The sequence below is a fragment of the Methylophaga sp. UBA2496 genome (genome assembly GCF_002341635.1).
Taxonomy (GTDB): Bacteria; Pseudomonadota; Gammaproteobacteria; order Nitrosococcales; family Methylophagaceae; genus Methylophaga.
In genome coordinates, this window is the sequence record NZ_DDOK01000005.1 from 461,372 (window position 1) to 519,042 (window position 57,671).

51 protein-coding genes and 1 riboswitch (2 of these 52 running past the window's edge) are annotated in these 57,671 nt (G+C 45.0%); of the genes, 12 read left to right on the top strand and 39 right to left on the bottom strand.

What is annotated here, in order from left to right:
• Nucleotides 1–569, bottom strand: the 5' portion of a protein-coding gene (ccoN, locus tag B2W60_RS09290; protein WP_292359470.1) for a cytochrome-c oxidase, cbb3-type subunit I. The gene continues 859 nt to the left of window position 1, outside the view; only the first 569 of its 1,428 coding nucleotides appear in the window; the start codon lies at nucleotides 567–569; its stop codon lies beyond the left edge, outside the window.
• A 102-nt stretch (nucleotides 570–671) separates the two neighbouring features.
• Here ccoN and B2W60_RS09295 point away from each other — a divergent pair, with 102 nt between their 5' ends.
• From B2W60_RS09295 to B2W60_RS09305, 3 genes are all read left to right on the top strand, one after another.
• Nucleotides 672–1,514, top strand: coding sequence for a LysR family transcriptional regulator (locus B2W60_RS09295; RefSeq protein WP_292359468.1), 843 nt, complete (start codon nucleotides 672–674; stop codon nucleotides 1,512–1,514).
• Nucleotides 1,515–1,594: 80 nt separating this feature from the next.
• Nucleotides 1,595–1,945, top strand: coding sequence for a DUF3147 family protein (locus tag B2W60_RS09300; RefSeq protein ID WP_292359466.1), 351 nt, complete (start codon nucleotides 1,595–1,597; stop codon nucleotides 1,943–1,945).
• Between the two features lie 151 nt (nucleotides 1,946–2,096).
• Nucleotides 2,097–3,143 carry an NAD(P)-dependent alcohol dehydrogenase gene (locus B2W60_RS09305; protein ID WP_292359465.1) on the top strand — a complete coding sequence of 349 codons (1,047 nt, stop codon included), beginning with the start codon at nucleotides 2,097–2,099 and terminating at the stop codon, nucleotides 3,141–3,143.
• Between the two features lie 5 nt (nucleotides 3,144–3,148).
• On the opposite strand, the gene norR is transcribed toward B2W60_RS09305, so the two are convergent.
• Entirely contained in the window at nucleotides 3,149–4,726 is a 1,578-nt protein-coding gene (gene norR, locus B2W60_RS09310) for a nitric oxide reductase transcriptional regulator NorR (protein WP_292359463.1), read from the bottom strand.
• Between the two features lie 196 nt (nucleotides 4,727–4,922).
• Between norR and hmpA the strand changes: the two genes are divergently transcribed.
• Together hmpA and B2W60_RS09320 are read left to right on the top strand one after the other, a co-directional pair.
• The gene (gene hmpA / locus B2W60_RS09315) at nucleotides 4,923–6,113 is read left to right on the top strand and encodes an NO-inducible flavohemoprotein (RefSeq protein WP_292359461.1); all 1,191 of its coding nucleotides are present in this window, start codon (nucleotides 4,923–4,925) and stop codon (nucleotides 6,111–6,113) included.
• A gap of 122 nt (nucleotides 6,114–6,235) precedes the next feature.
• Nucleotides 6,236–6,544 carry a hypothetical protein gene (locus B2W60_RS09320; RefSeq protein ID WP_292359459.1) on the top strand — a complete coding sequence of 103 codons (309 nt, stop codon included), beginning with the start codon at nucleotides 6,236–6,238 and terminating at the stop codon, nucleotides 6,542–6,544.
• Between the two features lie 3 nt (nucleotides 6,545–6,547).
• Here the strand turns inward: B2W60_RS09320 and B2W60_RS09325 are convergent, their stop codons facing one another.
• The 13 genes from B2W60_RS09325 to B2W60_RS09385 form a co-directional block, all read right to left on the bottom strand.
• Complete coding sequence (locus tag B2W60_RS09325; protein WP_292359457.1) at nucleotides 6,548–7,234, bottom strand: hypothetical protein; 687 nt, start codon at nucleotides 7,232–7,234, stop codon at nucleotides 6,548–6,550.
• A complete protein-coding gene (locus B2W60_RS09330; protein WP_292359455.1) occupies nucleotides 7,227–8,006 on the bottom strand; it encodes an FTR1 family protein in 780 nt (259 codons plus the stop codon). Before B2W60_RS09330 ends, B2W60_RS09325 begins: the two co-directional genes overlap by 8 nt.
• A gap of 2 nt (nucleotides 8,007–8,008) precedes the next feature.
• Complete coding sequence (locus tag B2W60_RS09335; protein ID WP_292359453.1) at nucleotides 8,009–8,347, bottom strand: cupredoxin domain-containing protein; 339 nt, start codon at nucleotides 8,345–8,347, stop codon at nucleotides 8,009–8,011.
• Entirely contained in the window at nucleotides 8,344–9,669 is a 1,326-nt protein-coding gene (locus B2W60_RS09340) for a sensor histidine kinase (RefSeq protein WP_292359451.1), read from the bottom strand. Before B2W60_RS09340 ends, B2W60_RS09335 begins: the two co-directional genes overlap by 4 nt.
• Nucleotides 9,666–10,325 carry a response regulator transcription factor gene (locus tag B2W60_RS09345; RefSeq protein ID WP_292359449.1) on the bottom strand — a complete coding sequence of 220 codons (660 nt, stop codon included), beginning with the start codon at nucleotides 10,323–10,325 and terminating at the stop codon, nucleotides 9,666–9,668. The genes B2W60_RS09340 and B2W60_RS09345 overlap by 4 nt, the downstream gene beginning before the upstream one ends.
• Complete coding sequence (locus B2W60_RS09350) at nucleotides 10,306–10,974, bottom strand: tetratricopeptide repeat protein (protein WP_292359448.1); 669 nt, start codon at nucleotides 10,972–10,974, stop codon at nucleotides 10,306–10,308. Before B2W60_RS09350 ends, B2W60_RS09345 begins: the two co-directional genes overlap by 20 nt.
• Nucleotides 10,971–11,783 (bottom strand): SDR family oxidoreductase, encoded by an 813-nt coding sequence (locus tag B2W60_RS09355; protein ID WP_292359446.1) that lies wholly within the window; start codon nucleotides 11,781–11,783, stop codon nucleotides 10,971–10,973. The genes B2W60_RS09350 and B2W60_RS09355 overlap by 4 nt, the downstream gene beginning before the upstream one ends.
• Nucleotides 11,780–12,427: a TenA family transcriptional regulator gene (locus B2W60_RS09360; protein WP_292359444.1), complete on the bottom strand. Its 648-nt coding sequence runs from the start codon at nucleotides 12,425–12,427 to the stop codon at nucleotides 11,780–11,782. Before B2W60_RS09360 ends, B2W60_RS09355 begins: the two co-directional genes overlap by 4 nt.
• Nucleotides 12,414–13,892, bottom strand: a complete 1,479-nt coding sequence (locus B2W60_RS09365; protein ID WP_292359442.1) for an AMP-binding protein — start codon at nucleotides 13,890–13,892, stop codon at nucleotides 12,414–12,416. The genes B2W60_RS09360 and B2W60_RS09365 overlap by 14 nt, the downstream gene beginning before the upstream one ends.
• Nucleotides 13,889–14,584, bottom strand: coding sequence for a thermostable hemolysin (locus tag B2W60_RS09370; protein WP_292359440.1), 696 nt, complete (start codon nucleotides 14,582–14,584; stop codon nucleotides 13,889–13,891). The genes B2W60_RS09365 and B2W60_RS09370 overlap by 4 nt, the downstream gene beginning before the upstream one ends.
• A 156-nt stretch (nucleotides 14,585–14,740) precedes the next feature.
• Nucleotides 14,741–16,717, bottom strand: a complete 1,977-nt coding sequence (locus B2W60_RS09375; RefSeq protein WP_292359438.1) for an LTA synthase family protein — start codon at nucleotides 16,715–16,717, stop codon at nucleotides 14,741–14,743.
• Entirely contained in the window at nucleotides 16,717–17,088 is a 372-nt protein-coding gene (locus B2W60_RS09380; protein WP_292359436.1) for a diacylglycerol kinase, read from the bottom strand. The genes B2W60_RS09375 and B2W60_RS09380 overlap by 1 nt, the downstream gene beginning before the upstream one ends.
• Nucleotides 17,089–17,603: 515 nt before the next feature.
• Nucleotides 17,604–18,575, bottom strand: coding sequence for a glutathione S-transferase family protein (locus B2W60_RS09385; RefSeq protein ID WP_292359435.1), 972 nt, complete (start codon nucleotides 18,573–18,575; stop codon nucleotides 17,604–17,606).
• Nucleotides 18,576–18,662: 87 nt separating this feature from the next.
• On the opposite strand from B2W60_RS09385, the gene B2W60_RS09390 reads away from it, so the two are divergent.
• The 3 genes from B2W60_RS09390 (at nucleotide 18,663) to B2W60_RS09400 (ending at nucleotide 23,225) form a co-directional block, all read left to right on the top strand.
• On the top strand, nucleotides 18,663–19,055 hold the full coding sequence (locus B2W60_RS09390; protein WP_292359433.1) for a hypothetical protein: 393 nt from the start codon (nucleotides 18,663–18,665) through the stop codon (nucleotides 19,053–19,055).
• A gap of 47 nt (nucleotides 19,056–19,102) precedes the next feature.
• On the top strand, nucleotides 19,103–21,622 hold the full coding sequence (secD, locus tag B2W60_RS09395; RefSeq protein WP_292359431.1) for a protein translocase subunit SecD: 2,520 nt from the start codon (nucleotides 19,103–19,105) through the stop codon (nucleotides 21,620–21,622).
• Nucleotides 21,623–22,169: 547 nt separating this feature from the next.
• Complete coding sequence (locus B2W60_RS09400) at nucleotides 22,170–23,225, top strand: calcium/sodium antiporter (protein ID WP_292359429.1); 1,056 nt, start codon at nucleotides 22,170–22,172, stop codon at nucleotides 23,223–23,225.
• Nucleotides 23,226–23,236: 11 nt separating this feature from the next.
• Here B2W60_RS09400 and B2W60_RS09405 read toward each other — a convergent pair whose 3' ends face one another.
• From B2W60_RS09405 to B2W60_RS09415, 3 genes are read right to left on the bottom strand one after another with little or no spacing between them, the layout of a single operon-like run.
• The gene (locus B2W60_RS09405) at nucleotides 23,237–24,175 is read right to left on the bottom strand and encodes an alpha/beta fold hydrolase (protein ID WP_292359427.1); all 939 of its coding nucleotides are present in this window, start codon (nucleotides 24,173–24,175) and stop codon (nucleotides 23,237–23,239) included.
• Between the two features lie 12 nt (nucleotides 24,176–24,187).
• Nucleotides 24,188–25,219, bottom strand: a complete 1,032-nt coding sequence (locus B2W60_RS09410) for a M48 family metalloprotease (protein ID WP_292359425.1) — start codon at nucleotides 25,217–25,219, stop codon at nucleotides 24,188–24,190.
• Between the two features lie 2 nt (nucleotides 25,220–25,221).
• Entirely contained in the window at nucleotides 25,222–25,800 is a 579-nt protein-coding gene (locus tag B2W60_RS09415; RefSeq protein WP_292359423.1) for a LemA family protein, read from the bottom strand.
• Nucleotides 25,801–26,026: 226 nt separating this feature from the next.
• Nucleotides 26,027–26,340: riboswitch (cobalamin riboswitch) on the top strand.
• A gap of 97 nt (nucleotides 26,341–26,437) precedes the next feature.
• On the opposite strand from B2W60_RS09415, the gene B2W60_RS09420 reads away from it, so the two are divergent.
• The 4 genes from B2W60_RS09420 (at nucleotide 26,438) to ettA (ending at nucleotide 33,343) form a co-directional block, all read left to right on the top strand.
• A complete protein-coding gene (locus B2W60_RS09420) occupies nucleotides 26,438–30,826 on the top strand; it encodes a cobaltochelatase subunit CobN (RefSeq protein ID WP_292359421.1) in 4,389 nt (1,462 codons plus the stop codon).
• Nucleotides 30,826–31,272: a MotA/TolQ/ExbB proton channel family protein gene (locus B2W60_RS09425; protein ID WP_292359419.1), complete on the top strand. Its 447-nt coding sequence runs from the start codon at nucleotides 30,826–30,828 to the stop codon at nucleotides 31,270–31,272. The genes B2W60_RS09420 and B2W60_RS09425 overlap by 1 nt, the downstream gene beginning before the upstream one ends.
• Nucleotides 31,265–31,564 carry a DUF2149 domain-containing protein gene (locus B2W60_RS09430; RefSeq protein WP_292359417.1) on the top strand — a complete coding sequence of 100 codons (300 nt, stop codon included), beginning with the start codon at nucleotides 31,265–31,267 and terminating at the stop codon, nucleotides 31,562–31,564. The genes B2W60_RS09425 and B2W60_RS09430 overlap by 8 nt, the downstream gene beginning before the upstream one ends.
• Before the next feature lie 120 nt (nucleotides 31,565–31,684).
• Complete coding sequence (gene ettA, locus B2W60_RS09435; protein ID WP_292359415.1) at nucleotides 31,685–33,343, top strand: energy-dependent translational throttle protein EttA; 1,659 nt, start codon at nucleotides 31,685–31,687, stop codon at nucleotides 33,341–33,343.
• A 148-nt stretch (nucleotides 33,344–33,491) separates the two neighbouring features.
• Here the strand turns inward: ettA and B2W60_RS09440 are convergent, their stop codons facing one another.
• The 21 genes from B2W60_RS09440 to purF form a co-directional block, all read right to left on the bottom strand.
• Entirely contained in the window at nucleotides 33,492–35,192 is a 1,701-nt protein-coding gene (locus tag B2W60_RS09440) for an NADPH-dependent assimilatory sulfite reductase hemoprotein subunit (protein ID WP_292359413.1), read from the bottom strand.
• Nucleotides 35,192–36,991 carry an assimilatory sulfite reductase (NADPH) flavoprotein subunit gene (locus B2W60_RS09445; RefSeq protein ID WP_292359411.1) on the bottom strand — a complete coding sequence of 600 codons (1,800 nt, stop codon included), beginning with the start codon at nucleotides 36,989–36,991 and terminating at the stop codon, nucleotides 35,192–35,194. Before B2W60_RS09445 ends, B2W60_RS09440 begins: the two co-directional genes overlap by 1 nt.
• Nucleotides 36,992–37,222: 231 nt before the next feature.
• Nucleotides 37,223–39,370 carry an EAL domain-containing protein gene (locus B2W60_RS09450; protein WP_292360222.1) on the bottom strand — a complete coding sequence of 716 codons (2,148 nt, stop codon included), beginning with the start codon at nucleotides 39,368–39,370 and terminating at the stop codon, nucleotides 37,223–37,225.
• Between the two features lie 67 nt (nucleotides 39,371–39,437).
• Nucleotides 39,438–43,280: a PAS domain-containing protein gene (locus B2W60_RS09455; RefSeq protein WP_292359409.1), complete on the bottom strand. Its 3,843-nt coding sequence runs from the start codon at nucleotides 43,278–43,280 to the stop codon at nucleotides 39,438–39,440.
• Between the two features lie 141 nt (nucleotides 43,281–43,421).
• The gene (locus tag B2W60_RS09460) at nucleotides 43,422–45,293 is read right to left on the bottom strand and encodes a methyl-accepting chemotaxis protein (RefSeq protein WP_292359408.1); all 1,872 of its coding nucleotides are present in this window, start codon (nucleotides 45,291–45,293) and stop codon (nucleotides 43,422–43,424) included.
• 179 nt (nucleotides 45,294–45,472) lie between these two features.
• Nucleotides 45,473–46,102 (bottom strand): GDSL-type esterase/lipase family protein, encoded by a 630-nt coding sequence (locus tag B2W60_RS09465; protein ID WP_292359406.1) that lies wholly within the window; start codon nucleotides 46,100–46,102, stop codon nucleotides 45,473–45,475.
• Between the two features lie 4 nt (nucleotides 46,103–46,106).
• Nucleotides 46,107–46,886, bottom strand: coding sequence for a TatD family hydrolase (locus tag B2W60_RS09470; protein ID WP_292359404.1), 780 nt, complete (start codon nucleotides 46,884–46,886; stop codon nucleotides 46,107–46,109).
• A 41-nt stretch (nucleotides 46,887–46,927) separates the two neighbouring features.
• Complete coding sequence (locus tag B2W60_RS09475) at nucleotides 46,928–47,281, bottom strand: PilZ domain-containing protein (protein ID WP_292359402.1); 354 nt, start codon at nucleotides 47,279–47,281, stop codon at nucleotides 46,928–46,930.
• 16 nt (nucleotides 47,282–47,297) lie between these two features.
• Nucleotides 47,298–48,278 carry a DNA polymerase III subunit delta' gene (gene holB, locus B2W60_RS09480; protein ID WP_292359401.1) on the bottom strand — a complete coding sequence of 327 codons (981 nt, stop codon included), beginning with the start codon at nucleotides 48,276–48,278 and terminating at the stop codon, nucleotides 47,298–47,300.
• Complete coding sequence (gene tmk / locus B2W60_RS09485) at nucleotides 48,275–48,910, bottom strand: dTMP kinase (RefSeq protein WP_292359399.1); 636 nt, start codon at nucleotides 48,908–48,910, stop codon at nucleotides 48,275–48,277. The genes holB and tmk overlap by 4 nt, the downstream gene beginning before the upstream one ends.
• Nucleotides 48,907–49,932 (bottom strand): endolytic transglycosylase MltG, encoded by a 1,026-nt coding sequence (gene mltG / locus B2W60_RS09490; protein WP_292359397.1) that lies wholly within the window; start codon nucleotides 49,930–49,932, stop codon nucleotides 48,907–48,909. Before mltG ends, tmk begins: the two co-directional genes overlap by 4 nt.
• Nucleotides 49,929–50,759, bottom strand: coding sequence for an aminodeoxychorismate lyase (pabC, locus tag B2W60_RS09495; RefSeq protein WP_292359395.1), 831 nt, complete (start codon nucleotides 50,757–50,759; stop codon nucleotides 49,929–49,931). Before pabC ends, mltG begins: the two co-directional genes overlap by 4 nt.
• A 10-nt stretch (nucleotides 50,760–50,769) precedes the next feature.
• Complete coding sequence (fabF, locus tag B2W60_RS09500; RefSeq protein ID WP_292359394.1) at nucleotides 50,770–52,011, bottom strand: beta-ketoacyl-ACP synthase II; 1,242 nt, start codon at nucleotides 52,009–52,011, stop codon at nucleotides 50,770–50,772.
• Nucleotides 52,012–52,105: 94 nt separating this feature from the next.
• Nucleotides 52,106–52,342 (bottom strand): acyl carrier protein, encoded by a 237-nt coding sequence (acpP, locus tag B2W60_RS09505; RefSeq protein ID WP_014707198.1) that lies wholly within the window; start codon nucleotides 52,340–52,342, stop codon nucleotides 52,106–52,108.
• A gap of 138 nt (nucleotides 52,343–52,480) precedes the next feature.
• Complete coding sequence (gene fabG / locus B2W60_RS09510) at nucleotides 52,481–53,224, bottom strand: 3-oxoacyl-ACP reductase FabG (protein WP_292359392.1); 744 nt, start codon at nucleotides 53,222–53,224, stop codon at nucleotides 52,481–52,483.
• A gap of 2 nt (nucleotides 53,225–53,226) precedes the next feature.
• Complete coding sequence (fabD, locus tag B2W60_RS09515) at nucleotides 53,227–54,162, bottom strand: ACP S-malonyltransferase (protein ID WP_292359391.1); 936 nt, start codon at nucleotides 54,160–54,162, stop codon at nucleotides 53,227–53,229.
• An 18-nt stretch (nucleotides 54,163–54,180) separates the two neighbouring features.
• On the bottom strand, nucleotides 54,181–55,140 hold the full coding sequence (locus B2W60_RS09520; protein ID WP_292359389.1) for a beta-ketoacyl-ACP synthase III: 960 nt from the start codon (nucleotides 55,138–55,140) through the stop codon (nucleotides 54,181–54,183).
• Nucleotides 55,137–56,156, bottom strand: coding sequence for a phosphate acyltransferase PlsX (plsX, locus tag B2W60_RS09525; protein WP_292359387.1), 1,020 nt, complete (start codon nucleotides 56,154–56,156; stop codon nucleotides 55,137–55,139). The genes B2W60_RS09520 and plsX overlap by 4 nt, the downstream gene beginning before the upstream one ends.
• Before the next feature lie 13 nt (nucleotides 56,157–56,169).
• Entirely contained in the window at nucleotides 56,170–56,349 is a 180-nt protein-coding gene (gene rpmF, locus B2W60_RS09530; protein ID WP_069295354.1) for a 50S ribosomal protein L32, read from the bottom strand.
• A 27-nt stretch (nucleotides 56,350–56,376) separates the two neighbouring features.
• Nucleotides 56,377–56,883 (bottom strand): YceD family protein, encoded by a 507-nt coding sequence (locus tag B2W60_RS09535; protein ID WP_292359385.1) that lies wholly within the window; start codon nucleotides 56,881–56,883, stop codon nucleotides 56,377–56,379.
• Nucleotides 56,884–57,002: 119 nt separating this feature from the next.
• On the bottom strand, nucleotides 57,003–57,671 hold the end of the coding sequence (gene purF / locus B2W60_RS09540) for an amidophosphoribosyltransferase (RefSeq protein ID WP_292359384.1). 840 nt of this gene lie beyond the right edge of the window; the window shows 669 of its 1,509 coding nt (coding positions 841–1,509); its start codon lies beyond the right edge, outside the window; it ends in the stop codon at nucleotides 57,003–57,005.

Sequence of the window (57,671 nt, forward strand, 5' to 3'; positions counted from 1 at the left end):
TACGATTTCCACATGCTTACTGGTATCGACAAACTATTGATGACATGCAAATACGTAAACATGATCATCATGGCCAGGAAAAACCAGTTGGCAACGTATATATGGCTGCTTTTACGCTGACTCAGCGTCATGATGAAATTTATAGTGTACGCAATCCACACTACGGCGAGCAGAATATCCAAGGGCCACTCCAGTTCTGCATATTCCTTACCTTGCGTTATGCCTAATGGCAAAGTGATCATGGCGCCAATGACATATAAATTCCAACCCCAGAAAGTGAACCACGCCATGGCATCGCTCCAGAGTCGAACACCGCAAGTTCGTTGGATCACATAATAGGCAGTAGCCATTAACACTGAACCACCAAAACCATAGACAACAATATTGGTATGGACCGGACGTAAACGTCCAAAGGTAATATAGGGATTATCAAAATTGAGGAACGGCCAGGCAAGTTCCGATGCAATCCAAACGCCGACTGCCGTGCCGAGCACTAAATAAATACACGCACTGACACTGAAATACTTCACCACATCATAATTGTAATTTTGATGTTTTTTTGCATTCATACAACTATCCAAACTCTTCCATTACCTTTGTTGCGAGTAGTTTGGACTCTCAATATAGATATGTATAATGAATAATATCTTTATTTATTATCAAAGATATTGATGGATATTAATCAGGCACGCACTTTTCTGGAAATCATTCGCTTGGGTAGTTTCGGGGCTGCGGCAGAAACATTAAATGTGACTCAAACGACTGTTACTGCTCGTGTACATAATCTCGAAAATCAGCTTGGCTGCAGGTTATTTGTCAGGAATCGCTCCGGTGCTACGGCGACGCTTGATGGGGAAAAGTTTATTGAGCATGCGGTAGCGATGGTGCAGGCATGGGAAGGTGCCAAGCGAAATTTACCATTACCGACGGGTACCGAAACCATTTTCAACATTGCTGGCGAAATCAGTCTTTGGAGTCCGTTAATGCTCCAATGGTTAAACAATCTTCGTCAGGATATTTCCGAAACGGCGATTAGTGCAGAAATTGGTGAACGAACCTCGTTGCATCAAAAACTTCAGCAAGGTTTACTCGATGTCATTGTGGTGCATCAACCAGAATACGGTCCCGGAATTCAGGTCGAACAAGTTCTGGAAGAAAAACTGATCTTTGTCTCCGCTAAAAGCCAAGCAGAGCCTTATATCTATGTAGATTGGGGAGAATATTTCCGTAAACAGCATGATATCGCTCTGCCCCATCTGGCAAGACCCAAGCTGACGATTAATCTTGGCCAGCTCGCGCTTCAGCACATTCTGGAAAATGGTGGGAGCGGTTATTTTCGAACGCGCGTCGTCCAAAAATATCTACATTCAGGCCATTTGATTAAGGTTGATAATTACCCTGAATTCACATTTCCTGTGTATATGATGCATAAAAAACAAACTAAAAATGCTAATTTCCAGAGCGTTCTTGATGCGTTATTCAGAGCGGGTAAAACAACTGAACCATGGTTGTGATATTGTTGAGTTGTGTTGATTTAAGATAGAACAAAGTTATGGGTGCTAGCAAAATTTTTATCAACTAATGCAGGTGACCTATGTGGTACTACATAACTAAAGTGTTTGTGAGCGCTGTGGTCATTGTCGTGATTTCTGAAGTCGCTAAACGAAGTTCGATCTTTGGTGCCATTATAGCCTCAGTACCTTTGATTTCAGTTATTGCCATCATTTGGTTGTATCAAGAAACGGGCGATGTCACAAAAATCAGTATCTTGGCATCCAATATTTTCTGGTTGGTTCTTCCCTCTTTGGCTTTGTTTATCACCTTGCCTATTTTGCTGAACATGGGCTTGCATTTTTACTTGAGCCTTTTAATTGCTGTTTGTGTCACCGTTATTAGTTATTACTTTATGCTTTTGGCATTGCGATCATTTGGTATAGATCTTTAACCCCCTACTTACGTTCACATTCTAAATGATGAGCTGCGCCTGGATTGTGGTTAATGTTACGTTTATACCATTTAAAACATTTACTATTTATCCATACTGCACCTCGCATAAAACTCTCTCAACTTGTTTAGCTATATTTAGGAATTATCTTATGAAAACTATCGGTTATGCCGCTCATTCTGCTGATTCTCCCTTAGCACCTTTATCTTTTGAACGACGTGAATTACGAGCGAATGATATTGCAATCGAAATTTTATATTGCGGTGTTTGTCACTCGGATTTACATGTGGCGAGAAACGACTGGGGTGGATCATCCTATCCTGTCGTTCCCGGCCATGAAATTGTTGGTCGGGTGATTGAAGTGGGGTCTGCGGTCACCAAGTTTAAAGTGGGTGAAAATGTTGCCGTGGGTTGTATGGTGGATAGCTGCCAGGAATGTGATGAATGCCATAACGATCATGAGCAGTATTGCCGCAATGGTTTTACATTGACCTACGGCTCACCAGATAGAATTACTGGGGATATGACTCAAGGTGGTTATTCTAAACACCTGGTGGTTCGTGAAGAATTTGTATTGCGTATCCCGGAAAATCTGGATTTGGCATTAGCCGCCCCACTGCTATGTGCTGGCATCACGACTTATTCACCGTTAAGAGAATGGAATATTGGACCGGGCAGCCGTGTTGGCGTTGTGGGAATGGGCGGTTTGGGCCATATGGCGATTAAATTAGCCGTTGGCTTGGGTGCCCATGTCACTGTTATCAGTACCTCGCCGAAAAAAGAACAAAGTGCCAAAGATCTGGGTGCCCATGCTTTTTTGGTGTCAAAAGATGAAGAAGCCATGACCACCGCGGGTTCAGCATTTGATTTAATTATTGATACGGTTCCGGTCAACCATGATCTGAATCCCTACATTCCCTTATTGGATAACGATGCAACATTAGTTTTAGTCGGACAAATTGGCCCGATTGAAGGCCCTAATACCGCACCAATGATTTTTGGCCGTCGCCGTATCGCAGGTTCATTGATTGGTGGCATTGCTGAAACGCAGGAAATGCTTGATTTCTGTGGGCGTATGAACATTTTACCGGAGTGCGAAATGATCAAAATGGATGAGATTAATCAAGCGTTTGATCGTATGGAAAAGTCCGATGTGCGTTATCGTTTTGTCATTGATATGGCTTCATTAAGTGCATAACCTGGTTAATGATTTACAACAGATTTTTTTATCGAAATGCCTAGACGTTTTGCCATTCTGACCAAATTGGCCCGATCGGTTTTCAGCGATCGGGCCGCTTCACTCCAGTTTCCATCAGCTTGCGTAACAGCCGTTAAAATGCACTGTTTTTGAAATTCATTAGTAGCGGTTTTGAGATCCATGCCGGGAGATAGCATGGGTTTCAATTCAGTCGTTTTTTCAACTGAATTCACAGAAATATTTGATGTTGGTAACTCAAGAAACTCCCTATTTAACGAAATAATTCCGGTAGTGGTCGGTTTCGCTTTGGCTTTTAATGAGGCCCGGCTGATGACATGTTCCAGCTCGCGCACATTGCCCGGCCAGTGATACTCCCGTAACGCCAGCTCCGCATCCTGAGACAGTCGTAATTGCCTGATGCCTAATTTTCGACTGGTTTTTTCCAGAAAGTAACCAGCCAGTAATAACACATCCTGATCCCGGTCTTTTAACGGTGGAACCTTGATGGGATAAACCGATAAACGGTGATAAAGATCGGCTCTGAAACGTCCCTCGCTGACCTCTTCCTCAAGGTTTCTATTGGTAGCGGCAATCACGCGAACATCAACCTGTTCGACATTATCTTTACCCACTGGTTGTATTTCACCACTTTGTAATACGCGTAAAAGCTTACTTTGCACGGCTAACGGCAACTCTCCAACTTCATCAAGAAACAGGCTGCCCCCATGGGCTAATTGAAATTTACCCGCTCTTTCACGATCGGCTCCAGTGAAAGCGCCTTTGGTATGGCCAAATAATTCGGCTTCGGACAACGATTCCGGTAATGAAGCACAGTTTATGTGGACTAAAGGTTTATCTTTTCGCAACGATAACTGATGCACAGTACGTGCTACCAGCTCTTTTCCCACGCCGGTTTCACCGGTGATCAACACGGTATAGTCCGAGCCAGCGACTAATTGAATCTCATTTTTCAATGTCTGCATGGCATGGCTTTGGCCTATCAGTTCTCCGCCATCTTTTAATAAGGCTTCCTGCGTCAGTTCCTGGACCAGCTGATTGGCATGCTGAGCGCTGATCTCGAGTTTTTTAAATTCGAGTGCTGTTTTTAATGTGGCTGCAGACAGTGCGGCTATCAGTTCCAGTGTTTTGGGGCTGATCTGGTTAAAGCTGCCGGCTTGCAAGCTATCAATGGTGACCAGTCCAATGACTTTCTGATCTGAATACAACGGTAATCCCATACAGGAATGTACGGGCAAATCGCCGGATCTGGCCAATAACAACCCATCATAGGGATCGGGCAAGTCACAATTGTCCGGAAAAATGAGGGGTTTGCTGCTATTACATAGCTGCTGAAGTCTCGGATGTTCACTAAGATGAAAGCGACGCCCCAATACTTCTGAGGACAAACCCTGAATTGCCAGAGGTGTCAGCAGATTGTCATGTAATCCCAACAAGGCAACAGCATCACATTTAATGGCTTTACGAATCGACGCCAGCAGGCGATCAAAGCGATCATCATTGTTAATGCTGTTTGCCAGATCCAAGGCTACTTCGAGTAATAAGGTTGAATCAAAATCCTGCATAACGCGAGCTCGATTAATTAGCTAATGTCAATTTATCACGATAAGGTCAAAAAGACATGTTTTTATATATGTCTTTTTGACTTATTTGTTTTCGAATAATTTCATACATTATTGATTTGTTTATATAAAAATAACTGGCACAACCTCTGCAAACAGCATAGTGAATGTATTATTCATAATCGCAAAGAGGTTATTTATGTTAGATACCAGAACCATCGAAATTGTAAAAAGTACCCTGCCGTTACTGGAAAACGCAGGGGTTGAGGTCACTGATCATTTTTATAAACGTATGTTCAGTCATAACCCAGAATTAAAAGATATTTTTAACCTTGCTAATCAGGCGACCGGAAGACAGCAGTTTGCCCTGTTCAGTGCGGTGGCAATGTATGCAAAGCATATAGATGACTTAGGTGCGATGGGTGAATTGGTTGAAAGAGTGGCGCATAAACATGTCAGCTTTGATATTCAGCCGGATCAATATCAGATTGTCGGACATCATTTGATTGAAACACTGCGTGAGCTGGCACCGGAAGAATTCACTGATGAAGTCGCCGAGGCCTGGGTGGCAGCCTATGGTTTGCTGGCAAAAGTGTTAATTGGCCGTGAGCAGGATATCTACAGCGATTACCAAAACAAAACGGGTGGCTGGACCGGTCCACGTTTATTTGAAGTGAAGGATAAAACGCCGGAATCGGAACTGGTGACCAGCTTTACCTTTGTGCCGGTGGATGGCGGTGAGATTGCCCGTTACCAACCCGGTCAATATCTGGCCGTTAAGGTAAAACCTGAGCAGGCAGAAAATATTGAAATCAGACAATATTCCATTTCCGATAAATTTAATGGTGAAAGTTACCGAATCAGTGTCAAGCGTGAATCTCAGCCAAAAGCAGGCTTGGTTTCCAACTACTTACACGATAAAGTTCAGGTGGGTGATCAGATTGAATTAATGCCACCCACCGGGGATTTTTATCTGGCACATGTGGACAAACCAACCGTACTGATTTCTGCCGGTGTGGGCATTACACCGATGATGGCGATGCTGGAAACACTGCTGGCCAGTCAAACCAGTCAACCTGTCTGGTTTTTACATGCCTGTGAAAATAAACATCAGCACTCCTATGCTAATCAGTTAAAAAGCCAGGCAGATCAATTGGATAAACTGCATTACTATTACTGGTATAAACAGGATGATTCTGATGATGAAAAGGCCCTGAGCGGTTTAATGCAATTAGATCGGCTGCAATTTGAGTTGCCATTAACGGATGGTCATTTTTACCTCTGTGGTCCGGTTGAATTTATGCGTTTTGCCAAACAGCAGCTAACTGATTTAGGGGTTCCGGCCGAGCAACTTCACTATGAAGTGTTTGGTCCGCATAGCGATATTTAACAGTTAATCAGGTGGAGAGCGAACGCCTGCTCTCCACTTTTCTGCTTTTTAAAAAGAACATCTTGACGCAATCTTCATCTGCATTGGCGTAAAAGCATTCTGTACTGATAACAGGATGCATCATGAAAAATATCTATACTGCACTATTATTTGGTGGAATGTGGCTGTTTCCCTTATCCACTTATGCGGAATCTCCAGGCGATACCAAAGTATGTGAAGAATGGGCCAGTAAAGCCGGTTCCTATATGTTGTTCAGGCAGATGAATACGCCAATTTATGAAGCCATGGAAAATGCCATGGGCAATGTCACTCGTGGCTTATTGCTCAGTGCGTATCAGCAACCCGTTGCGGAAACCAATGAAGGGAAGCAGCAAGCCATAGATAATTTTAAAAATCAGACTTATGGAGACTGCATTTCACAAATGGAATAAGTTTTAAAATTCATATTCCAGCAAGGCTCGCCAATTGGTATCGGCAGTTTTGGATGATAATCCAGTAAGCACACCCACTTCCCAATGCAGTTTTTTGCCTGGAGATAGACTGATATCCCCCAGAAAAACCGGCCCCAGAGCACGGGTATCTTCACCCGCATAAAATTCAATGGCAGGTTCAAAATAGCGGGAATGCCTGTAGCGTGTTTGTAATGACAAAGCGGTTTCAAACTCACTTTCCTGAGTTTGTCCCCATTCATATTTAAGCCAGAAGTTTGCCGTACCCACCCATCTGCCCCACTCTTTCAAACCAATTAATCCTGCAGACACTTCCCAGTTATTATCATCACGTTGTCGTTCAAGTTCGGTAATCAATCCCCAGTCAATATCATATTCACCTTGTTCTGTGAGTTGCCAGAGCGCTTCAACTTCAAATGCTTGCAAGCGAAAGTCATTATTCTGGTTATCTTCGCCGATCAAATAACCTTCAATAAACAGACGATCCGTCAGACTTTTGCCTATACCCAGTCGTTGAACCTGTTTTCCGTCAGAGTCCGTCATTCGCCATTCAATTTCACGTTCCAGCGGTTGAACATAGGGAGAATAGACTTTATCGACCGGATTACCGTCGGCATAGCTGGCTGGTGCGATGAGGATTAAAAAAACAATGGTGATTCGAAGATTAATCATGTTGAATAGACCTGGAAAATCGTCCGGAAACAATAACAATCAGCATCAGTAACAAGCTTGTCAGATAAACCAGAATCTGACTCCATGTTGGCGTCGCTTCATAGGCCATCAAGGCATACAGTAACTGACCAGGTAAGGAATGTTCGCTGATAAGATGAGAGCTGTCCCACACGGGGTTTGATGATGCCAGCCAGTCCGCCTGAATCAGAAACTGGGTGGCCTGAGACATCATGCTGCTACCTACAATCACAACCAGAATACAGATACATTTGGCTGCGGCAGCGGGCTTTAAAGCAATCATCAGGTGATATAGAAAAATACCGCAGCTGACGCCAATACCTAATCCAATCAAACTGCCTGACAATACAGATTGCATTAAAAAGTGGTCACTGCGAAAGCCGGAAATATATAACATGATTTCGGCACTTTCCCGGCTAATGGCCAGAATGATAGCTGTCATCATCATGCCTTTGACCAGTTGATTGGGTAAATTAATATCCCTTGATATAAGCCATAAAAAAACCGTCAGACAACAATAGATACCTATGTGAATAGCGGTATTGGTTATTTCCTGACCAACCCCTTCCAGCCAGTTTGAAACTTCCGGTAAGAAATACGCATACGTGGCACCGGCAATCAGACCCAGCAGAATGGCCTTGATCAAAAAGCGACGTGATTGCTGGCTAACCGTGGTAAATGCCATAAACAGACTGACCACCATCGCCGCTTCAAGTACTTCCCGTAACACCAGAATGACGCTATTGAGCAGCATGGTTATTTACCATCTTCTTTGACAATGATTCTGCCCTGAGCTGTTTTGGGGAAGAATTCTCCAAAAAACGGATAAACGCCAGGTTTTAAGGGCCCAATAAAAATAATTGCCTGGGTATTTCCCGGAATGACCTTTTCGCGATTGAGTTCATAACTCTCAAACTCTTCGGGTGTCGCATCCTGGTTTTTAACCAGTAATTTCACCTTGGTATTAGCTGGGATAACCAATTCATCGGGATAGAACAGATGATCTTTTATCACTATTTCAAAAACCGGAGGTGCTGCATAACTATTTAATGAAATCATAAAGATAGCTATGCATGTCAATAATTTTTTCATCATTTATTCAACGCTGCGGGAAAATCAATCACGACCTTAAGGCCGCTTTCAAATGCTGAATTGGTAAGTTTGATATCAGCATGGTGCATTTCAATAATATGTTGAACAATAGCCAGTCCCAGACCGCAACCGGGTAATTGCAGATCACTGTTTTCGTTCTGGTAGCGATAAAACCGGTCAAAAATCCGCTCATACTGGTCTGCTGGAATGCCCGGTCCATCATCCTCAACAATTAAACGCACGCCTTTTTCAGTTGGGTGAACTTGAATCAGAATATGTCCGTTTGCTGGAGCGTATTTACTGGCGTTATTCAGCAGATTCTGTAGCAGTGTTTCCAATGCGAAAACATGACCTTGCATCATCGCGGATTCACCTATTAATTCAACATGCTGCTGTCTTTTTTCAAATTGCTGATAATCCCGTGCAATCACATCGCTGGTTATTTTATATAAATCGATTGATTCATCCTTAGCGGCAATTTGCTCTGGCGCAGTGCGATAGAGCATCAGGATCTGATTCACCAGATGGCCCATTCTATCGACAGACGCTTGCATAAGTTGCCAATCTTCGCTGTCATCACCATAGGTTTGTCGCAGGTTATGTAAATGTATTTGAAGAGCACTGATAGGGGTACGTAATTCATGTGCTGCATCTGCAGCAAATCGTTGTTCACGTTGAAAACTCTGATCAAGTCGCCAGAATAGCTGGTTTATAATTTTGACCAATTGGCTCATTTCAATTGGCAGATCTGCCAGTTGAATTGGCTTTAAATCATCCGCCTGTTTGCTGGCAAGTTGTCTGGAAAGATTTTTCAGAGGTTTCAAACCCGTGCCAATTAACCACCAGATTAAAATAGCCGCGATAACAATGCCGAAAAAAGCCGGCAAAATGGTGGCTAATACGATATCTTCTGCCATAGAACTGCGAACATCGCTCCGCTCTCCGACGATAATCCACCGTTGAAGCTGGGGATCCGGATAGGCATAGTTATGCCAGCGAAAGCCGTTAAAATTAACGTCGTAAAAGCCTTTTTTAAAGGGGCTGAGTGCAATATGTGGCGCGGTACTCGAACGAGTTAACAGTTGACCCTTAGCATCCCATATTTGAAAAAACAAATAATCACTGGTGGGGCTTTGAGCCGAATCAGAAGTGGTTTGAGCAACATTTGCTGATGCAATTAATTCAGCGGTGTTAACCAACCGTTCATCAAATAAATCTTGTGCGGTTTCGATACTGGACTGGTAGCCTTTCAGTAATGACACAAACATCACCAATATTAGTGTGGCGACTAATATCAGCAGTAAATATAATCGAATAGATTTCATGTGTTGCTAATTTGATAACCTACTCCGCGAATGGTTTTAATAAACCCTTCCGGAAGTTTTTTGCGTAAATGATGCACATGTACCTCAATGGCATTACTGGTCACTTCTTCACCCCAGCTATAGAGCCTGGATTCCAAACTGTCCCGGGTCTGGACCCGTCCAGCGTTCTCCATCAGGATTTTCAGCAACATAAATTCACGCCGTGGTAATTCAACCAATGCGTTATCAACATTCAGCTGCATGGTTTTGCTGTCCAGGATGACGGAGCCTATCTGTAATGCCGCGTGTTGCTTACTGCTTAATCGACGTTCAAAAACCCTTAACCTGGCGAGCAGCTCATCAATATCAAATGGCTTGGCCAGGTAATCATCGGCACCCGCATCCAGTCCAATAACCCGATCATTAATACTCCCGCGTGCTGTTAACACCAGTATCGGTAAGGCGGCATTAATCTTGCGGATTTCGGCAAGTACAGCTGTGCCATCCATATCCGGTAACCCCAAGTCCAGAATCACAATATCTGGCGGGGTGGTTTTAATACTATTAATTCCCTGACGCCCCAGACTCAGATGATTTACGGTAAACCGATCTTGGCGCAGCGAGCGGATAAGGCCTTGCGCCAATGACAGATCATCTTCAATTAGCAGTATTTGCATCGATTTGGTCATTCATATGTTTGCTCACTTCAGCCAACGCCTTGTCGATTTCCATTAAACGGCCTTTATCTGCCAGTGGTCTATCTGCTCTGGGAGCCGCTTTTTTAGCAAATAACAAATACGATTCAGCTTGTTTATAGTGTTTTTTATCCATTAAAAACAAGGCATAAAAATAATTACTATCAATACCTTGTGGGTTTAATCTCAGAGCATTTTTTAATAGTTTTTCTGCGGTGGTTTTATCCCCGAAGCCCAACGGCCAACCCGGAACCTTGTAATACAAAGTGCCCAACGTAGTATAGGCCGAACCGTTCAAGGCCTGATCATCAATTTCAATCGCTTTTTCCAGATCAGCTTTAGCTGTTTTGGCCATGGATAACGCGCCAAGCCCCCCTTTTATCCCGGCATAACTGGCATAGATAATCCCCCGCCAGATTAATACGTCTGGCTGTTGTGGCGATTGTTTTTTAATTTCATCAGCCTTTGCTGTTAATGACTCAAATGCGTCAATCTGCTGTTTGTCTGTTAATTCATAATTGGCATGTTCCCAGGCCGATTGCAAAGGCAATGCTTCAGGCGAGATCGCCTGAGCGGATAAACTGAACATTCCAAATACCACACTGTAAAGAATGACATACCCTTTTTTCATTTTGCTGCTCCTGTCCAATAACGCTGAATCACGGGGAGTTTTTTGGCTAAGCCTTGATCCACCCAATGACTATTAATTGAATTCAGCCAACCGAAAAAGCGTTCCGGCCAGCCTAAAAACTGCTCATTGCGATGTGTTTGCTGAAAAAAGTCGATGAACTGTTTTGCGACGGTTTCAACTTTATCGCTATGATTACCCAGCGCTTTATTCATGGCTGTCACATTGGCATCATTCATCGCGGTGCTAATGGTGCGTGGTGCAAACAAACGTACCTTGATGGTGGTATCTGCTAATTCACGACGCATCGCTTCGGTAAAACCTCGCAACCCAAATTTACAGGCACTGTAGACACTGAACCCCGGAAAGCCGAGTCGGCTGAATGCCGAGCCGATATTGATGATCTGAGCGTTATCCGCTTTTGCCAGGATGGGAAGTAATAATCGTGTCAACTCGATAGGTACCAGCAAGTTCGTCATAAGCATTTGTTGCACAGTAGTTTCGTTCATCTCTTTGAGAGGGGCGAAATGATTGTTGGCAGCATTGTTAATCAATGCATCAATGCCAGCGGGAAATTGCTGGCAATAGGAAAGCACAGCCTGACGACCATGACTGGTGGTCAAATCGCTGGCGACACAATGGTGCTGACCACCCAATGTTCGATTAAGCTGCTCCAATTTAAGATGATTCCGTCCGCAAAGAACCAATACAACACCTTGGGCAGACAACGCTTTGGCCAGTGCTGAACCCAGACCACCGGTTGCTCCTGTTAAAACGATCGTAATTGGTTTTGAATTCAGTGGCGTATTCATAGCGTGAGACTCCGGAAAATATCGCCATACAACTGATAAAACATTTTTGCGCTGTGAATTATCTGCTGTTGTGCCAATGGATCGTCTATTCGGTTCATCAATCCCTCGAAGAACTTCACATGTTCCTGATCCAGCGCACCATGCGAACGTAAATAACTAAAGGCTTTGTCAGGTAAAAACAACGCATTCTGAATCGCTGTCGCGGCATTATCTGCGGTAGCAATACTGGTGCCCTCAAGGACATGCACCATGCCAAAAAATCCCAGTGGGTTAACTCGAAAAACGGTATCGTAGGCATAGGCCACCATCACCTCGGTGGCAGGATTGGGACGACTGTTTCGCACCAATTCCTTATCGTGACCACAAGCAGCGATATCATTCAGGATCCATTCCTGATGCCCCAGCTCTTCCTCAATATATTCGGCAACGGCTTCACGCAACCACTCGTATTGCTCTGGCAATTGCGATCCAACAGCCATCAGTAACGGCACGGTATGTTTTACATGATGATAGGCCTGGGTCAGAAAGGCGATATACAGATCCAGCGTTACTTCCCCACGCATTGTTTGTTCGATAATCGGGGCAGAAAACAAATGTTGTCGTTCAACATCTGTCTGCTGGCAGAGGGTGTCAAAAAATCCCATATTGTGGCTCCTGGTAGATGGATTCCAATTCATTTTGAAACAAAGAAAAAATTTGATTGCGCCGTGGTCGGCCATTGGCCGTGAGCAGTCCAGCTTTCGCTGTCAGTGGCTGTTCAATTCGCAGCCATTTGATAATTTGTGCATAGGCAGGCAGCTTGTGATTGACCTTTAATAGCCAATGTTCAAGTTCGACATCGCTTAAACGGGTATAAATCAATGCCGTACAGTACGGTTTCGCATCACCAAATAAAACGCATTGCAGGATTTCCGGGTGTGCCAGAACCTCGCTTTCCACCCACTCAGGATTGATATTTCGGCCATAACTGGAAATCAGCAGCTGTTTTTTACGGCCATGAATCACTAAAAATCCATCCTGATCCAGATAGCCCATATCACCGGTAGATACTCTATTTTGTTGGGGTGAGTTGATGCCAATGTAGCCCAGGAAAGCATTGCCAGTGACCATGATTTCACCCTCTTCAATCTGGATGTCGACATGTGGCAATAGCTTGCCCGCTGTTCCAGGCTTGTCTTGTGCAGGTGTATTGAGACTGACTACTGAGCTGCACTCCGACAAGCCATAGCCTTCATATACTGGTAGTCCAAACTGGCGAGCACGTTCAATCAGTTCTCTGGCAACCCGGCTTCCTCCCACAGCAATAAACCGTAGGGATTCTGGTGGTTGCCAGTCCTGCTCAGCTGCCAGGACCAAAGCTGATAATAATTCCGGAACCAGAATCAGACTTTCTGGCTGGTAATGGGAAAGCGTGGTCAGTAATTGATAAAGCTTGCCTGACAGGCTGCCGGAAAAGCCGGTTTCCTTCATGCCGAGTAATATCACTTCTCCACCACTTAATAAGGGTGTGTAAAGTCCGGCAATGTTTTCCAGCAATGTACTTAATGGCAGTAATGCCATATGCCGTACATTTTGCATTTGCAGTACGCTTAATAAACTCTGACTGACCTGGTATTGATTGTCATTACTCAGGCAGACTCCTTTTGGATCGGCTGTTGATCCTGAGGTGAAGGTAATCTTTGCTGTGCCTGCAGGTAATGTGATGTAAGACTTACCTCGACAGGCCGTAAAGCGCATCATCAGACTGTTCACAAAATGGCTTTCAGCCAGAACATCGGCATCTATCGTTAAAGGGCGATCATGAACCAGCCCAACAGCACCAGCACTCTGCAAGGCATGTTGTAGCTGATCCGGGGTAAAAAATAATGGCAAAGGCAATAAAATAATACCGGCGCGTTGTGCGGCCAGATCCATGATCAACCATTGCAAGCTGTTATCTGCCAGTAATCCGACAACCTGATGTTGATATTCCATTAATTCTGCAGCGACTGATTCAACCTGCTGCATCAATTGCTGCCGCGTCAGTTGCTGAAGACCATCCCCCACACATATTTTGTCGGGCTGCTCTGTTGCCAGCATTTCCAGAGATTGTAAAATTTTGCTGCTCATTTACTGATCATCCTGGCGGTGTTATGGACAAAATCCTTATGGGTATCCAATAGCGATTGAATGACATGATGTTGTAGCAAATGCTCGATTGCTGACGGCAGATTGCCGGCAAGAACGACGGGGTGATGAGAGTAATAACTTCCCCACTGCTGAGTTTTATCAATCAGTAGTTGAGGATCGGCTTCGCCTAAAGTGAATGTTGTGAGCTGTAGCCGGGCGATGAGATGTCGGACCTGACGTGTTGCGGTAAACACAACCCACTGATAATCGGCCTGATGCAATACGGCTGCCAGCAAAATAAATAATAATGGACTGCCACTGTTGAAACTGGCAGCCAGATTACCGATTTCCACAATGTCCGAACGACTGGTTTGAATACCATGCAGTTTCAGTGTTTTTTCGATGGGGTGTGCAAGATACTGTTCAAGAAACAATGGTTGCTGCTGAACCGGTTGGAAACCAATCGCCGAATCAATTACATCATCCATCTGACTGGCAATAAAATACGGTAAAAAATGCTGTATTTCAGCGCCAAAAGTCTGATTAAAACGCTCGCTGATAAAGGCTTGCACCGCTATATGTTCAATTGACTGATTATCAATTAAAGACAGTGATTTATGCGGAAACAACAAACGTTGTTGCCAATGTCTCGCTGCGGAGGGTGTCGAACTATTTAATTTGGTGGCTTCCATAAATCATCTCCTGATGTTTATGGTTGCCTAGAGTAAAGCCCGTTACTTAAGAAAAACTTAAGCTATTTTTTAATGCATTCAGGTTTAAGAAAAATATAAAAAAAGCCTGAAAACTATCTGACTGAAAGTTTTCAGGCCTATACATTTATATCCTGTTTAAGGAGTCAAGTCAGTTCGACCCAGCGGCATATCATAGCGTTGTTCCCGATATAACCAGGATGGCAATAAAACATGTGACAGCGCTTTGCGTTCATCTGCCGTTGATGCCGGTCCTACAATTTCCAGTTGACGGGACTTCGGTGAGTAATAGCCTTCAAGTGCAGAATTTTGCGGCCTGAGTACCGTTACTTTTTCACCGTGCATCAGAGCGAAATAATCAGCGAACTGCATCAACGCACGACCGGTGGACTGCTGTTCACTGTCTAGACTTAAATCACGTCCAATCATCGGCGTTTCGGCATTGACTCCCATTAATGACAATAAGGTTGGTGCCATATCAATCTGACTGGCAACTGTTGGTATGCGCCGTGGCTGAATATCAGCACCTAAAATTAAACCGGGAATTTGAAAACGTTCAATGGGCACGAGTGCATCGCCATAAACGTTTAAATCATGATCAGCAATCACCAGAAATAAGGTGTTGTCCCAGTAATCACTCTGCATCGCCTTATCAAAAAACTGCCCTAGCGCATAATCGGCATATTTCACCGCATTGGTATTACTTTGTTTGACAGGGTTATCCAGTTCAATACGGCCATCGGGAAATTCATAAGGCGAATGATTACTCGAGGTAAATACCAGACTGAAATAAGGCTGACCCTGGGCATGTTTTTGTTGAATCTGCTGGTGCGCTTTATTCAGTAAATCCTCATCAGATACACCCCAACTTCCAGTAAAAACCGCATGTGGGTAATCATGTTGATCAATGACTGATTCAAAGCCATTGCCAATAAAGAAACTCGCCATATTGTCAAAGTGTGACTCACCACCATAGATAAACTCGGTGAAATAGCCTTGCTGTTTGAGTAAACCGGCAATGGTAAAAAAGTTTTGTTGAGACAGCGAAAGCTTAACCACACTGCGAGCTGGCGTCGGCAAATAGCCACTGATTACCGCCTCAATACCTCTTACTGAGCGAGTGCCCGTGGCATAAAGCTGTTCAAACCACCACCCCTTTTGTTTGAGGCGTTCAAGTTCCGGGGTGACGGCATATTCACCGCCAAGAGACTCAACAAACGTTGCCCCCATACTTTCTTGCAGAATAATCACCAGATTGAGTGGTTTATCCCGTTTTACCGTTGCCTGCCGGGTATTTAAGGTTGGAAATTTACTTTTACTGTCTATGCCAATCCACGGGTAGCTTTCATGTATTTCAGCCATTATGGCTTCATTAGACATTGTGCCGTAGACCTCAGCAGCATTTGATTCGTGCTGCATATTGTAAATAGCAAAATACACTGACCAGGCGGAGTTAAGCATAAGACTATTCACCATCGCATCCGGTGTCAGAGCAAAGCTGGACGGATTGGCAGGCCGATGACCAACAGACGATCGAATCATTAAAACAAGTACGATGATCAACAACGGCCAGGTAAGCCATAATTTCCAAAGCGGCCAGGGCCTTTGAGTGTTATTCAGCCAACGTTGCAATAACTTAACGGCAAGACAACCTGATGCGACGGTCAGTAAGAGTCCTGTCACTAAAGGCATTCGAAAACCGTGCCATAAGGTCGCAAACACTTCACGGGGATATTTCAGATATTCTACAAATAACCGGTTGGGACGCAGATCATACTGACTGATAAAAGCAGGAGTGGATGCTTCCATAAAGCTGATAATGACAATAACCATTACGCCCCAAACGAGCACCAGATTTTGCCAAAATTTCCAGCCAGGTCGATTTGCCAGTAAGGGCAGTCCGAGCGCTAATGGCGCGAGTAACATCCCCAGCATAATCAAATCGGCACGAATGCCTTGCCAGAAAATAGTGGGGAGTGAGGCAGCTGTTGTCACCCTCTCCCACTGCCACACCACTAAGCCAAGACGCGATAAACTCAGAATCACTAAGCCCGTCAGCAGCAGCTGAATAAATATCAAATAAGGGCCAAAAAAAGACTGTAATTTTGACATCATCAGCCCCGTCCTACTAATGGCCACAGAATAGTCAGCCAAGTCGCCAGAGCAATAATAATGGCAATAAAGACCGCCAGAGAACCATAATCCTTCGCTCGACCAGACAGCTGATGGTGTTCGGTGCTGATGCGATCAACGGTACATTCAATCGCCGAGTTCAGTGCTTCAACCATCACCACAAGCAATAAAACCGTGATCATGGCCAGTCGTTCAACTGGTGATACATCGAAAAAGAAACTTCCAATACCCGCAGTTAATAACAGCAGAAAGGCTTGTCGAAAAGCCGTTTCATAACGCAGTGCGGCGAAAAGCCCCTGCATTGAATAACCAAAAGCATAAAACAGCCGTTTGCATCCAGTTTGTTTTTCCACAAAATTGCCCCATTACTCAAAATGAGGCTAATGCTACGCCGCCAATACTTAACTAAACCTTACGAAATTGAATTTTGTTTGATTCGTCAGTCTTTTTGTTTTGAAGCTTGTCAAGATGTGAACAGTACTTGTTAAAAGGTGGCTTTATGAAATCCAAACTAACTTTCTGACACTATCTGGTGATGGGTATTATTGCCTTTGGTTTTATGGATGTAAGGGCTTGTTGATCTTTCATCTCCGCCTCTGTTGTGAGCTGAAAAAGCGTCAATCAAGGCACGAGAAACGCTTTTTAGTTATTCTAAATAAGCGACGAGCAACGCAGAGTGGCGCTTTTTCAGTCACAACCCGAAGGGCTGGGACTATTTTTGCGGCCGCCTGCGTTGTCAATCACTCATGTAGGATGGCTACACTGCGTGCTTTCCGCCTTGTCGGACACAAAAATAGCCGCCAGCAGTGGTGGATATGAAAGATCAATAAGCCCTAATGTCATGTTTTATCTTGCAACTAGATATTGACTAGCTTCTTCTATGCGGTCTGTCAAAATTTATGATTGGTCCAACCGGCACGACACCTGTAGGATTGATGGTTTTGTGACTGCGGTAATAATGATCTTTGATGTGCTGCATGTTTACCGTTTCTGCAACACCAGGCCACTGGTATAACTCACGAACGTATTCAGAAAGATTTTGATAATCTTCAATCCGTTTCAGGTTGCATTTGAAATGGCCGTGATACACGGCATCAAAACGAATCAAAGTGGTAAACAACCGCCAGTCGGCTTCAGTAATCTCATTGCCTGCTAAATAGCGATTATTACTGAGGCGTTCTTCCACTTTATCTAACGCTTTAAATAACGGAAATACGCCTTCTTCATAGGCCTGTTGCGTGGTGGCAAATCCCGCTTTATAAACGCCGTTATTGATGTTGTCGTAGATTTCATCATTGAGAGCATCAATTTCTGATCTTAATGTCTCGGGATAATAATCACCGGCTTTGGCACCGATACCATCAAACGCTGAATTGAACATGCGGATAATTTCCGCAGACTCATTGCTGACCATCACGTTTTGCTGTTTGTCCCAAAGCACCGGTACGGTGACACGACCGCTGTATTCTGCATCAGCAGTGGTATATACCTGATGCAAAAATCTGGCTTGATGCAACGGATCTTGAACCACCCCTTCGGCATCATCAAAGGTCCAGCCATGCTCCAGCATTAATGGGTTCACAACAGAGAATGAAATCAAGTTTTCCAAGCCTTTCAGCTTGCGAAAAATCAAAGTGCGATGTGCCCATGGGCAAGCTAAGGAAACGTATAAATGATAACGCCCCGCTTCGGCTTTAAAACCACCTTCTCCACTGGGTCCGGCACTGCCGTCAGCGGTCACCCAATTGCGGAATTGTGATTTGCTGCGAATAAATTTTCCCTGGTTGGAATCAGTGTCATACCAGCGATCGACCCACTGGCCTTCCATTAATAAACCCATAAAATACCTTCCTTAAAAAAAGTGGAATTTGATTGACTGTTTTACCAGCTAAGCTCACAATTTGTGTACTTCATTGCGAATAAGTTCATGAGACATCTCCAAACACAGCAGCTTGACCAGTGCCCTGCCAATTTCTGGCAGCTGTGCGTATTGCTGTTGTTGCTTAATAGTCTGGCCTTTGCCGGCTGGGTAGATTTCCGTCAGGCAACGGTTTCAAGCAATTCCGGTTTTGTCGCTGAGTTTAATCAGCTTACTTTAGCCAATCATCGTGATCATTTCCGTTCACTGCTGGATATCAAAAATCTGGCTTCATCCTCTTCAGGTGAAAGTGATAACGAACCGCACTGGCTAGCATACTTCAACCTGCTATCGCTTCCTGTCGCGGTACTTGGTACCGATGATTTGCGTTATTTGACATTGTTGATTTTCAGCGATGCCAAATACCATTTACCCCGCACCCGAGCCCCACCATACCCATAATCCTTTTAAAACATTTTGTTTAACGAAGCTTTCTTCGAGGATTATGTATGCGTTCATTCGTTTCACGGGCTGTTGTATTCAGCCTGATTATTATTGTGGGCCTGCTCAGTGCACTGCCTAATGTGTTGCCAGCATCGACGACACAACATCTACCTTCCTGGTTTACCGACAATACCTTTCAGTTAGGGCTTGATTTGAGTGGCGGTTCCCATTTGCTGATGCAAGTCGATACCAATGATTTACAACTCAACGATCATCAACAGTTAGCCGAACAGATCACCGATGGATTGCGCGAAAAACGCATCTTTATTCAGCCGATTTCGGTATCGAAAAACCAGCTGGTCATCACACCTAAAGATCCTGGCCGGTTAGCGGATATCAAGCAGCTTGTGCGGACCTTTATTAAAGATCCCAAAGGTGGCCTGGCTTTGTTCTCGCTTGATGATGAGGCAAATAAACTCACCATCACTCCGACCAAAGCGCATAGTGAAAGACTCACTAAAGATGCCGTTGAGCACAGCTTGAAGGTGGTCAGACAACGTCTTAATGAGAGCGGCCTGGTGGATCCGACCATTACCAAACAAGGCAGTGATGGCATTCTGGTGCAATTGCCTGGTGTTGATGATCCAGGTTCTATCCGCACTCTGCTGGGTACCACCGCCAAAATGACCTTTCATTGGGCGGCTAATGCTCAATCTTCTGATGTGATAAGCGTTCAAGGTGTTAATGAAGATGAAAGCTATTCATTAGAAGGTCGAGTAGCACTGGAAGGCAAACATATTACCGATGCCAATCTGGTTTTCAGTCAGGAAAATGGTCAACCGGTTGTCAGTTTTGTATTGGATAAGGAAGGCGCACGTTTATTTGGTGAAATGACCAAAAACAATATTGACCGCTCTTTGGCAATTGTTCTGGATGATAAAGTCATTACTGCACCAGTAATTCGCAGTGTGATTGCCGGTGGTCGTGGCGAAATCAGTGGTTCGTTTACCGTTGCTGAAGCCAATGAACTGGCGTTGTTACTGCGTGCCGGTGCCTTGCCAGCACCGTTAAATGTGGTCGAAGAACGTACGGTTGGGCCGGATTTAGGCAGCGATTCTATTGCTATGGGCATTAGTACCGGCATTATTGGTGCCATCCTGGTGCTGATATTTATGCTGGCAATTTATGGCAGCTGGGGATTCATTGCCAGTTTGAGTCTAACCATTAATATCGGTTTGATTTTTGGTGTATTGAGCCTGTTAGGTGCCACGCTGACCTTGCCGGGTATTGCCGGGATTATTCTCAGTATCGGTATGGCGGTGGATGCCAATATTTTGATCAATGAACGGATCCGTGAAGAAACCCGTCGCGGTAAACGGGCACTTATAGCTCTGGATGCCGGTTTCAGACGCGCTTACAGCACGATTCTGGACTCCAATATCACCTCTTTAATCGCTATCAGTCTGTTGTTTATGTTTGGTAGTGGCCCGGTACGTGGGTTTGCGGTGGCGATTGCCATTGGTTTGTTAACATCAATGTTTACCTCCATTTCATTTACCCGATTATTAATGGAATGGCGGGTCAGTCGTATGCCGAAACAGGCTTATCTGAATATCTCAGGTATTAGGGTTCTGGATCGTCTGAGTAATAGCAAAATCGACTTTATGCGAGGCCGTTTTGTTGGTATTGCCATTTCTGCCATTTTGTCATTGGCCGCGATTGGCTTGTTTATGCAGCCGGGTTTGAAATACGGTATCGACTTCAGTGGTGGTACTGTAATGGAGGTTCAGGCACCCAATACGGATGTAGAACAAGTACGTCATGCCTTGCAGGCAAAAGGTTTTGCTCAGGCATCGATTCAGGAATTTGGCGATGATGACTATTATCTGGTTCGCTTGCCAATGGAGGGTGCAGAACAGGTAGCTAGCGGTGAACCCGTTGAAAATATTAAATCTGCGGTACAGGAAATATCGGCAGATGCGAGTTTCCCTCGGGTTGAGATGGTTGGGCCAAAAGTCAGTGGCGATTTCCGTGACGCCACTATCCTGGCCATTGTTTTTGCTGGGCTGGGAATGCTGGCCTATTTGTGGATCCGCTTTGAATATCACTTTGCCCTGGCAGCGACCTTAACCATTGGTTTGGATTTAACTAAAACGATTGGTTTTTTTGTACTGACAGGAGTGGAGTTCAATCTGACCGCCGTAGCAGCCTTGTTAGCATTGATTGGTTATTCAGTTAATGACAAAGTGGTGGTGTTTGACCGGGTACGCGAAAATCTTCGGCTCACGCCTGATAAGCCGATGTTACAGTTGCTCAATGAGAGTATTACATCAACATTGACCCGCACGGTATTTACCTCTGTCACGACATTTTTGGCATTGATACCGATGGCGGTTGCCGGTGGAAGTGCTGTTGCCAGCTTTGCGTTGCCGATGTTATTTGGCATTGTGATCGGCACCAGCTCGTCGGTATTTATCGCGGCACCAATCGTTTTCTGGATGGGACAGCATCGCATGCGTAAAGGGCTGTCACAGTTACGGCCTTCGGCTGAAGAGATGCAAAAGAAACTGGATGCCATCATGTAGATTTGTTCAAAAAGTGTCTGTAATCGATTAATAAATAAGGCTTTATGGTGATTATCTTCACCATAAAGCAGTAGGGCTTGTTTATCTTTCATCTCCGCTTCTGTTGTGAGCTGAAAAAGCGTCAATCAAGGCACGAGGAGCGCCTTTTGTGATATACATCCATGTATCTCACCCCATTGGGGCTTATACGCTCAAAAACGCTCCCGGCGTTTTTGTAGTTATTCTAAATAAGCGACGAGCAACGCAGACCGGCGCACGCCTCCCTGGCGCGCCGGCATACAGTCCATCCGTGGACATAAGTGGCGCTTTTTCAGTCACAACCCGCAGGGCTGGGACTATTTTTGCGGCCGACTGCGTTGTATGAAATACATCCCTGTATTTCACCGCTACGCGGCCAGCAAAGCTGTTCAAATGAGTTCCAGACTCATTTGTCAATCACTTATGTAGGAAGGCTACACGTCGTGCTTTCCGCCTTGTCGGACACAAAAATAGCCTCCAGCAGCGGTGGATATGAAAGATAAACAAGCCCTAATCAAGGATAAAGAAGATGACGTTGTTAATGTTAGCGGCAGGATTCGTTTTGTTGATTGTCGGTGCCGAATTACTGGTTAAAGGTGCTTCTCGTTTAGCAACCAGCTTTGGTATTCCGGCTTTAGTCGTGGGTCTTACGGTGGTGGCTTTTGGTACCAGCGCACCGGAGTTAGCGGTCAGTGTAAAAGCGGCATTTTCCGGACAAGCCGAGTTGGCCATTGCCAATGTGGTGGGCAGTAATATTTTTAATATTCTGTTTATTCTGGGCTTAGCTGCATTGATTATGCCGCTGATGGTTTCGCAACAGCTGATCCGTCAGGATGTGCCGATCATGATGGGTGTCAGTTTTGTTGCTTTATGGATGATTCAAGACGGCAGTATCGGCAAGCCGGAAGCTGGTTTGCTGTTTTTGGGAGTCATTCTGTATACGGTATTTCTGTTTTATCAGGGTAAAAAAACCGGTATCGAGGACAGACAAGCATCCAGCAGCCAAACAGCACCTATATGGCAAAATATTTTGCTACTGATAGTGGGCCTCGCGTTACTGGTTCTGGGCGCCAGATGGTTGGTGCAAAGCGCCGTGACAATCGCCTCCTCATTTGGTGTCAGTGAGGCAGTCATTGGGTTAACCATTATTGCGGCTGGCACTTCTTTACCCGAAGTGATGACATCTATTGTTGCCACCATTAAAGGTGAACGAGATATCGCTATTGGCAATGTGGTCGGCAGTAATATCTTTAATATTCTGGCGGTATTAGGCTTGTCAGGTTTGCTATCACCTACCCCATTACTGGCTAGCGAGCAGTTAAGCCAAATCGATTTTCCGGTGATGGTTGCAGTTGCAGTTTTATGTTTGCCATTGTTCTTTCTCGGCAGCACGTTAAATCGTTTCGAAGGCTTTTTATTCCTGCTGTTATATGTTGCTTATGTGTGGTTTACCATCGCAATAGCCTTATCCCTGCCCTATCTGCAAGATTTACAAACCGTCCTGATCTATGGATTAGCACCTTTAGTTGGTTTTTATGTATTGCTGTGCCTGATAAATGATTTATTACAGCGGCGATATAAGTAATGCACAAGTGACTAGTCAGTAGCTTTCTGAGTCAAGTGCTGTCGTAACCGGTCGTCAACCTGCTCAGAGGCTTCCAAGTGTGGAGCATGACCAACATTCTCGAGAGATAACATCTCTGCTCCTGGCAAGATAGCCAACAGTTTTGCTGATTCTGAATATGGGGTAACGATATCCTGTTTGCCCCATATTAATAAGGTCGGAATATTCTGCTGGCCTAGCTGCTGGTATGTGTCCAGATGATTATCGGCCAACAAATGACGTGCTGTAGATAGCAGGCTTTTTCGAGTGTCTTTCACCATGATTTCGTCTAAAAAACGGGTTTTTATCGTATCCAGTTCAGCCACTGGCAGATAAACCATATTTTCAATATGCTTCGTCAACTGGGTTCTCATCAGCACAATAGCCAACGGATCAGCTAATAACGGGAGTTGAAATAAAGCAACATCCTGGCGTTGGCTTAACGGCGATAACAGTGTCAGGGTGGTTATTTTTAATGGTTCGTTTGCTGCAAACTCAGCGGCAACCAACGCCCCCATTGAGATACCGACTAAATGAAACGGTTCAGTAATGGCTAATGTTTGTAGCAAAGCCCGCAACTGATTCACAAACAGATCTTTATCGTAAATAACGTCTGGTCGATCTGAAAAACCTCGCCCATATAAATCAAAGCGTAATACACGAAAGCCATCTGCAACCAGTCTGTCGAAAGTGCCATCCCACAGGTGTGAGCCTATAGCAAAACCATGTACCAGGATCACCAATGGTGCGTTTTCAGGTCCCTGCAATTCATAAAAAGTGTTACCGGCACTGAGTCTGGCAAGCTGACCAGACGAAGCTGGATCGCGAGCGTCTTCAATGTTCAGCACTTCAGGATCCTGCCATCTGGCCACAGCATAGAATATGACCCAAAGCAGGATTATCAGCAGTGACAAATATTTGATGATCTGCACGGTTATTACGCGCTAACTATTTTGTTCGGTTGTTTCGATTACAGGCCAGCCATTATTTTCTGGGTCAAAAGCAGGATCCAGCACCTGAATACGTTTAACCAATGGAGGATGCGTTGATAATAATCCGGACATTTTGTTAGAAAGCTCGGAAAACATCATATGTCTTGCCTCTTCCAATTCATCATGTACGGGTTCTTTAATACCTTTTTGGCTCAGGCTGCCTATTTTTTTCAAAGCACCGGCTAAAGCGATAGGATCCCCGGTATAGCGTGTAGCATCAGCATCAGCAAGATATTCACGTTGACGAGAAATTGCTGCCTGCATGATTTTTCCCATAAAAGCCCCTAATAATCCCAACAGGATCAGAGCAATCCCTATTAAGGCTATCTGGGCTCCCCCTTTTCTGCCCCGGCCACCGGAATGCATCAAAATACGTCCCAAAATATACAAAGCCATTAAGCCATGAATCAGGCCAATGACCCGCAGATTTAATCGCATATCCAGATTACGGATATGGGCAAACTCATGAGCAACAACGGCAGTCAGTTCATCGCGATTTAATAACGTCAATGCGCCACGAGTCACGGCAATAGCCGCATTATCGGGGGAGCTCCCGGCCGCGAACGCATTAATTCCGGGTTCGTTTTCAATGATAAAAATCTGCGGTGTCTGGAGGCTGGCACCCAACGCCACTTCCTCAACAATGTTTCTATAGCGTGTAACCAAGTGGTCACCCGTTATCTCATTAATCTCGGTTGCACCTAAAGCATGAGCCACTTTCGCACCGTCACCTCCCATGGTGACAATTTTCCAGACAGAGGTGAGAACAATTACCGTAGCAACGCCGGCAGCAACCAGCCCAAATAATGGCCAGTTAACCATTATCTGTTCAGTCTGATTAATGCTGTCGCCGCTCATCCTGACAGAAGCCAGTGCGGCAATGACGGCGGCAATCAATGCCACGGAAAAGATAAACAAAGTCATTATCAGCCGACTTTGTTTTCGGGCATTTGCTCCAAGTTGATAGCTGCTCATTGCAGCCATTTTTAAAATTCAACCTTGGGAGCTTCTTGAATCGCTTCACGGTCATCAAACTCCAGCTCTGATGCGCGAGTAAAGCTGAACATATTGGCTAGAATATTGGTCGGAAAAGTTTCCAGAACATTGTTATATTCAAGCACCGTATTATTGTAGCCGCGGCGTGAGGCTGCGACTTTATTTTCAATACTGGTCAGCTGTTCCATCAGATCCCGGAAAGCACCATCTGCTTTCAGATCTGGATAAGCTTCTGATAACGCAAAAATGCCACCCATTGCTTTTCCTAAAACACTCTCAGCCTGCCCCAGCGCCAGCATGGACTTTGCATCGCCCGAGTCAGTTTGATCACGCATTTTTTCTGCCTGATTGCGAGCTTCAATGACCCCATTAAGGGTTTCCTGTTCATGCTGGGCATAGCCTTTAACGGTGCTGACCAGTTGGGGAATCATGTCATGGCGTTGTTTAAGTGTGACGTCTATCTGTTTGAATGCATTTTGAAAGATATTTCGATGCCGCACCAATTTATTGTATTCAATAATCACATATAAAATCAGTAAGCCGGCAATCCCTAGTAATACCCATTCCATATTGACTCTCCTTATAGTGAACTTAATGTCGTGATTGATTATGAATTAGTTACCCAAAGTTCGAAACAGCTTACTGACTATGGAAGCTAAGGGCCATTAATGTTCAGCCAAATACTATCTCAATAGCATTTTGGGGCTTACTTTTGAAGCCAATCAAGCAACGTTTGCAAGCTGACTCGTATTACTAAAAATATCGCCTGGTTTGCTTGAATAACAATTGTCTGTATTATCGCTGGCAGTTTCAGGTGCCTTTATTACAACATGTGATAAAGGTTAAACGGGAAACAGGTGACCCACTCGTTTGGTTATGCCTGTACTGCCCCCGCAACGGTAAACAGTTATGTCATTTTTCTGGTCACTATCAGCTTGATAGATCGACAGTCACTGTACTTCGGTATGGGAAGACGAGAAATGATGCTGAGGGTCTGTTTATCTTTCATCGCCACCACTGTTTTGGGTTTCTCAAAACAGCGATAAAAGATAAACAAACCCTATGGCTAAACTGTAAGTCCGGAGACCGGCCCGAAACTAAATGGAGTCGTGGCGGGGTGCCTATACGTTTCCGGAATTACACCTTTATTGCCCCCTGCCCGCTATTGACCAATTGATCGCTGTTATTGCTTCGGCAGGATGCTTTATGTCTTTTATTTTCAAATTCCCCATCAGCCTGCTGAAGCAGGTTATTTTCCTCATAATTGCAGTAACCACCGCGATTGCATCAGCGCATGCAACAGAGCAAAGTGTCACCGTTATCGTGTCGGACCGATCTGCTCCGACCCTGGTGGCTGGCGCGCATCAGCTATTGCAACAGCAGGCTGATGCGAAAATACAAATTCGCACCGTCAGTCAGCTTAACTCGCTGAATGATAATGCCCTTCAGCAATTATTTGATAACAGCGGCAGCTTATTGATCGTAGGTGTATTCGGGGATGCGGTTGAGCGTTTGCTCAGTCGTCAATATAAAAATAAACAAAAACGCTATGTATTGCATAGTGACCAGCGACTCATTCAATTAAATAGTGATCCCGTTACAGATTTCATTCCTGAACAAGTACTTAGCGATAAAATCTCATTAAGCTCGGCAGAAATGCTACAAAACAAACAAGACGAATATCCCGCCTATCAAAACTGGCTACAGGCTCGTGCCTACTGGGTGAACCGTTCAACCGAAAATGCCCGTAACTTGCTGGATATGTTGCTGTCTGATGGCAGCAGAATAGCTGAATTGCAACTGGTCGGCTCCCTGCGCTTTGCTTTGCATTCCCCCGAAAAAACACAATGGTTGTCCCCTGCTGAAATTACGCAACAACTGGATGTTGCCCGACCGATTGTCTGGTTGCTGGATCACGATACTGGCGACTTGACCGGTGAATGGAAATTGCATCAACAATACTGCCAGGCATTGAACAGCCAATGCATTTCAGTTTTGGCCGCCTGGGGGAAACCCAGTGTTGTGGCGATTAAAACTATCCACAATCTGATGAACAACCACTTACAAAACACGCCATGGGGCCTGGTTTCCATTCAGGATTTTGTGATTGGTGGTGGTGATGGTCGGGAACAGGTGGAACAGCTGTTTACCGAAATGAATGTGCCGGTAGTAAAAGGTATCCGTATAACGGAGCTGACTCAAGCTGATTATGATTTATCAGCACAAGGTGTTCCACGCGACTCGATTCATTACCGAATCGCCATGCCCGAGTTACAGGGGGTTAGTCAGCCGCAGATATTAGCCTTATCGGAGCCGGCAAAGCTTGATCAGCAAACCGGTGCACAGCTTACGCAAAGTCTGCCTGTCACCAGCGAAATTAACCGCCAGGCAATACGCATGCAACGCTGGCTGGACCTGCAACAAAAAGACAATGCTGATAAACGTGTTGCGATTATTTATTACAACCATCCTCCCGGCAGACACAATATCGGCGCCGATAATCTGAATGTGCCGGAAAGTTTATTGGAAATATTAAATGCGCTTAAAAACGCAGGTTATCAGACAGGTGAGCTGCCAAAAGATGCGGAATCTTTGCTGGATATGCTGCAACTTCAAGGGGTGAATTTACCTGAAGACGCTGAAGCATTATCAGCGATGTCCAAGGTTGCTAACACTATGACAGCGGATGATTATCAACGCTGGTTCAAACAGTTACCGGCAACGGTTCAGGCTGAAATGATTGATGGTCCTTTGGCAGGATTACAGCAGCGGATGCGTGATGCTATTAAGCAGGCTCTGGCATTGGAAAATGTAACCGTTCGGCAATCTCAACTGAAGTTACTGTCGGCATTTATGCAGCAGACCTCTACGGATATTCATCACGCGCTGGATGGTTTGCGTCATCCCGGCCGCAGTCGTGCATTGGATTTATTAACCCAGCTGGAACAAGATTATCAGCAGATAATCGATGCAGCTGCTCAAGGTGAACAACCTGACTGGCAGCATAGCAAATCATTACATGATGCCCTGTTGGAAATGCAGATCGAAGGTATTCGTGGCTGGGGTAAAATACCCGGCAAAGTGATGGTTTGGGATAATCAACTACTGATACCCGGCGTGCAATTTGGCAATGTATTTATCGGTCCGCAACCACCTCGCGGTTGGGAGATCCATGAAGAACTGTTGCATGCCAATATGTCTTTCCCTCCGCCGCATCAATATCTGGCGTTTTATCACTATATTCAGTCAACATTTAACGCTGATGCCATGGTGCATATTGGTCGACATTCCACCTATGAGTTTTTACCCAAACGCAGTGTAGGTCTGGGCGAAGATGATTACCCTAGTATTATCGCCGGTGATGTGCCTGGACTTTATCCATATATAGTTGATGGTGTTGGCGAAGGCATACAGGCCAAACGTCGCGGGCAGGCAGTTATCATCGATCATTTAACTCCCCCGCTCGCCGTCACTGAACTGTATGACGATTTGCTGCAACTACGTCAGTTGATTGAAAGCGCCGAAGCGGCTTCAGATAAAGCCACACGGGATCGGGCTATTCGCAGCCTGCGTGAACAAATCGAAACCATGGGGCTGCGTGATGAATTGATCGCCAGCATGGATGAAGAGCTGCAAGTTCGTGGTGCCGGTTTTGACGAAATTGATGATGATTTTCTGCTGCATGAAGTTGGTCATTATCTGACGCATTTTCAGGAAACCTTTATGCCATTGGGATTGCATGTATTTGGTCGTGACTGGTCAGCTGAAGGTCTGGATACCATGATGAATTCAATGCTGGATAAATCCGAGCCCAGTGAACAACAACGCGATGAGATATATCAGAGGTTACAAATGTCTCCTGCCGCTGAAATTGACGCCCTACTGAATGGCCTGAATGGACGTTTTATCTCTCCAGGGAAAGGCAATGATCCTATTCGAACGCCAGATGCCCTGCCCACCGGACGAAATTTCTATGCTTTGGACGGCAGCTTACTGCCTACCCGTGTGGGTTTTGATATCGGTCAGCAACTGGCTGCGCCGGTATTGACCGGTGAAAAAGGCAATATTGAAGGTCATGAAGTAGGCGATCGCAATAAACAAGGCGTCATTCTCTGGGCTTCTGATTCGGTTCGAGATGAAGGTGCAATGATTGCCTTTGGCATGAAAATGTTGGGTGTCCGCCCGATATGGAATAGCCGCGGCATTATTAAAGGTCTGGAACGTCTTCCATTAACGGCAGAACAACCACAGCGGCTGGATGTACTGTTTACCACCTCAGGTTTATTCAGGGATTTATATGGCGAACATCTGGTATTGCTGGATAAAGCCAGCTTATTGGCCTTGGATGCCAGTCGTGATCTGATTATCCGTGATTATCCTGCCCTGGCAGTCGCCCTTAACGCTGCTTTGGAACCATTAGGTGAATGGCAACAAGGCGGCGATGAAGCTTTGGATAAAAATCTGGTGGCCGCCAATTGGGTGAATGAAGCCAGACAACGGCTGGCCCAACAACCGGATATCGATCCGGCACAATTAGGTCGTGAAACAAGCCTTCGAGTATTTGGTATTGCCCCGGGTTCTTATGGTGCTGGGATTAATCGTCTGGTAGAGCGTTCGTCTGCCTGGGAAGATCGTAGTGAACTGGCGGATGTATTTATCAAACGTATGGCACATGCTTATGGCAGTGGTCTGCAGGGTGAATCGCAACCGGACTTGTTCAAACAGCAACTTGCCGGTGTGTCACAGACGTTCCTGGGACGTGCCAGTAACCTGTATGGCCTGATGGATAACAATGATGCATTTGATTATCTCGGTGGTTTTAATCTGGCGGTGGAAACAGTCAGTGGTCAGCAACCTGGCAGCGCGGTGATTAATCACAGTAATAACGATAATCTGCGGATCGATAATCTGCCACAAGCCCTGCTGGGGGAGCTGCGTGCCCGTTATCTGAATCCACAATGGATTAAGCCGTTAATGAATGAAGGTTATGCCGGTGCCCGCACCATGGGCAGTGAGTTTATTGAATATCTTTGGGGTTGGCAGGTAACCAGTCCCGAGATCATTACCGATCAGGTCTGGGAAGAAGTGAAAGCCGTATATGTGGATGACAGTCTGCAATTGGGACTGGATTCGTTTCTCAGTGAAAGTCATCGACAGCATGTTCAAACTAATATTCTGGCAGTCATGCTGGTGGCGATTGATAAAGGCTTTTGGGATGCCGATATGGCGACAAAACGACAACTGGCTGAGCAATTTGCTGCCAATATTCTTGAAAAAGGCATTCCCGGCAGTGGTCATACCCATGCCAATCATCCGATGTATGATTTTGTGAAATCACAACTTGATGCGGATACAGCTGAAGCATTGGAAGCGGTGTTAGTGCGTAGTCGAATGCAAAGTTCAGAGTCTAAAACATCACCGACGCATATCCAGGAATTGCAGTTAAATCAGGATGCTAGCCAGCAAAGCGATGAAGTTAATCAAGCTGATGAATCCAACTCTAACGATAAAAATCTGCTTTGGTTATGGACGTTGCTGGCATTATCAGTAATCGTTGCCGCAGGATTATGGCGCGGTCGGAAAGGAGCTTTGTAATGTATCCCCATTTTTCACTGGAATTGATGCACCAACTGACCGGACTATTATTAACCCCGGTGGTCTGGGCGTTATTGTTTTTTGTCGGGCTGGCTGTATATGAAACCGGTATTGCCATTGGCGAGCGTTTTTGGGGAATTGCCCGCTTATCTCGTCAGGCAGACAGTCATTCATTGATGGCTTTGGGCAAACGCCGGATTGAACGGGCCGATTTTATTACCAGACTGGCACCAATGCTCGGCTTAATGGGCACCTTGATTCCCTTGGGTCCGGGACTCGCGGCATTAGGCGAGGGACAACTAAAAATCTTGACTACGGCGATGACAGTTGCGTTTGATACCACGGTTATTGGGTTATTGGCTGGCATGATTGGCTTTGTCATTGGCCGTATGCGTCGTCGTTGGTACGATGCAGCACTCACGCAGCTGGAACAGCAAAATGGATAAATGGCGGCGCAGTGCCTTTCTGGATACCGATGAAGATCCATTGGGTCCATTGGCCAATTTGATTGATATTGTCCTGGTATTTGCTTGTGGATTAATCGCTGCATTGGTTGCTTTCAGCACCGATCTACAGGACCATTTCGACGTACAGCCTCAGGAAATTACCCTGGGCAAAGAACTGCCAACAATGCCAGAAAATATGCAGCAACAAATGCAGGATGGCAGTGGCTACGAAGCTGTAGGTCAGGTTTATCGTGATCCACAAACTGGGAAACTGATTTTAATCGGCGAGTAATTTTCAGGTCTGATGATAAGCCGAAATAAGTAAAAGTTTTTCGTTCCGCCCGCCAATCCAAAAGCAATTTCAGGTAGAATCACCGCTTCTACTGAACTCCTGTTTTTATTGGATTTTAAAATGGCTCAATACGTATACAGCATGAACCGCGTGGGCAAAATTGTGCCGCCCAAGCGCGAAATTTTAAAAGATATTTCCCTATCCTTCTTTCCTGGCGCCAAAATCGGTGTGTTAGGTTTGAATGGCTCAGGTAAATCCACCCTGCTTCGCATTATGGCAGGGGTCGATAACGACTATATCGGTGAGGCTCGGCCGATGCCTAATATGAAGGTGGGGTATCTGCCTCAGGAACCGGAACTGGATGACAGCAAAACGGTTCGCGAAATCGTTGAAGAATCGGTCTCCGATGTCAAAGCCGCTTTGGATGAACTGGATGCAATTTATGCGGCATACGCTGAGCCGGATGCGGACTTTGATGAACTGGCCAAAAAACAGGGTGAACTGGAAAACCTGATTACCGCCAAAGATGGACACAATCTGGACAATGCGTTGGAGCGTGCAGCCGATGCACTACGTTTACCGCCATGGGATGCCAAAGTGGGTGTCTTATCGGGTGGTGAACGTCGCCGTGTTGCGTTATGCCGTTTATTGCTTGATAACCCCGATATGTTATTGCTGGACGAACCTACTAACCATCTGGATGCCGAGTCCATTGCCTGGATTGAGCGTTTCCTGCAGGAATATCCGGGTACCGTTGTCGCGATTACCCATGATCGTTATTTCCTCGACAACGCCGCTGGCTGGATTCTGGAACTGGATCGGGGTCGTGGCATTCCTTATGAAGGCAACTACTCTTCCTGGCTGGAACAAAAAGATCAACGTCTGGCGCAGGAAGCCAAGCAGGAAGCCTCGCATAATAAAGCCATTCAAGCTGAACTTGAATGGGTCCGTCAGGGGGCCAAAGGGCGTCAGGCAAAATCCAAAGCCCGTTTGAAACAGTTTGAAGAAATGAATTCGCGTGAATTCCAGAAACGTAATGAAACTCAGGAAATCTATATTCCACCTGGCCCACGTTTAGGCGACAAGGTCATTGAACTGCGTAACGTCACCAAGTCGTATGGCGATAAACTGCTGTTTGAAAACCTTAATATAACCATTCCACCCGGTGCGATTGTTGGCATTATCGGGCCGAATGGTGCAGGTAAATCCACCTTGTTCCGAATGATTACCGGCGAGGAAAAACCCGATTCAGGTGAAATTGAAATTGGTAGCACAGTGCAGTTGGCCTACGTAAATCAGGCACGTGAACTGGATGGCACAAAAACAGTATTTGAAGAAATTGCTGATGGTGCCGATATGATTACTGTCGGAAATTATCAAACCCCTTCTCGTGCGTATTGTGGACGCTTTAACTTTAAGGGTTCTGATCAGCAGAAGTTCGTTAAGGATTTATCCGGCGGTGAGCGTAATCGTTTGCATATGGCCAAACTGCTTAAAGAAGGTGGCAACGTGTTATTGCTTGATGAACCGACCAATGATTTGGACATCGAAACGTTACGCGCTTTGGAAGAAGCCATTCTCTCCTTCCCGGGTTCTGCGGTAGTTATTTCGCATGATCGCTGGTTTCTGGATCGTGTTTGTTCACATATGATTGCCTATGAAGGTGATTCCAGCGTGGTGTTTTTTGAAGGTAACTATAGCGAATATGCTGAAGATTACTTCAAGCGCTTTGGTAAAGATCATCAGCCGGAACGTATCAAATACCGCCGAATGAATTAAAGTTAGGTTTTGAATGATTAACCACAGAGACACAGAGTGCACAGAGGTTTAAAACGGATTTTGTCGGGTTACGCTACGCTAACCCGACCTACCCATAAAAAAAACTTATTTAATTTCTCTGTGTACTCTGTGTCTCTGTGGTTAGATTTCAATCAACCAAAGGCTTATGCATCATTTCTGGTGTCCGTTCGGTGCCGAGAATACCGACACGGATCAGAAAGTCGCCAAAATGCTCATCTTGCTGACGTTCAGCAGCAAACTGTTCGATCATCGGTTTCAATGTTGCCAGAATAGTTTTTTCATCCACATTTTCCAGATACAAGCGATTCAATCGCTGCCCGCTGAAATCCGCGCCCAGATTCAGGTTATAGCGCCCCACGGCTTTACCGGTTAACGCAATTTCACCCAAGTAAGGTCTGGCGCAGCCATTGGGACAACCTGTAATACGAATATTAATCAGCTCATCCGGCAGACCCACATCACTCATTATCTGTTCCAGCTTACTCAGAAAAGTCGGTAAATAGCGTTCGGATTCAGCCATGGCGAGACCACAGGTGGGCAACGCCACACAGGCCATTGCATTTAGACGTAATGCCGGACGACGATCACCGATATCCAGTTGATATTGCTCAACCAATGCTTCTATCACAGGTTTTTGTGCTGGACTGATATTGGCAATAATCAGGTTTTGATTACAGGTCATGCGAAATTCGCCAGTGTGCACCTTGGCAATTTCCCTTAACGCCGTACGTAACAACAGTGTATCCGTATCGGCAACACGGCCGCTATATATGTATAAAGTCAGATGCCATTGACCATCTTCACCCTGAATCCAGCCAAACCGATCACCATTACGCACTAATTCAAACGGTCTGGCATGCGTCATCGCTTCACCCTGGTATTCGGTGAATTTATCGTTAAACCACTCAATACCATGATCATCAATGGTGTATTTAAAACGAGCATGTGCCCTGACACTGCGATCACCATAATCACGTTGAATGGCGGCAATGGTTTCGCAGGCTTTGACGATATTATCTTTAGGGACAAAACCGGCCATGGTGGCTAAGCGTGGAAAGGTTGCTGTTTCACCATAAGTCATTCCCATACCGCCACCAACAGCGACGTTGAATCCGATTAATTCATCGTTTTCAATAATGGCAATTAACGCAATATCGTTGGCCAATACATCACTGTCGTTTTCCGGTGGAATGGCGATACCAATTTTAAATTTACGCGGTAAATAACGATCACCATAGAACGGTTCTTCAGATTTTCCCGGTTGATAAACACATTGTTCGCCCAGCCAGATTTCGGCATAGGCACCGGATTGCCAGCACAAATGATCGCTGATGGCCTGGGAAATCTGATGCACTTCCGCATGCACTGAAGATTGATGTGGATTGACGTTGGTCACCACATTGCGATTCACATCACCGCAAGCACCTTTAGTATCCAAGCCCACGGCGTTGACCTGTTGCATCAAGGAACGCAGATCTTTTTTCAATACTTCATGATACTGAAAGGTCTGCCGGGTAGTGATCCGCAAAGTGCCATTGGAGCAATCATCGGCAATCGCATCCAAACCCAGCCATTGCTGCGGAGTGACAACACCCCCGGCAATACGCAGCCGAACCATAAACGAATAGAGTGGTTCGAGTTTTTGACGACGGCGCTCATCACGCAAATCCCGATGATCCTGCATATAACTGCCATGGAATTTGGTTAATTTGTTGTCATCTTCTGAAATCGCACCGGTAACAGCATCTTCCAGCCCTTCGGCAATAGTGCCGCGCAGGTAGCGACTGTCGAGTTTCAGTTGTTCTGCTTCAGGTAATTTAGTATTCATCAGTACACATCACGTTGGTAACGTTTGTCACGCGTCAATTGACGCAGGAATTCAGTAGCATCATCACGGCTTTTATTACCCTGCTGACTGATAATATCAATCAGGGCTTCATTGACATCCGGCGCCATATTATCGGCATCACCACAGACATATATGTATGCCCCTTCCTTTAGCCAGTTCCAGATTTCGATGGATTTTTCACGAAGTCGGTGCTGCACATAGATTTTCTCGGTTTGGTCACGCGAGAATGCGACGTCCAGATGGGTTAACAACCCGGATTTGCGCCAGGCCAGCCATTCCGTCTGATACAGAAAATCAGTCAGGAAATGCTGATCGCCAAAGAACAGCCAGTTAGCTCCACGAGCGCCCCGCTCTTCACGTTCCTGCATAAAACTTCTGAACGGCGCCACACCGGTACCTGGGCCAATCATAATTATCGGTGCATCATCATCGGCAGGCAATTTGAAGTTTTTGTTACCATCGATATACACCGGAATAGTGGCATCTTCGGCTAAGCGATCAGCTAACCAGCTTGAGGCTACCCCGCCCCGCTCACGGTTATGGGCGTTAAAACGAACCGTTGCCACGGTGATATGCACCTCTTCATCAACTGCAGCCTGACTGGAGGCAATCGAATATAATCTTGGCGGCAGTTTACGCAGCAATTTAATAAAGCCATTGGCATCTATGTCAGCTAATGGGTAGCTTTGTACCAAATCCAACACATCACGGCCACGGATCCATTCAGTGACGGCGGCTTTGTTTTCCATCAGTTTAGTAAGTTCATCGGACTGGGCCAGTTCAGCCCATTTTTCAACTAATGGCCGGGTTAAAACAGTAATTTCACGATGATGCATCAATGCATTGGTTAAGGTTTCTGTTTGTTCATCAAGTTCTACTGGACTGTCAGCATCAAATTCCAGCGCATCAATCAGCATCGCCACCAGGACAGGATCATTCTGAGGATAAACACCTAAAGCATCCCCCGGCTGGTATTGTAATCCAGAGCCCTCCAATGAAATTTCAATATGTCTGACCTCCTTGCTGGAGCCACGACCACTAAGAATCTGGTTCTCAAGCAATGGTGCGGGAAATGGGTTTTTACGATCATATTGAACTGATGTTTCTACCTGACTCAGCCCCGCAGAGGCTGAAGGTGGAGCTGCACTGGCCTGCATGGAGCTGGTCAGAGACTCAACAAATTCAGCAATCCATTTTTCCGCCAGATCATCGTAATCCACATCACAATCTACTCGCGGAATAACAGTGGTTGCGCCAAGTTTTTGCAGACGCTCGTCAAAATCTTTACCGGTTTGACAGAAATACTCATAACTGGAGTCACCCAGTGAAAGCACGCTGTATTGCAAACCTTTTAATCCGGGCGCTTTTCGGCTACCAAGAAACTCATATAAATCCATCGCATTATCCGGTGGCTCGCCCTCGCCGTGCGTAGAAGTTAAAACGGCCAGATATTGTTCGTTTTTGAGTTCTCGTGCCTTGTATTCAGCCATATCCCAAAGCTTGACTTCAATACCTCTGACTTTCGCTTTCTCAGCAAGTTGTCCGGCAACAGCCTCTGTATTACCCGTTTGTGAGCCATAAAGAATGGTGAGTTTGATAGTTTGATCTGATAAAGAAGGTGCTATTTCTGCAGCGACAGAACTGCTTTGGGCCGCACGATAACCGGATAAATAGCCTGAAAGCCAATCTACCTGCCAGCCTTCAAGGCCTTTAAGCAAGTTATTCAGCTGCTGCAATTGTTCATCAGTTAATGGTGCGTTTGGCAACCTGATATTCATGGTTTTGCGTTATCTCTTAAAAAATTAGCTGTAGGCACTGCACAAAATAACAAACTTTATATATAAACAGAAACTATATGTTTTTATTTCTATATAGTTTATATAAATATAAGAACAGATTATCCCATTCCATAAGTCTAATGGATGATCTGTAAATTATTGTGAAATTTTTGCCGTCACCATATCGAAAATACGATATAGAACAGCAATATGGTTACAAAACAGTCAATATCAACTGTTTGAGTGGCTTTTATGTTCGTTCAAATCGGTATCAGCGAACATATATAAGGATTGTAAATCGACATTAGCTATTGCATCGCTTGAAGCAGTACCAAATGTATATTCAATATTAAGGTGCGGACTTACACTGGCATTATAATTTTCCACTGCTGCTGCCAGGATTTCCAATTTGTTATCCAACTGTTCACAGATGCCTAAAACAACAAACTCATCATCAACCAGTCTGGCTACTAATTCTGTGTCGGTAAAGGTTTCACTCAATAATCTTGAAAAATGAATGAGTGATTCATCACCCGCCGAAATACCATGCGCCTGGATAATACGTTTGTAGTTATTGACATCAAAATAATACATTGACAGTGCTGTTTGAAGCGGTACAAAAATATTAAGCAACTTTTGTGCTCTTCGTTCAAATGCATCACGATTGATTAAGCCGGTGAGCTTATCTTCATCAAGTAACGGGTTGTAATCAATTTCATCCTCAACCATTTCTGTTAATTGCTTTAATAATGCCTTGTCCATGGCAGAAAATGTTTTAGGTACAGAATGTTTCAGACAAAGCGCGCCTAATTTCGTACCCGATGACCTGGCACGAATAGGACATCCCGCATAAAAGCGCACATGCGGAGCTTCAATCACCATATTGTTATTGGCATATTGATGATCCAGTAATGTGTCAGCAACAACAAAAATATCGTCCTGAGCAATGGTTTGATTACAAAATGCTACGGATCGTTCGGTTTGTCGTTGGCTAAAACCCTGGGACGATTTTATCCATTGCCGATTTTCATCGATCAATGAGATCATGCTCATATCCACATTAAATACCCGCGTGCAGAGCTTTGTAATGCGATCATAGCGATGCTCAGGGTCACTATCCAGAAGCCCCAGCCCCTGCAAATGCTTAATTCTATATAAATCAATGTTTTCCGAGCTTTTCCTTGACCAGTCGATAAAAGCTTCAGGCAACATTGGCCGTCCGATAAAATACCCCTGGGCCTGGTCGCAACCCATTTTTCGTAGTAATTCCAATGCTTCGTTATCTTCAATACCTTCGGCAGCCACTTGCATATTCAAGCTATGGGCAAGCTCAATAATGGCTTTGATAACCAGTCTGGATTCACGGGAATCAGCTGATGTCATTACAAAGGTTTTATCGACTTTGACTTCTGAAAAAGGCATTCGAACCAAAGCCAGCATGGACGAGAATCCTGTGCCGAAATCGTCAATCGATAACCGAAAGCCACGAAGACGCAGTCGGGTCAATATATCCAGTGACATGACCGGATCATCCATAGCGGCGGTTTCGGTTAACTCCAAAATCAACTGATCGGGCTTAATATTGTGGTCTTCACAAAGCAATTCGATTTGTTTGAATAAGGCCAGATTTTTTAGTGATACAGCAGAAATATTCACTGACAACAACAGGTCACGGTTTTGCGCGTTTAACGTAGCATCTGCTGCCTGAAGCTGCGTTAAAAAAGGTAATGCCTGTTCAAAAACCTGCAACGTTAATTGATCGATAAGATGATTCTGTTCGGCTAATGGAATAAATTTTTCCGGTGAAATAAAGCCTTTTTCCGGATGATGCCATCTTGCCAGTGCTTCAAATCCCGTTAATGCACCACTGATACAAGAGACTTTTGGCTGATAGACCATATAAATGTCGCGCGCATTTATCGCCTGTTCCAGCTCAGTTACACTGATGGTGTTTGCCTGACTTTCCTCTCGCAATTGCTGCCCAAAGGTGTTATCAGCCGTGCTGACAGACTCAGCATTAATCAAATCCCGAAATGCTTTTGGGTTGAATGGTTTGGGCAGGATTCCTAATACATTCAGACCATGCGCCCCTGCCGAACGCGCAGCCGCATGCAATAACTGCTGTCCAGCACCGCTGGTAATGATTAATTGGGCATCAACCTGCATTTGCCCTAATTTTCCCAAGACCTCGACACCATCCATATCCGGCATGATCAAATCAATAATCAGATACTGCGGCTTCCACTGATGAAAGATTTCAAGAAAACTTTGAAAATCAGAGGTGACTTTGGCTGACAGACCAATAAACTCTGCGACATTCGCTATCGCTCTTGCAGTAAGATTATTGTCATCCAGAATAAGTACTTTAAGTTCGTTCATTGTCACAGAATACACTTAATTAGTAATAGCAAATCAGCGATTAAATCAACTTGGTGATTTATTTCTCTCAATCTAATGCCTGACGTATTTTTGTGGTTAATTCATCGCGGCTGTAGGGCTTACTCAGTAACATGACTCCGGGGTCTAATCGCCCATGATGGACAATAGAGTTTTCCGTATATCCAGAGGTGAATAACACTTTTAATTGCGGCCGAATCCGCAGAGCTTTGTCTGACAGATCCCGGCCACTCATGCCTCCGGGCATGACTACGTCAGTAAACAGAAGATCGATTTTTGTATCACTCTGAATAATTTCCATGGCTTCGATACCATTTGAAGCACTTATGACCTGATAGCCCATCAGTTCCAGCTGTGAGATCACATAACTTCTGACCAAATCATCATCTTCGACAATCAAAATATGCTCTTGTCCGGTTTTTGGCTGAGTTGGCAAAACGGCAGAATTTTCCGCTGCTGTGACTTCTTCCGGGGATCTGGGCAAGTAAAGTCGAATGGTTGTTCCCTGAGCAAGTTCAGAATATACGTTGATATGCCCCAGGCTCTGCCGGGCAAAACCATACACCATTGCCAGGCCAAGTCCGGTGCCTTTCTCTTTACTTTTGGTGGTATAAAACGGTTCAAAAACTCTGTCCAGGTTTTCCGGAGCAATGCCGACACCCGTATCAGAAACGCCAATAATGACATACTCTCCAGGTGACACATCATGCTGTGAGCCATAATCTTCGGAAAGCGAAACATTCAGCGTTTCAATCAATAACCGTCCACCTGAGGGCATTGCATCTCTGGCATTCAGTGCGAGATTTAACAAGGCATTTTCCAATTGGCCAGGATCCACCTGAGCCAGCCAGAGATCCGGTTGCAGGGCCAGTTCCAGCTGAATAGCTTCTCCAATCGATCGACTCAGTAATGATTGGAAGTTTTTTAACAGTTGGTTGGCATCAATATGTTTTGGGTCCAGCGGCTGTCGTCTGGCAAATGCCAGTAAACTTTGAATTAAATCCGATCCGCGATCGGCGGCTTCCTGAATCATCTCAGATAAGCCTCGTAACCTGGACTCTGCATCAAGTGATTCAGTAATGATTTCGGCGTTGCCGACAATTACCGTCAGCAAATTATTAAAATCATGTGCTACACCACCAGTCAGTTGACCAACCGCCTCAAGGCGTTGTGACTGGCGGAGCTTCTCTTCCATCTCCAGCCGTTCGGAAATATCGGTAATGCCACCAACCATACGGATGGCATCATTCGCATCATTGTAAATGACATATCCACGATCAAGAACGTCAGCATAACTGCCATCCTGGCGCAGAAACTTATAATTATCTGACCAGCCCTGCTGATGAGTATCAATTGCTCTGTTAAGATTATTCACCACTCTGCTGCGATCATCTGGGTGTATCCGTTTTTCCCAGCCTTTCAAAGAGGGTTCTGCCTCACCTGAATAGACACCAAACAGCGTTGCAAAACTATCGCTCCACCAGAGATTGTTGGTATTAAGGTCCCAATCCCATATCGCATCATTGGTGGCTTTGGATAATAATTGAAAACGTTGTTCACTCTCGCGGATACTGGCATCAGCCACTTTTTGTCGGGTTATATCAGTGATATAACCTTCTATGGCTTGCAAATTGCCATCACTGTCGCGCACACCACTGCCCTGCTCCCAGAACCAACGTACAGCTCCATCTTTTCGGACAATGCGATATTCGACCTGAAATGGTTGGTTCTGATCGAGTGCTTTTAAGGTTTCAGCATACATCGCCTCACGATCATCCGGATGGATAATACTGGCAAAATCAATATGCTGATTACCAATAACATCTTCGGCGTTATACCCAGTCAAACGATAAAAGGCCTCACTGACATACAGCATGGTCCAGTGCTCATCACATAAACTCCGATAAGCCACTCCGGGCAGATTTCGTAATAATTGCATCAGCGATCTTTCCGCTTCAGAACGCTGTTCTTCTGCGAGCCTGGTAGCGGTAATGTTTTCGGTAATCGCAATAAGATGCAGTGGTTGACCATTGTCATCACGTTGTACGGTAATACTCAATCTTGCCCAGATTGTGTCTTTGGTTTTACTGATGAATCTTTTTTCAAGGATGCAACTGTCAGAGATCCCCAGCAGAATGTCATTGATTTTCTGTTGATTGAGGGGATTATCATCAGGAGCCGTCAGTTGCTGAAAACCAAGTTGCATGAGCTCTTCATTCGAATAACCCAGCATGTCGCAGTACGCTTGATTACATTCAAGGTGTCGACCATCAATAGTGGTAATTGCCACACCGGTAGCCGCATCCTGAAAGGCATTTCGAAAACGACTTTCACTTACCCGCAAACGCGCTTCATTTTGCTGTTTGGTAATCGCAATGGAAATAATTTTTGAAATTCGCTCGATGGTGTCCTGCTGCTCTGGTCCGGGACTTATTATCCTATTATGATAAATGGCAAAGGTAGCAATAACCTTTTGTTTTTCATTAAATATTGGATGAGACCAACAAGCCCGCAGATCATAAGCTAAAGCTAAATCCCGATAATTTTCCCATAGCGGATCGGTAGCAATGTCGGAGACAATCACCGGCTTTTTCAGAAAAGCGGCTGTTCCACAGGACCCTGCTTTGGGGCCTATCGGTTCTCCATGAATGGCTTCGTTATATTTAACGGGTAAGTGTGGAGCCGAGCCATTAAGCAAACGTTTACCTTCTTCATCTATCAGTAAAATTGATGCAATGGTGTTCGGTAAAATCTCCTCAATACCCAAAACGATCTGATCCATAATCTGATGCAAATCCATGTTGGAGGCAACAGCTTCTATCATTCTGGATTCCAGTTTTTGTATCATTTCCAGACGTTTACGCTCTGTGATATCGATCGTCATACCCAGGCGGCGTATTTCCTGGCCACTGGCATTGAAAACCGATTTTCCACATTCGGATAGCCAACGAATTTCCCCATCACTTTGCCGAATAATTCGATACTCAGCCTCATTGATACCGGCATTACTCGGTTTGGCGCTGGATAAATGCAGGTTGGCTTTATCTTCTGGCAGAATAAATTGCAGAAAGCTTTCAATTGTGCCCGGGAAGTCATCCAGTCTGATGCCGAACAGGACTGCAGTCTGTTCAGACCAAATCACCTTTTCGTTAAGCAAATCTATTTCCCAGCTACCCATATGACCAATACGCTGTGTTTCATCCATTAAGCGTAACAAGTGATCGGTATGGCTGATTTGTTGTCGGATATCAGTCAAATCCAATACGGTGCCAAACAGCTCATTTTTTTCAGGAATCCAGGTGGCCCGTTGTCGGAGGTAACGTAATTCATTGCCGGCGATTAAAATCCTGTGACACACATCAAGGTGAGTCTGATTGGTGAACGCCAGATTAAAAGCATTTTTCACATGTTGTTTATCATCTGGATGAATCAAATCCAGCATGGTCGGCAAAGTTGGTGAAAAATTCGTTTCCGATTTAGCAAAGATTTCGAATGTCTGTGGCCCCCACCATAAATGCGAAGTGGTGGTGTCAAATATCCAGTGGCCTATCAGTGTGGGGGATGCCCCTAAATCTGCAGCAATCCATTGTTGTGCCGGACCTGGCAGAACCTCGCTGGATAAAATAACCAGTAATTTATTGTCATCATCATCGAGCACGAGTGTCGCCGGATAACATTGAGCTTCACTCTGACAGATAAGCGTTAAGGGCGATTGAAATGGTGCTCTTGCTTGAAAAGCCGTTTTATCAAACTCATCAGAAAAAAAAGCCTCAAATGGCAGGCCGACAATGTCGTTTTCATCTGAGGCTTTGATTAGTCGTAAGGCTTCGGAGTTGGCTGTGAGTAATAAATTATCCTTAAAAATAAATACGGCCTGCGATTGCTGATTCATCAGCACTCTTAATAAATAGTCCTCGGCCTCAGTGTTGTTGCTCACTTTCTCGCTCGCTTGTCTATAAAGATCAGATTAAATGATATCCATCGCCACCATATAACAGAGTTAGCCCGAGCCGCCAGTGAAATTTTATCTGTTCTAAATTTTGAATTGACTGATTTGGGTTTCCAATCCGTTTGCCAATCTGGCCAGTTCCTGACTGGTCAATGTCGTTTGATTGGTACTTTCTGCATTTTCTTCGGCAACCTGAGCAATGCTGACAATATTACGATTTATTTCTTCAGCGACAGCCGACTGCTCCTCTGCAGCACTGGCAATGTGTGTATTCATATCACGAATAGAAGTGACTGACTCAGCAATGATATCCAGCGATTGCCCTGCTTTTTCTGCTTTTTCGACACTTTGATTGGCTTGTACAAGTTCTTCGTCCATAACCTGAACAGCTTTCTCAGCCTCTGTTTGTAATCGGTCAATAATTTTTTTGATTTCTTCTGTTGAATCATGACTGCGTTTGGCAAGGGTTCTAACCTCATCGGCAACCACCGCAAAACCTCGTCCCGACTCACCCGCTCTGGCTGCTTCAATTGCCGCATTCAAAGCCAATAAGTTAGTCTGTTCGGCAATCCCCTGAATCACGCCAAGAACACTGCCAATGTTCTCACTTTCCTTTTGCAGGTCTTTTATGGATATTGCGCCCATTTCAACTTGTTTAGCGAGTTGTTTAATCCCCTCAATGGCCTCAACAACCACCTGTTTGCCTGCTTTGGTTTCATCATCAGCTGTACGTGAAGCCTCTGCAGCCTGTGAAGCATAACGGGCGACTTCCTGAACGGTAGCCGCCATTTCATTCATGGCCGTGGCAACCTGTTCGCTGTCGCTTTGTTGACTCATTACGCCGCGGCTGGTTTGACCGGTGATGACCGTTAACTCTTCAGCGGCAACATTGAGTTGGCGAGAAGAGTCGAATACTTCCTGAATCAGTTGACTGAAAGCGCCCATCATCTGGTTGAACACATCCGCCATCTGCACGATTTCATCTTTGCCTTCAACATGAGCACGCTGGGTCAGATCTTTATTTTGCTGTGCCCGTTTCATTACCTCAGCCAGTAAATTTATTGGGTTAACGACGCTACGGCTGATTAATTGAGAAAGTATTACCAAGGCAGCAAGAATGACGATGATGGAGATTATCGCTTTGATAAAGATCGACTTTTCATGCATCAGGAGTTCGTCAGCGATTTGTTCGGCAGTATCATGAAGCAAATCCTGGATCTCATATACAGTCGTTCTCATTGAACCAATCTGTCCGAGATCTTCATTAAATCCAAGTTCCTCGTATGTTTTCACCAGAGTGGTAAAATCGCTGCTGTAGTTTTGCATTAAACCTGATATTTCACGTTGTTCAAAATCACTCAGGTAGCTTTGTTGCAGGTTCTGATAAAAAACCTGCAGATTTTTGTTAAATGTATCCAGATAGTTCACGTCTTTACGTAATAGAAAGTCCTTTTCATTGCGACGTAACATCAACATATCTTTTAATAAAGTATCATCCTGAAATTTGCCCAGCATTTGTTCGGCCTCATGAACCGATGCGCGTAATGTGCCATAAAGTCCATCTGTATGATTCAGGCCAATGGTTTGCTGAGTTGCTACTATTTCATTAAAACCAGCATGATATTGTTGGAGCAATTCTAATAAATGTGAGAAATTTTCAAGCTGAATATCCTCTGATTTAAGCTGTGAATCTAAATCAGAAAGCTGTTGTTTGATAATACGGTGGTTTTCGTTAAATTGCGTCTGATATTTGAGGTCGAGGCGGTTGAAAAAGTCTTTTTCATTGATCCGTAAGCTCTGCATGGTTGTTTCTGCCTGACTGCTCAGTGTGCTCGACTGACCAATCTGCACCAGTGAGTGCATACCAAAACTTAGCATTGCCGCCAGAACAACGATACCGGTAACCATAAGACCGCTTAAAAGCAACATTTTTGCTTTGACGGATAATGACTTCATGTTGCTGTGCTCCAAAGATATCGGGAAATTATCATACTGTTTTAGATAACGTCTTCCCGTATCAAAACTTTAGAAAATCACATTGAAAAAACCGTAAAAAAATGAGATCTGTTTTCAATCACAACCCGTCGTATTGTGATTGAATAAAAACAATATTAGCGACGAAAGATAAACAGCCCCTAAGGCCTTATGGCATCCGTTTCAATCAATAAACGATAGATTGATTGAGCAAACTGCTGATATCCAAGCGCATTGGGATGTACCTGATCCGCTTTTAAAGATGAATCAGTCAATATTTCACTCAGCGCAGTTGCCTGAACTGGCACTTTATTAACTTGTGCCACTTCAAGATACAGAGGCACCGGCGCCAGATTAAGACTAAATGCAGGAACAGCCACAAGTAAAACCTGGGCACCGGAACCGGTAATTTCATCAATCATCGCCTGCAAATTAGCCTGTAATTGTTGACGGCTTTGCTTGCGAAGCAAATCATTACCTCCATGACACAAAATAACCAGATCCGGTTTAGTTTCCTGAAGCAGTTGTGATAAACGTGCCCGACCAGCACTACTGATTTCACCTGGAACTCCAGAATTTATCACTGTTCTGCCGGTTAGTTCGGCTAATACTGCTGGATAACTCTGATCGGGCTGAGCACCGGTCCCAAAAGTCAGGCTATCTCCAAATGCCAGAATGACAGCGTCTTGTTTTAAGGGTTTAAGGCTGACTGAAGGCTGGTCGCAGCCAATTAATCCAAAAACAACAACAAAAATCAGCAATAATTTTTTTTGAACACCGGTAGCATCCATGATTTCAGGCAGCCTTATTAGCGGTCGGAAACAATCGATAGAAATTTTCTGTGGTGGTTGCCGCTATCTGCTCTTCTGATTCGCCACGAAGCTCGGCCAGAAAAGCAGCAACATGTTTTACATAAGCAGGTTTATTGGTCTTTCCTCGATGCGGTACCGGTGCCAGATACGGTGCGTCTGTTTCGATAAGAATCCTATCCAAAGGTAGTTTTTTGGCGACATCCTGTAATTCACGAGCGCTTTTGAACGTCACAATTCCGGATAAAGAAATATAAAAGCCAATATCCAAAGCACGTTTTGCCGTTTCCCAGTTTTCAGTAAAGCAATGAATAATGCCACCCGCATCTCTGGCATTTTCCTGTTCCAGCATCGTCATTGTGTCTTCACGTGCTTCACGGGTATGAATAATCAATGGTTTTTGCGTTTGTTTCGCTGCGGCAATGTGATAACTGAAACGTTCGCGCTGCCAGGTAAGATCACCTTTACTGCGAAAGTAATCCAGGCCTGTTTCCCCAATTGCAATAACTTTAGGGTGATTAGCCAGATCAATAAGCTGTTCCGTACTCAGGGTCGCAGCTTCATCCACATTTGGATGAACCCCAACAGTCGCTGTAAGTTGAGGATATTGTTCTGCAAGCTGGCGAACGGCTTCAATGCTATCTTTATCAATCGCAATACACAAAATATGTTCGATATTGTTTTCAGTAGCTTCTGCGACCATCGCAGCAATGCCGCCAGGTTGGTCAGCCAGTAAATTCAGGTGGCAATGTGAATCGATATACATAAATAACTCAGTTGGTGACGGCGGATACCGTCATGTTTGTCTTACATCGTGTAGGTAGCTTTATCAGACTTTAATTTGTCGACCAGATGATTTTCAATTTTGCCGCGAACGACATTCGCGCCGCCATCACCTTCGCTGAAATGTACGCCTATGCCTGCAGCCTGATTTCCTTGAGCACCTTTCGGGGTTATCCAGGCAATGGTCCCGGCAATTGGAATTTTCTCAGCCTCATCCAATAAGGTCAGCAGAATAAAAACTTCCTCGCCCATTTCATAATGTTTATTCGTGGGGATAAATAAACCACCGTTTTTGAGAAACGGCATAAAAGAATGATACAACATGTTCTGATCGCTTATTTTCAGCGAGAGGATACCTTTACGTGGATTCATACCCATAAAAAAGACTCTTTAATTATTTGCCGGTACGAGACTGCCAGTTTACTGAATTCGTATCTGAGATACGCATTACTGAAACCATAAAGTCCTCTATTAACAATGTCTTGTTGTAGTTATTTTGAGACGATATTAGCTTTATTGTATTCACTATGCAATCAACGATCTGCCAGTATTGCTGTGTTTCACTGACTTCAGCATATCCCGAATAATGGTTTTTGAGCCGGGTTTTAATCGTTGATAATAATTGGTGCATGACTTTCAAGAGATCTAACTGCTGCCATTGATTAGCAAGTTGGACGGGGTTTGTCTGTTGCAGCAGCAGCTGATCAAAATCCTGCTGAATCTGCTGATACGCCTGCCACTCATTACTTTCAAGGGCTTTAACGATAGCAAACGGGGCATCCTGGGTTAATGACGAGATTTTCTGCAGTTGCTCGACATCTGTTGAAATTCCTTCTGAATCAAGCCATTGCATCGTTATTGAGTAGTCAGGTGCCGACATATGCATTTGCTGGCAGCGGCTACGAATAGTGACAGGCAACCGATGCACTGCATCCGTAGTTAAAATCAAAATTGTATTGTTCTGAGGCTCTTCAAGCAGTTTTAATAAACTGTTGGCGGCACTATTGGTCATCGCATCAGCCGCTTCAATAACGACCGTTTTCCATTTGGCGATGCTCGGCGTCAATGACTGTTTTTCTTTCAGCGCACGGATTTGTTCTATTTTGATTGATTTACCCGCTTCTTCAACACTGATCGTCAAATGATCCGGATGATTCCCCGCCTGCATGATCTGACAGCTATGACAGACACCACAGGCGTGAAATTGATTGTCTACGTTTAAACATAAAAGGCTTTCAGCCATTTTGGCAGCAAATTGTGCTTTACCTAAGCCTGCAACACCGGTTACTAAAATGGCATGCGGCAGGCGCTGCTTATCGACTCTGACAACAACATGCTGCCAAAGTGTTTGCTGCCATGGAAAAAGCTCCGTCATAAACCTGATTTATCCACTAACTGATCAAGCTGTTGACTAAGCTGTTGTTGAATAGCAGCAATACTCTGGCTGGCATCTATTAACTTGATGCGCTCCGGCTCAGCCTCTGCGCGAGCCAAATAGCAGTTTTTCACACGTTCAAAAAAAGCCTTTTTTTCCTGTTCAAAGCGATCTTTTTGCTGCTGGCGTTGCTCAACACGTGTTTGCCCAAGCGCAACCGGTAAATCAAATAAAAATGTCACATCGGTCTGAAAGCCTTGCAAGGTCCACTCAGCCAATTGACGAATTCGCTGTTCGTCAATCCCTCTGCCCCCGCCCTGATAGGCAAAAGTGGCATCAACAAAACGATCAGACACGACCCAATCGCCGCGCTTTAACGCTGGCAGGATGACCTGTTGGATGTGTTCGGCACGCGCGGCAAACATCAGCAGTAATTCGGTATCTTCTGCCATCGCCTGATCCGTTGGCTTAAGCAGAACTTCACGGATTTTCTCTCCCAACGGAGTACCGCCCGGCTCACGTGTGACGACAACGTGTTTACCCTGATATCGTAAATAATCAGCAATAAATTGCAGCTGCGTTGATTTACCAGCACCCTCGATGCCTTCAATACTGATGAATTTTCCGTTCATTGGGTTAACCGCATATTATTCCAGTACTGCCTGACGGCACGATTATGGTCTTCAAGATTATCTGAGAAAACATGACCACCATTTTCAGCCCCCGCTACAAAATACAGACTGGTTCCTTCCGCCGGATTCATCGCTGCTTCAATAGACTCTTTACTGGGTAAACAGATTGGCGTCGGTGGCAAACCAAAACGGGTATAGGTATTGTATGGCGTATCGGTTTGCAGATCTTTTTTACGGATATTGCCATCATAACTCTCACCCATTCCATAGATAACCGTGGGGTCTGTCTGTAAACGCATACCTTTATCCAGACGTCTGACAAACACACCGGAAATTTCTGGTCGTTCTTCAGGAATGGCACTTTCTTTTTCAATAATAGAAGCCATGATCAGGACTTCATACGCCGATTCATATGGTAACTTTTCTGACATCTGTTGCCAGGCATTTTCCAGTTGGTTCTGCATTTTCTGATGCGCTCGACGTAAAAACTGTACATCCGTGGTATTGGCAGGAAAGTGATAAGTCTCAGGTAAAAACCAGCCTTCAACCCGTTCATTGTCAATAGCCAAGGCTTCGCGCACTGTTTCATTGTTCAGTTCGTTCAAAGTGATTTTGAGTTTTGGATGGGCCAGCATTTTTTCAAATAATTGATTTGCCGTCATCCCCTCGATAATAGTCAGCGAATATTGAACGACTCTGCCACTAATAAAGAGGTTTAATAAATCAGGCAACGTAGCATCAGCTTGAACCCTATACTCACCTGCTTTGATCTGCTGCGCATTACCTTGGAGTCGAGCATAGATATCCAGATAGACACTGGGAACTGGACTCAAACCACTATCGTATAAACGTTGACTGACTTTACTGATGTTATCACCGGGATTGATAGTAAAAATCGTATCATCTTCGATCAGATTCACTGGCTGATGCAGAAATCGTTGATATTCACTCCAGACTATCAAAGCAATAATCGCTATGAACACCAGTAAAAAAAGTAGTTTGATAGTTAAAGGTATTTTCATTGGTTTCTGTCTAATGAATTTAAAGCCTTCTGCAGCTTCTGGGTGATCGGACCGTGACCAAGATCCCTATTGAAGTCTGTGATATGTATAACCGGCCAGATACCCAGTAGACTGTTACAAACAAACATTTCATCAGCTGAGTTAATATCATCGATAGTCAGTGAGGTAATATGAACGGGCATCTCCAGTTTTTCAGCCAGGTTAATTAGCTGCTTACGCATAATACCAGCGATTCCACAGCTTGAAAGCTCAGTCGTGAATAATTTATTGTCCTTCACCAGAAACACATTTGACATGGTACCTTCGATTAGCCGATCTTGATAATCCAACATTAAACCTTCGGCAATCGTCTCATCCCGCCATTCATTTCGGGCAAGGATCTGTTCCAACCGGTTGAGGTGTTTGATTCCCGCTAAGCTTGGATTGATTGCTAAACGCTGATGGCAGATACGTACTTTGATGCCGGAAACATTATGAACAGGGTAAACCGGCATGGCATGGCTACTGATAATGCGGGTAGTTTGCATATCAGCTTCATAACGATAGCCTCTGCCACCTGAGCCACGAGTCAGAATAATCTTGACTACGGCATTGTGATTTAACTGCTGACAGACAGATTGAATATCTTGAATCAGTAACTGTTGTTGTTCTGCTGAAAAACCAATTTTCAGGCGATCACAACCTTCTTTTAAACGGGAAAGATGATCAGATAAAAATTCCAGTCCACCATGACGATAGGCGATGGTTTCAAATAAACCATCGCCATATTGCAAGCCACGATCCGCGACATCGATTCTGTTTTCGGGTTGGCCGTTAATCAGAATCATGTCGTGTCAACTAACTGAGTTTTTTGAAAATAACAGTACCGTTGGTGCCGCCAAAACCAAATGAATTCGACATGGCAATATCAATAGTCATTTGTCTGGCAGTATGTGGTACATAATCCAGATCACAAGCGTCATCCGGGTTGTCCAGATTGATAGTGGGGGGTGCCACCTGATCGCGAATCGCCAGAATACTGAATACCGCTTCTACGCCTCCGGCCGCGCCTAATAAGTGACCAATCATGGATTTGGTTGAACTGACAGCTACCTTTTGTGCTGAATGGCCCAAAGCGGTTTTAATCGCTTGGGTTTCAGCCACATCACCAGCAGGTGTTGATGTGCCATGAGCATTTATATAACTGATGTCTTCCGGGTTGATGGCTGCATCATTCATTGCATTTACCATGCAACGTGCTGCCCCCTCTCCGCCCTGTGACGGCATGGTCATGTGATAGGCATCACTGCTCATACCTGAGCCGACTAATTCAGCATAAATCGTTGCGCCCCGCTTTTTAGCATGCTCATATTCTTCTAATACGAGCACACCAGCACCATCACCCAGGACAAACCCGTCACGATCTTTATCCCACGGACGACTTGCAGCAAGTGGATCATCATTACGTGTTGATAAGGCACGCGCTGCAGCAAAACCACCTAAACCGGTTTTCGATGTAGCCATTTCGGCACCACCGGCGATCATCACATCAGCATCACCATACTGAATCATGCGACCAGCAGCCGAAATACAATGTGTGCCAGTAGAACAGGCAGTAACAATGGCGGTATTAGGACCTTTCATGCCATACATGATCGACAAATTACCGGAGATCATGTTGATAATGTTACTAGGCACAAAGAAAGGCGAAATTTTACGTGGACCACCATTCAGAAAACTGTCATAGCCGGCCTCGATACCAGGCAAGCCGCCAATACCCGAACCAATAACAACACCAATACGCTCAGCATTGGCATCAGTCACTTCGAGACCAGCATCTTTAATTGCTTCCACTGCGGCTGCAATGCCGTAGTGAATGAAAGTATCCATTTTCTTGGCGTCTTTACGAGAAATAACTGTCTCAACATCAAAGTCTTTGACGCTAGCACCAAAACGAACTGGAAAATCAGTTACATCAAATGATGTGATTGGTGCCACACCACTTTTGCCTGCCAGGATGTTATCCCAGCTTTCTGCCACCGATAAACCGACCGGTGTTACCGCGCCCAGCCCGGTAACCACAACGCGTCTTTTAGACATCAGCTTTCCTCTTGCGAATCTTCTCTATAGATACAACGTAGCCGCCTAGCATGACTTGCACGCTAGACGGCTACATCTGAAGCAATCTGTAATATTAAGACTGTACAGAATTAATATAAGCGACAGCTTCTTTTACTGTGGTGATCTTTTCAGCTTCTTCATCAGGAATTTCACATTCAAATGCTTCTTCCAGTGCCATAACCAGCTCAACAGTGTCCAGCGAGTCAGCACCCAGATCATCAATAAATGAAGCATCGGCAGTTACTTCATCGGCGTTTACACCCAATTGTTCGACAACAATTTCTTTTACTCGAGCTTCAATATCACTCATAACATCTGTTTCCTTTGGTGGTTAAGTACAAACAACGTGCTGGCATTTTATAGTGCGAGCACTGCGGAGACAAGCTGGAAGCCTTGTCCGAAAATATCTCCACAATAAAAAAACCTGAGTCTCTGCAGATTCAGGCCCTCAATTCATATACATGCCGCCGTTTACATGCAGCGTTTCGCCGGTAATATATCCTGCTAAAGGACTGGCCAAAAAGCTGACAGCAGCGGCAATTTCTTCTGCCTCACCGAGGCGTTTGATCGGAACCTGTTCCAGTAACGCTGTTTTATGCGCTTCTGGCAGACCACTGGTCATATCGGTATCAATAAACCCTGGCGCAACACTGTTTACAGTAATACCGCGTGCCCCGACTTCACGAGCCAAAGATTTGCTAAAGCCAATCACACCCGCTTTAGCTGCGGCATAATTAGTTTGACCAGCATTCCCCATCACACCAACAACGGAGGTGATATTAATAATTCGGCCCCAACGGGCTTTGGTCATCGCGCGGACGCAGCGTTTACTCAGTTTAAAAATAGGTGTGAGATTGGTATTGATAATATCGTCCCATTCTTCATCTTTCATGCGCATCAGTAAATTATCACGGGTAATTCCGGCGTTATTGACCAGAATATCCGGCGCAGAAAATTCTGTTTCAATCGCTGTGACGGCCTCATCAATCGCATTATCCTGCGTGACATTCAATACCATGCCTTTGCCCTGAATGCCTGCTGATTGCAAATATTCACTGATGGCAGCGGCGCCATTTTCTGAGGTGGCGGTGCCGATAACCGTTGCACCCTGCTCGCCCAGACTCAACGCAATGGCACGTCCGATACCACGGGTGGCCCCCGTTACCAAAGCAACTTTACCTTGTAGGCTCATGATTATTCTCCTAACGCTTCTTGAGTTTTCTGCAGAGTTACTGAATCAAATACCGGTAAAGCCTGCAAAGATTTATCGATACGTTTGCTCAGGCCAGCCAGGACTTTCCCCGGTCCACATTCAACCAGCGTATCCACACCCTGTGCAGCAAGCCATTCGACCGTTTCAACCCAACGAACCGGATTGTATAACTGTTGTGCTAATAATTGACGAATTTCATCAGGATCGGCAGTTGTGCTCACACTTGTATTATGAATTACAGGAATTTGGGGAGCTTGAAGAGTGACGGATTCCAGCTCTGTAAGTAATTCTTCAGCAGCCGGACGCATCAAAGCACAATGCGAGGGTACGCTGACAGGTAATAGCAGAGCACGTTTTGCGCCTTTTTCAGTCGCAATTTCAACAGCTTTATCAACGGCAGATTTGGTTCCGGCAATCACTACCTGGCCCGGTGAGTTAAAATTAACCGCTTCAACGACGCCTATATCACAGGCTTTCTGACAGACAGCTTTGACGACATCATCGTCCAGACCAAGTATAGCCGCCATAGCGCCCTCACCTGAAGGAACGGCCTGTTGCATCAATTGACCGCGTTTTTCGACCAGCTTAATGGCTGTTTTAAAATCCAGAGCCTGTGCTGCTACCAGTGCAGTATATTCACCCAGGCTATGACCTGCCAGATAAGCTGGCTTATACTGGCTCGTCGCCTCCCAGCAACGCCAGACAGCAATACCGGCGGCCAGCATGGCTGGTTGGGTTTTATCAGTTTGATTTAATTCAGTTTCAGGTCCGTTTTGAACAAGTGACCATAAATCATAACCAAGGGCCTCACTGGCCTCTGAAAATGTTTGCTGAACTTGCGGAAACCTTTCAGACAACTCGGCTAACATGGATACTGATTGAGAACCCTGACCGGGAAAGACAAAAGCTGAATGCATTGCTAAAAACACCTCAGATTAATATTTGATGAGCGCAGAGCCCCAGGTAAACCCACCACCAAACGCTTCAAACAACAATGTTTCGCCGCGCTTGATACGACCATCACGCACGGCTACATCTAAAGCCAGTGGAATAGATGCCGCAGAGGTATTACCATGGTCTTGAACGGTAACGACAACACTGTCCATGGACATGCTCAATTTTTTGGCTGTCGCCGCAATAATTCGGATGTTCGCCTGATGCGGGATCAGCCAATCAATATCGTGTTTATCTAATTGATTAGCTTCAAGTGTTTCGTCGACGATCTTACTAAGGGTTTTGACGGCCACCTTGAAAACTTCATTGCCTTGCATTTCGATATAAGCTGGATCTTCGGTTATAGCACTGCCTGGCCCGGTCGGCACATGTAACAGATTATTAAAGCTGCCATCGCAGTGGATATGTGTAGACAGTACACCAGGCTCAACAGAAGCCTGAAGCACGACGGCACCCGCTCCATCACCAAATAACACACAGGTATTGCGGTCAGTCCAGTCGACTATGCGCGACAAGGTTTCTGCTCCAATAACCAGTACATTTTTAGCACTGCCTGACTTAATAAACTTGTCGGCAATAGTTAATGCGTAAACAAAACCCGTGCAAACGGCCTGAATATCAAACGCTGGACAGCCATGAATCCCCAGCCGTTGCTGAACCAGTGCTGCGGTGCTTGGAAAAATGCGTGTCGGAGTTGTTGTTGCGACAATAATCATGTCAATGTCGCGAGACTTTAATCCTGCAGAAGAGATGGCATTTTTGGCAGCAAAGTACGCTAAATCAGTTGTGGTTTCGTCAGTGGCAGCAATATGTCTTTTTTTTATACCGGTACGATCGGTAATCCACTCATCACTGGTTTCAACCATTGATTCTAAATCAATGTTTGTCAGAAATTTTTCCGGTAAATAGCTGCCCGTCCCGGCAATTCTGGAATAAATCACAATACTTGTTCCTCTAGAAGAGTTTCAAGATGTCTAGTGATATTCTTCGGTACGTCTTTTCTGGCTTCAAGAATGGCAATATTTATCGCATTGGCGAACGCAAACGCGTCAGCACCACCATGACTTTTGATCACGATGCCTTGTAAACCAATCAAATTGGCTCCGTTAAATGCTCGAGGATCGAGTTCTTTACTGAAATGTTTCAAAACCGGATAGGCAATCAAACCGGCAATTTTAGTGAAAATATTACGACTAAATGCCTGACGCAGATAATGACGAATCATATGCGCGACGCCTTCACTGGCTTTTAACGCCACATTACCAACAAACCCATCACAGACCAGTACATCAACTTCGCCATGGTAAAGACCATCACCTTCAACATAACCATAATAATTCAAGTCTGTTTTAGCCAATAAACGAGCCGCTTCTTTTACCCGTTCATTACCTTTAATTTCTTCAGCACCAACATTAAGCAGGCCCACTGTCGGATTTGGTTTTCCATCAATCAACTCGGCCAACACGGAGCCCATTAATGCAAATTGCACCAGATGTTCGGCTGTGGAGTCCACATTGGCCCCAAGATCGAGAACATAGGTGTGTCCACGCATGGTGGGCAATGCTGTAATGATGGCTGGACGTTCAATTCCTGGCAGGGTTTTTAATACAAAACGTGCCGTTGCCATCAATGCGCCGGTATTGCCGGCACTGATACAGGCAGCAGCCTGCCCTTCTTTTACAAGATTTATGGCCACCCGCATTGAAGAATCTTTTTTACCGCGAAGTGCTGATGAAGGGGCTTCATCCATGCCAACCGTTTGAGAAGCATGGTGAATTTTAATCCGGTGCTTGTCAGCAAACTGATGTTTGGCTAACTCTGCTGATATGGTGGCTTCATCGCCCACCAGAATCAGTTCTACATCGGTATGCCTTTCCAGCGTTGATATGGCAGCGGGGATCACGACTTGTGGTCCGTGATCCCCGCCCATAGCGTCGATCGAAATTGTTAAAGTCAATTTCTGTTAAGCCTTATTCACTCTTGTCAGCGATGACTTTACGGCCACGATAGTAACCGTCAGCGGTTACATGATGACGACGGTGTAATTCACCTGAAGTTGAATCAACAGATAATGTTGACTCTGTCAATGCATCATGTGAACGACGCATGCCGCGACGTGAAGGACTCTTTTTACTCTTTTGAACAGCCATGGCTTAAACTCCTAAACCCAAAATAAATTACTTTTTCGATTTCAATGCAGATAACACTGCAAATGGTGAGACCGGTTTCTCAGCCTCAATTTCTTCTTCCCCCGCTTGCCATAATTCTTCAGGCAAACATGGATAATCATGTTTTGGCACGATTGGCAAAGCGAGTATCAACTCATCTTCCACAATCTGTGCCGGATCAACTTGTTTTGCATCATTCAAGATCCAAGGCTCATATTGTTCAGCCAGTCCTTCAATCTTTCCTTCGTGTCGTACCAATGCCAGCTTTGTGACTATATCCATTGTATGGGCCATAGGCTCCATACAACGTTCACATAGCAGTTTGACTGTTACAGCAAATTGCCCACGCATAAAAGGTGTGCCGGTCGTATCAATATCAAACAGCATATCGACTTTCACCGTCCCCGAATCGTCATAAAGCATTTCACTCAAACGCGACATTTTACTGACCGGGATTTCGCCCGCTATCTGTAAACCGCTATGAGCAAAACGAAACGGATCTAACTCTTTTGGCAATTGCTGATGCATAATCGACGGGATTATATAAGAATTGGTATCAAACAGCAAAAAGCTGTTTATTCCTGCCGAATTCAGCAGGAAGTGAACTTTTAGAATTGTTGCGATGGACGATGACTTTAAACGTCATTATGCAGCTCAATGGTCACGTTACCTTCTTCAGCACTCTGTTTTGACATGTCATTACGCAGCGCATCAATATAGTACAAGTAGGTCTCATCAATATCACCGGTAATGTAATCGCCATCAAAGCATGAGGTATCAAAACGTTCAACATCACTTTTCTTGTTAATGGCTTCGACCAGATCTTTCAAATCCTGATAAATTAACCAATCCACACCCAGCTCTTCGGCAATTTGTTGGACGTTACGATTGTGCGCGACAAATTCAGATGGTGATGGCATATCTATACCATACACATTAGGGAAACGAACCGGTGGCGCTGCGGATGCCAGGTAGACTTTTTTAGCGCCTGCATCCCGGGCCATTTGCACGATTTGCTGAGAAGTAGTACCACGAACAATTGAGTCATCAACCAGCAGAACATTTTTATCGCGGAACTCCAGATCGATTGCGTTCAATTTCTGCCGAACCGATTTTTTGCGCTGTTGTTGACCTGGCATAATAAAGGTGCGGCCAATATAACGATTTTTAATAAAACCTTCGCGGTATACCACGCCTAAATCATAAGACAGTTGTAATGCAGCACTGCGGCTGGTGTCGGGGATGGGGATCACCACATCAATATCATGGTCAGGAAATTCGCGTTTAATTTTATCCGCCAGTTT

Excerpts from the sequence above, each read along its gene's own strand:
- B2W60_RS09295 (WP_292359468.1), top strand. The coding sequence starts at position 672 with ATGGATATTAATCAGGCACGCACTTTTCTGGAAATCATTCGCTTGGGT.
- B2W60_RS09300 (WP_292359466.1), top strand. The coding sequence starts at position 1,595 with ATGTGGTACTACATAACTAAAGTGTTTGTGAGCGCTGTGGTCATTGTC.
- B2W60_RS09305 (WP_292359465.1), top strand. The coding sequence starts at position 2,097 with ATGAAAACTATCGGTTATGCCGCTCATTCTGCTGATTCTCCCTTAGCA.
- norR (WP_292359463.1), bottom strand. The coding sequence starts at position 4,726 with ATGCAGGATTTTGATTCAACCTTATTACTCGAAGTAGCCTTGGATCTG.
- hmpA (WP_292359461.1), top strand. The coding sequence starts at position 4,923 with ATGTTAGATACCAGAACCATCGAAATTGTAAAAAGTACCCTGCCGTTA.
- B2W60_RS09320 (WP_292359459.1), top strand. The coding sequence starts at position 6,236 with ATGAAAAATATCTATACTGCACTATTATTTGGTGGAATGTGGCTGTTT.
- B2W60_RS09325 (WP_292359457.1), bottom strand. The coding sequence starts at position 7,234 with ATGATTAATCTTCGAATCACCATTGTTTTTTTAATCCTCATCGCACCA.
- B2W60_RS09330 (WP_292359455.1), bottom strand. The coding sequence starts at position 8,006 with ATGCTGCTCAATAGCGTCATTCTGGTGTTACGGGAAGTACTTGAAGCG.
- B2W60_RS09335 (WP_292359453.1), bottom strand. The coding sequence starts at position 8,347 with ATGATGAAAAAATTATTGACATGCATAGCTATCTTTATGATTTCATTA.
- B2W60_RS09340 (WP_292359451.1), bottom strand. The coding sequence starts at position 9,669 with ATGAAATCTATTCGATTATATTTACTGCTGATATTAGTCGCCACACTA.
- B2W60_RS09345 (WP_292359449.1), bottom strand. The coding sequence starts at position 10,325 with ATGCAAATACTGCTAATTGAAGATGATCTGTCATTGGCGCAAGGCCTT.
- B2W60_RS09350 (WP_292359448.1), bottom strand. The coding sequence starts at position 10,974 with ATGAAAAAAGGGTATGTCATTCTTTACAGTGTGGTATTTGGAATGTTC.
- B2W60_RS09355 (WP_292359446.1), bottom strand. The coding sequence starts at position 11,783 with ATGAATACGCCACTGAATTCAAAACCAATTACGATCGTTTTAACAGGA.
- B2W60_RS09360 (WP_292359444.1), bottom strand. The coding sequence starts at position 12,427 with ATGGGATTTTTTGACACCCTCTGCCAGCAGACAGATGTTGAACGACAA.
- B2W60_RS09365 (WP_292359442.1), bottom strand. The coding sequence starts at position 13,892 with ATGAGCAGCAAAATTTTACAATCTCTGGAAATGCTGGCAACAGAGCAG.
- B2W60_RS09370 (WP_292359440.1), bottom strand. The coding sequence starts at position 14,584 with ATGGAAGCCACCAAATTAAATAGTTCGACACCCTCCGCAGCGAGACAT.
- B2W60_RS09375 (WP_292359438.1), bottom strand. The coding sequence starts at position 16,717 with ATGATGTCAAAATTACAGTCTTTTTTTGGCCCTTATTTGATATTTATT.
- B2W60_RS09385 (WP_292359435.1), bottom strand. The coding sequence starts at position 18,575 with ATGGGTTTATTAATGGAAGGCCAGTGGGTCGATCGCTGGTATGACACT.
- B2W60_RS09390 (WP_292359433.1), top strand. The coding sequence starts at position 18,663 with ATGAGACATCTCCAAACACAGCAGCTTGACCAGTGCCCTGCCAATTTC.
- secD (WP_292359431.1), top strand. The coding sequence starts at position 19,103 with ATGCGTTCATTCGTTTCACGGGCTGTTGTATTCAGCCTGATTATTATT.
- B2W60_RS09400 (WP_292359429.1), top strand. The coding sequence starts at position 22,170 with ATGACGTTGTTAATGTTAGCGGCAGGATTCGTTTTGTTGATTGTCGGT.
- B2W60_RS09410 (WP_292359425.1), bottom strand. The coding sequence starts at position 25,219 with ATGGCTGCAATGAGCAGCTATCAACTTGGAGCAAATGCCCGAAAACAA.
- B2W60_RS09415 (WP_292359423.1), bottom strand. The coding sequence starts at position 25,800 with ATGGAATGGGTATTACTAGGGATTGCCGGCTTACTGATTTTATATGTG.
- B2W60_RS09420 (WP_292359421.1), top strand. The coding sequence starts at position 26,438 with ATGTCTTTTATTTTCAAATTCCCCATCAGCCTGCTGAAGCAGGTTATT.
- B2W60_RS09425 (WP_292359419.1), top strand. The coding sequence starts at position 30,826 with ATGTATCCCCATTTTTCACTGGAATTGATGCACCAACTGACCGGACTA.
- B2W60_RS09430 (WP_292359417.1), top strand. The coding sequence starts at position 31,265 with ATGGATAAATGGCGGCGCAGTGCCTTTCTGGATACCGATGAAGATCCA.
- ettA (WP_292359415.1), top strand. The coding sequence starts at position 31,685 with ATGGCTCAATACGTATACAGCATGAACCGCGTGGGCAAAATTGTGCCG.
- B2W60_RS09440 (WP_292359413.1), bottom strand. The coding sequence starts at position 35,192 with ATGAATACTAAATTACCTGAAGCAGAACAACTGAAACTCGACAGTCGC.
- B2W60_RS09445 (WP_292359411.1), bottom strand. The coding sequence starts at position 36,991 with ATGAATATCAGGTTGCCAAACGCACCATTAACTGATGAACAATTGCAG.
- B2W60_RS09450 (WP_292360222.1), bottom strand. The coding sequence starts at position 39,370 with ATGAACGAACTTAAAGTACTTATTCTGGATGACAATAATCTTACTGCA.
- B2W60_RS09455 (WP_292359409.1), bottom strand. The coding sequence starts at position 43,280 with ATGAATCAGCAATCGCAGGCCGTATTTATTTTTAAGGATAATTTATTA.
- B2W60_RS09460 (WP_292359408.1), bottom strand. The coding sequence starts at position 45,293 with ATGAAGTCATTATCCGTCAAAGCAAAAATGTTGCTTTTAAGCGGTCTT.
- B2W60_RS09465 (WP_292359406.1), bottom strand. The coding sequence starts at position 46,102 with ATGGATGCTACCGGTGTTCAAAAAAAATTATTGCTGATTTTTGTTGTT.
- B2W60_RS09470 (WP_292359404.1), bottom strand. The coding sequence starts at position 46,886 with ATGTATATCGATTCACATTGCCACCTGAATTTACTGGCTGACCAACCT.
- B2W60_RS09475 (WP_292359402.1), bottom strand. The coding sequence starts at position 47,281 with ATGGGTATGAATCCACGTAAAGGTATCCTCTCGCTGAAAATAAGCGAT.
- holB (WP_292359401.1), bottom strand. The coding sequence starts at position 48,278 with ATGACGGAGCTTTTTCCATGGCAGCAAACACTTTGGCAGCATGTTGTT.
- tmk (WP_292359399.1), bottom strand. The coding sequence starts at position 48,910 with ATGAACGGAAAATTCATCAGTATTGAAGGCATCGAGGGTGCTGGTAAA.
- mltG (WP_292359397.1), bottom strand. The coding sequence starts at position 49,932 with ATGAAAATACCTTTAACTATCAAACTACTTTTTTTACTGGTGTTCATA.
- pabC (WP_292359395.1), bottom strand. The coding sequence starts at position 50,759 with ATGATTCTGATTAACGGCCAACCCGAAAACAGAATCGATGTCGCGGAT.
- fabF (WP_292359394.1), bottom strand. The coding sequence starts at position 52,011 with ATGTCTAAAAGACGCGTTGTGGTTACCGGGCTGGGCGCGGTAACACCG.
- acpP (WP_014707198.1), bottom strand. The coding sequence starts at position 52,342 with ATGAGTGATATTGAAGCTCGAGTAAAAGAAATTGTTGTCGAACAATTG.
- fabG (WP_292359392.1), bottom strand. The coding sequence starts at position 53,224 with ATGAGCCTACAAGGTAAAGTTGCTTTGGTAACGGGGGCCACCCGTGGT.
- fabD (WP_292359391.1), bottom strand. The coding sequence starts at position 54,162 with ATGCATTCAGCTTTTGTCTTTCCCGGTCAGGGTTCTCAATCAGTATCC.
- rpmF (WP_069295354.1), bottom strand. The coding sequence starts at position 56,349 with ATGGCTGTTCAAAAGAGTAAAAAGAGTCCTTCACGTCGCGGCATGCGT.